This window comes from Aeromonas popoffii, from assembly GCF_000820025.1.
Taxonomy (GTDB): Bacteria; Pseudomonadota; Gammaproteobacteria; order Enterobacterales; family Aeromonadaceae; genus Aeromonas; species Aeromonas popoffii.
The window spans coordinates 1-43,233 of the sequence record NZ_CDBI01000053.1 but is presented as its reverse complement, the minus strand read 5'-3'; the positions used below and the strand labels follow the sequence as shown (position 1 = coordinate 43,233).

Here is a 43,233-nt window from a genome sequence, read left to right as displayed (position 1 = left end):
GGCAGTGGCAAGTCCAACAGCGCAGCCCTCTTGCCGGGCCAGAGCTTCTCGCTGACCGAACACCCGAACGGGGCGCTCAATACCGACTGGCAAATTGTTCATATCCGCCACACCGGTGAACAGCCACAGGCGCTGGAAGAGGAGGGCGGCAGTGGCCCGACCGTCTACCACAACGAATTTGGCGTGGTCAAAGCGAGCACCACCTGGCGCGCCCGTATTGGCAGCCCACAGGCACCCCACAAGCCGATGGTGGACGGCCCACAAATCGCGATAGTGGTTGGCCCGGAGGGGGAGGAGATTTACTGCGACGAGCATGGCCGGGTAAAACTGCAGTTCCCGTGGGACCGTTACGGCTCGAGCAACGACCAGAGCTCCTGCTGGGTACGGGTGAGTCAGGGTTGGGCAGGCGGCCAGTACGGCATGATGGCCATCCCCCGTATCGGCCACGAGGTCATCGTGAGCTTTCTGGAAGGGGACCCGGACCAGCCCATCGTCACCGGTCGCACCTTCCACGCCACCAACCGACCGCCTTACGAGCTGCCCGCCAACAAGACGCGCACAGTGCTGCGCACCGAAACTCATCAGGGTGAAGGCTTCAACGAGCTGCGTTTTGAAGACCAGGCCGGACAGGAAGAGATTTACATTCACGGTCAGAAAGACCTGAATGTGCTCATCGAGAACGATGCGGCTTGGCACATCAAGCACGACCAGCACACCGACATCGACAACGAGCGGGTCACCCGCATCAAGGCCAACGACCACCTGACGGTGGAGGGCGAGAAGCGCGACCACATCAAGGCGGACTATTCCCTCACCGTCGATGCCTCCATGCACCAGAAACTGGGAGATAGCTGGCTGACCCAGGCGGGACAGGAAGTACACGTCAAGGCCGGTGCCAAGGTGGTGTTGGAGGCGGGATCTGAAATTACCGTCAAGGTCGGCGGCTGCTTTATCAAGGTCGATGGCGGTGGCGTCACTATGGTCGGCCCGACTATCAAGATGAACTCGGGTGGCAGTGCCGGTTCGGGGTCAGGATGGGCCGGAAAATCCCCCCTGGGCCCCTTGGGGGTGAGTGTTCCCCCCATACCCAAAGTGCCGCTCAGTCCTGCCCAGCTTGCGACCATGAAGAGTGCCGCACCTTTCTGTGAGGAGTGTGAGAAGTGCAAGGAGGGCGGCTGTGAAATCTGAGGCTATGTCGCTTGCAGAGTGGGTGGCTGAGCAAACTAGCCCACTCTATGCCGTACTGGCAGGGGCCAGCGATGCGGCGCCCTTGCCGCACTACTACCAGCTTGATGGCCGTCATACACCGCGCGGACTCTATCTTGGTACCCCCTATCACGATTGGCTCCCCGTGATGCCCTATCTGGTCGCGCTGGACAAGGAGAGTCCTTTTATCGAATGGGCAGAGACGACCGATGCTCGCGATTGGGGATTTATTCTGGCGACAGCGCAACCTGTTGGCACCCTCTATGGCCATTTTCAGGGGCTGACCCAGATCTGGCATCTGGGGGACGCCGTGTTCTTTCGCTATTGGGATGGTGTGTATATGTCTGCCATCGCCTCGCAGCTTGGTGATGGCATGACGACGCTGTTGCCGCAACTGGATGCGATGTGGTGCCAGGGCAATGCATTTTCATGGGGACCATCGGAGCCTTGCGCTGCACGTCCGTTTCCCTGGTGGGAACTTCCTCCCGCTATCGCAGCCGCGTTGGCCGGGCAAGATACAGGTCCCCTTATCAACAACCTGATGCAACAGTTGGCAGATCAGAATGGCCAGCTTTACTGGTCTTTTCCCGAGGCCAATCTCAGGTGCAAAATCGCCCGTTTCATTTCCCGCTGCCCATCCCCAGATATCGATCTATTTCCAGCGCTGGAAGCGGCGCTGCTCAACGAGGTTCAAGCATGAGTAATGCCGGCCAGGCCGTCTTCACCCAGGTGATCGCCGATTATCGTAATGCCCTGACTGAGTACCGCAAGGATGCCGAGAGTTTCTTTCTGGGCGACATGCTGGGTATGGACATGGAGCAGACCATCAAGGTTGGTGACAAGACGATAAAAGCCTCATCAAGCAGCAAGAAGGCGCAATCCGTGGTGACGCAGTGCCCGTTGAGCGGCACCTTGCGGCTGGTCCATCTGTTTGAATCCGTGCGCTTCATTCCCATCGGTAACACCCCCTACAAGGTGGAAGCGGGCAAGATGGTTCGTGGGCGTTTTGTCAGTGAGGGGGTAGCGAATGAGGGAACCCTGGATGCCAAGGGGATTGCCGAAGTCGGTAAGCTGACTCCGGGCCAGTCCTATCAGGTGACCTTCTATCCCAAGGTGAAGAAGAGTGATCTTGATGCCTTGTTTGCCTCCTATGTACCGGTGCAACAGGATCTGGAGGCCTGGCTGACCAAGGAGTGGAACAGCGAGCACAAAGCTGCGTGGGGCCGTTATAACGCCACGGGGGCCGGGTTTGGCAGCCATGCGTTGGCAGCTGCCAGTGGGGTTGGCAAGGCGCTGGTCGGGGTGTGGGACGATCTTAAAACCATCTACAACCTGCTGGCCGATCCGGTGGGCAATGCCAAGAAGCTGGCCGAGCTCGGCGTCGATGCCGCAGCCATGGCTCAGGCGGGGGCATCCCAGATGGAAGCCGCCATGCTGGTGCTCCAGGATGAAGCGCTGCTCTATCTCTATGCCTACGCGCTGGTGAGCTGGGTCAAGATGCTGCCGCCGGATCAGCAGACCGAGTTTGGGTCTCAAGTGATCTCTTCTGTGCTGATTGATGTCATCATCGGTGTGATATTGACTGGTGGGGCCGGGCTTGCTGCCCGTTATGGCGCCAAGGCGGCTTCAGCGGCCAAGAGCAGCGATAGAGTGATGCGTCTGGTGACCTCGCTGGTCAATCTCTCCAAAAAGCACAATCTGGCGCAACATGCCCAAACGGCCAAGAAGGTGTTGATCGCCGGGTCTGCCAAGCTGAGCCCTGCCAAGAAGGCGGATCTCAAACTGGTAGATGGCAGCGCCAAAACACTGGTGGAAAAGGGGACAGCAGCCAAGCGCAAATTCCAGCCCCATTCCGAGCTTAAGCAGCTTAAAAAGACGCCGGATACCTCGAAAACGGCGACAACACCGGTCAATAAACCCCATCAACCTGAAGCCAAAACCTGCAAGAACAACTGCCCTGTGTCTATGGTCACCGGCGAGGAGTTGCTGGCGCTGGAGGATGCCCATCTGCCGGGCATGTTGCCGTTTACCTTTGGTCGCCTCTATCGCACGTCAGCTGTTGAGCGTTCCTGTGGCATGGGGGCGGGGTGGAGTCATGCGCTGGCCCATCGGCTCGAACGTCACGGAGATAGCCTGACCTGGTGGGATCAGGAGTCTCTTGCTATCGAGTTGCCGATGCCCTCGGCAACCAGACCCATGATCACCAACCAGTTGTCAGAGGCGGCCATTTATCTGGGGGATGAGCCTGACGAGGTGATAGTAGCCAAGGCGGGATCGCCCTTCCTGCATTTCACCTGGCATGGCAAGACAGGCCGTCTGACGGCCATGTCGGATCTTTATGGCAACCGGCTTACTATCCGCGCCGATGAGCAGGGGCGCCCCTGCTGGATAGAAAACGAGGGCGGTCTGGCTCTTCGCATTGTCTATCAAAAGGCATATCTGGCCGCTGTCGAATTACAGCATTTTGACGGTATTAACTGGCAGCCAGAAGCGACCTTGCAACGTTATTACTATGACGATGCAGGGCACCTGGTGGTAGCTGAAAACGGGGCCGGTGAGTGCGAACGTTACCGCTATCGCCCTGATGGGGTGATCCTGGAGCGCCGACTGGCGGGAGGCGCAGGTTTTTTCTGGGAGTGGGAGCGGGAAGGGAAGCTGGCGCGCGCGGTGCGCCACTGGAGTGATGTTGCCCGTTTTGATGTCAGTTACACCTGGGATGATGACAAGGGTGAAGTGACGGTCAGCAATGCGGATGGCAGTCAGGAGGTGTACCAGCATGACAGCAACGCCCGGCTGATCCGTCAGCAAGATCCCGACGGCGCGGTCAGCGAGTTTGTCTATAACGACAAGGGTCAGAAAATGCTGGCCCGCGATGCGCTGGGGGGCGAAACCCGTTACCACTATGACGAAGCGGGCTTGCTGGAGCGCGAGATTGCTCCCGATGGCAGTCAGACAGCCTATCACTATTGGGATGGTCGGGTTCGCAAGGTGGTGCAGGGGGATCGTGAGTGGCGTTTTGAACGCAACGAGCAAGGGGATGTGATTGCAAGACGGGATCCCCTTGGCCGGGAGACTCGCTACAGCTATAACGTGCAAGGCAAGCTCGGCACCGTGGTGCAACCCGATGGCAGCCGCATCGAACTGGGCTGGAACCGCCTTGGGCAGCTGATTGAGGAGAAGGGGGCCAACGGTGGCGTGACCCGCTGGCGCTATGACGAGCGGGGTCGCCAGATAGTACGGCGCGACCCGCGTGGCGCGATTACCCGTTATGAATGGAATGCGGCAGATCGCTTGCAAGCTGTGTATCTGCCTGGTGGTGGCATCCGCCGTTTCGAATATAACGCCTACGGCAAGGTGACGGCCGAGTGGGACGAGCTGGGCCGCGAGACCCGCTACGAATATCACCCTGGCCTGCATCTGGTGAGCCGCCGCATCAACCCGGACGGCAGTGAGCTTAAGTATCGCTACGACAATGCCAAGCTCTTCTTGAGCGAGATTGAGAACGAGCATGGCGAACAGCACCGCATTCACTACTTCCCCAATGGCCTGGTCGCGCGGGAAACCGGCTTTGATGGCCGCACCACCGCTTACCGCTACGACCTCAACGGCCACCTGAGCGAGAAGGTAGAGTTCGGCAAGCAGGAGACCGAGCTGGTCACCCGCTATGAGCGAGACCCCATGGGGCGGCTGCTGACAAAAACCTTGCCCGATGGCCGTGAAATCCAGTTCAGCTATGACCAGTACGGTCAGTTGATGCAGGTGGATGATGGCGCCTGGCCACTCACCTTTGAATACGATACCGCAGGCAATCTGCTGGCCGAGCATCAGGGCTGGGCTTCCAGCTATTTCAAGCATGACGCCATGGGGCGGCTGTCCCATTGGCAGCTGCCCGATGGCAACCAACTGGCTTACCACTACCTCAATGGCGAGCTAAGCGGGATTGATCTGAACGGCTCCGAGCTGACTCGCCACCAGATGGTTAGTGGATTGGAGATGCGCCGCAGCCAGGGGGCGCTGACCCAACAATACGAATATGACGAGCAAGGGCGCCTGACGGCGCTGCGATTGCAACGGGGCAAACAGGTTGCTCGTGAGCGGCGTTACGGTTATGACCGCACTGGCAATCTGCTGCAGATCAATGACAGTGTGCAAGGGGAGCAGCACTACCGCTACGACCCGCTGGACCGCTTGCTGGAGGTGCGTGGTGAACTGACCGAGCGGTTCCTGCATGATCCGGCGGGCAACCTGTTGAGCCAGACGCCGGGTGGTCAGTTTGAGGGAGCTCGTACCCAGGGTAACCGGCTGCTGTTGAGTGGCGATCGCCATTTTGAGTACGACGAATTTGGTCGATTGGCCATCGAGCGCCGTGGCAAAGGCCAGTCACTGGTTACCCGTTATCAATACGACTGCCAGCACCAGCTAGTCAGGGCTGAACTGCCGGATGGCACCACGGCTAATTATGACTACGACGCCTTTGGCCGCCGTACTCGCAAGAGGGTGAGTGGGACAAAGGGCGAACTTGTCACCGAATTCTTGTGGCAGGCGAACAACCTGATTGCCGAAAGCAGTTATCAGCTTGGTGATGATAAACGTCGCACCGACGAGCAATACCGCAGCTTTATCTATGAGCCGGGCAGTTTCAAGCCATTGGTGCAGCTGGAAGGGGAAGGGCAGGATGCCGAGGTATTCCACTATCAACTTGACCACCTCGGTACCCCGCTGGCGTTGACTCGTGACAATGGAGCGACTGCCTGGCAGGTGCGTTATCGCGCCTATGGCAATGTGTGGCGGGAAGAGATCGCCGACGTTGCCGCTCCCTTGCGTTTTCAGGGGCAATATTTTGATGCCGAGACTGGTCTGCACTACAACCGTCACCGCTACTACCAGCCTGAAACGGGTAGATTTATCACCCCCGACCCGATAGGCTTGGCTGGCGGGCTTAACAACTACCAGTATGCCCCCAACCCCACCGGCTGGGTGGATCCGTTGGGGTTGAAGAATGTAAAAGAAAATGGGCTGAATAATATTGATGGTAAAGCCAGCCCAAGCTTGCAAGGTGGGCCGGAAGCACCACCGAGTGTTGGCCAAAGTAAACCCGATTTTTATGTTGGCCCAAGTGGCCCTGACTCGACATTGCCGAGTACTGGGTATAGGTATGATAGATATTTAAATGATGATGGCTCATTATATAAATACGGCCAAGATGCAATTAATACGGGAGAAGCTCGACTGTCATATTTCGGTTTTGATAAATTAGATACAGGAAATCAGGTTACAGAGGCATTCCAGATTCGAGCGCCAAAACATGTGACGATGAATGATCCAGATAAGTCATGGAGTGATGGACGATTACGTATCAAGTTTGATACTTTGCAATTATATGATGGCTCAGGTGTTCCAAGAGTGGAAGTGCCTAGAAGTCATGGGGGTAAAGGGCCTGATCTAGAACCATTCACTGAGGCTTATCCAAAGTATGGGAAGGGTGGTGCTAGACAATTAGTTCCTAACACGGATGAGTCTTTATATATAAAGGCTGATGCAATTGATATTTTACCAAAGGAATGATTATGACCGAAGGTGAATACTTTAGAGAACAATTAATAATTCTTATTGAAAATCATAAAGAGGATTTTTTTTATGACTATGAAAATCTGATTGAAATTCTCAAAGATAAGAATAGACGAATACCCATAAGGGGGATTTGGGAGAGTATGAAAGGGTATGACCAATCAAAGTACTCTGATGCTGAGAAAGAGCTACTTGATGAAGCTATGTATCGTTATGGTTAGACCAATATAAATATTGAGACTCTCACCATTTTTACTGAGAACAAGCGTTCGAAGCTGAGTAGTAAGAGAGAATTTTAACTCAATAGAGATAACTTGGGTTGGATGATTTTTTAACCAGTGTAAGGCGTCTGTACTATAGAGCAGTGGTTATGACTAGGGCCGTAGGCTCGATTAGCGCAGCGTAATTGGGCATTCACAGAGCAATCTGTACAGGTCTGGTTATCGCCAGACACTGGACTGAACCTTTATTAATTCAGTCAGCCCTCTTCCAAAATGTGGATGTGTAAAGGTCTGGATAACGTAATGTCCTGACCTTTTTGTTTGTTTACTTCCCCTCTACGGTAAGGTGACGGCCGAGTGGGACGAGCTGGGCCGCGAGACTCGCTACGAATATCACCCCGGCCTGCATCTGGTGAGCCGCCGCATCAACCCGGACGGCAGTGAGCTTAACTATCGCTACGACAATGCCAAGCTCTTCTTGAGCGAGATTGAGAACGAGCATGGCGAGCAGCACCGCATTCACTACTTCCCCAATGGCCTGGTCGCGCGGGAAACCGGCTTTGATGGCCGCACCACCGCTTACCGCTACGACCTCAACGGCCACCTGAGCGAGAAGGTAGAGTTCGGCAAGCAGGAGACCGAGCTGGTCACCCGCTATGAGCGAGACCCCATGGGGCGGCTGCTTACAAAAACCTTGCCCGATGGTCGTGAAATCCAGTTCAGCTATGACCAGTACGGTCAGTTGACCCAGGTGGATGATGGCGCCTGGCCGCTCACCTTTGAATACGATAGCGCAGGCAATCTGCTGGCCGAGCATCAGGGCTGGGCTTCCAGCTATTTCAAGCATGATGCCATGGGGCGGCTGTCCCATTGGCAGCTGCCCGATGGCAACCAGCTGGCTTACCACTACCTCAATGGCGAGCTAAGCGGGATTGATCTGAACGGCGCCGAGCTGACTCGCCATCAGAGGGTGGGCGGATTGGAGATGCGCCGCAGCCAGGGGGCGCTGACCCAGCAATACGAATATGACGAGCAGGGGCGCCTGACGGCGCTGCGACTGCAACGGGGCAAACAGGTCGCCCGTGAGCGGCGTTACGGCTATGACCGCACCGGCAATCTGCTGCAGATCAATGACAGCGTGCAAGGGGAGCAGCACTACCGCTACGACCCGCTGGATCGCTTGCTGGAGGTGCGTGGTGAACTGACCGAGCGGTTCCTGCATGATCCGGCGGGCAACCTGTTGAGCCAGACGCCGGGTGGTCAGTTTGATGGGGCGCGCACCCAGGGTAACCGGCTGCTGTTGAGTGGCGATCGCCATTTTGAGTACGACGAATTTGGTCGATTGGCCATCGAGCGCCGTGGCAAAGGCCAGTCACTGGTTACCCGTTATCAATACGACTGCCAGCACCAGCTAGTCAGGGCTGAACTGCCGGATGGCACCACGGCTAATTATGACTACGACGCCTTTGGCCGCCGTACTCGCAAGAGGGTGAGTGGGACAAAGGGCGAACTTGTCACCGAATTCTTGTGGCAGGCCAACAACCTGATTGCCGAAAGCAGTTATCAATTTGGTGGTGATAAGCATCGCACCGACGAGCAATACCGCAGCTTTATCTATGAGCCGGGCAGCTTCAAGCCATTGGTGCAGCTGGAAGGGGAAGGGACGGATGCCGAGGTATTCCATTATCAACTTGACCACCTCGGTACCCCGCTGGCGTTGACTCGCGATAATGGGGCGACCGCTTGGCAGGTGCGTTATCGCGCCTATGGCAATGTGTGGCGGGAAGATATAGCGGAAGTGGCGACGCCGCTGCGTTTTCAAGGGCAATATTTTGATGCCGAGACCGGCCTTCACTACAACCGTCACCGTTACTACCAGCCTGAAACGGGTAGATTTATCACCCCCGACCCGATAGGCTTGGCTGGCGGGCTGAACAACTACCAGTATGCCCCCAACCCGATTGGTTGGGTAGATCCGTTGGGGTTGACGAATATACTGGGGCAGTGTCCGGATTCCGAAAAAGTTGTAGATAAAAAAATGGAAGGCCCACGACCTCCAGTTGTGCACCTTGATCCTCAAGAAATTCGTTTTTCTCAAAATTCGGTTTCATTCAATAAGACAGAAAGAGGGAGTGGTAAGCCTTATACATATGATGAACTTGTCGCTAGTATGAGGAAAAACGGTTGGCAAGGTGATCCTATCGATGTAGTAAAAATGCCTGATGGTGGGCTGACATCAATGGATAATACTCGTGTAAGAGCAGCAAGAGAGGCCGGTGTAAAAGTCCAAGCGAGAGTTAATGATTTTGGTCGTCCTCTTACAGAAGCTGAGCGGGAGCGATTTACAAAGGCTAGCACTGCTCCTGATACATGGGGTGAGGCTATTTTGTTGAGAATAAACAGTCAGAAGCCTAAAGTATTTGCAAAGTCAAATCCGTACGGCTCAAATGTTGACCCAAAACTAAGTGGTAAAAAGTAATGAATATATTCTTAGGTGCTATTGGTGTAGATGAATTTGACTATCCTCAAGGATACCTTACTTTTTTGAAAAGCAAGATGTCTAAGGATTTCGAACCATGGACAATGCTAGCTCATTATGAAAAACGGGTTGACTCTTGGCGAAAGATATTAAGTGAGCAATACCCAATATATTCCTTGCTTCCGTTTGCTAAATATATTGCAAATGATGATGTTGCCTGTTTTGACCTGAAAAATGGTGATGTTGTAATTATTAATTCATTTTCTACAATAGATTGCTCATGTCATGGAACATATCCTGATTTCGATACATGGTTAACGGCGGCCATAGCTGAACATGAATCTTGGGATGAGGATGAGTATGAGTAAATGATAAATGTGGTATTGGAATTTAATGGGGGCTTTTATGGTTAACGAAAAGGAGTTTGATAAAATCAGTCGCGTAGTTTCTCATGCTCTTCGTCATGAGCCATGGATTTACGAATTGGAGTTAGATGACGATGGGTGGGTGCAGGTTGGTGATCTAATCAATGTATTACGCCGAGAGAATTCAAAATGGTGTGATATTACCAGCGATACACTGATTAATATTATCAAGGCATCAGATAAAAAACGACATGAAATATGCGATGGTAAAATTCGGGCGCTATATGGCCATTCAGTACCTCAAAAACTGCTTAAACAGCCATCAACACCACCAGCCATACTGTATCACGGTACGTCACCAGAGCTTGCCAGTATAATATTAAGAAATGGGTTGTTGCCGATGGGGCGGCAATATGTGCATCTTTCCATTGATATTGGTACAGCAAGCAAAGTTGGTCAACGTAAATCCCCCAAGCCGGCTCTGTTGCAAATAAATTCAGAAGATGCGATGAAAAGCAACGTAGTTTTCTATCGTGGTAATGATATTGTTTGGTTAGCTGATTTTATTCCATCTAAATTCATTGGTTGCAATGTGAATTTTTGATTTTTATGTGGTTGAGATAGTGCGTGAAAATGGCTTGATTTATTTTATTAAATTTTTCTGAATCCAGAAATTTAATTGATTTAAAATCATCCATGTTTTACAAGATGGATATGTGAAAGGTCAGAAACATGCTATACCAAGACCTTGTTTCATTTACTTTTTCACCACAACAACGCCTACGTCAAGGTGACGGCCGAGTGGGACGAGCTGGGCCGCGAGAACCGCTACGAATATCACCCCGGCCTGCATCTGGTGAGCCGCCGCATCAACCCCGATGGCAGTGAGCTTAACTATCGCTACGACAATGCCAAGCTCTTCTTGAGTGAGATTGAGAACGAGCATGGCGAACAGCACCGCATTCACTATTTCCCCAATGGCTTGGTCGCGCGGGAAACCGGCTTTGATGGCCGCACCACCGCTTATCGCTACGACCTTAACGGCCACCTGAGCGAGAAGGTCGAGTTCGGCAAGCAGGAGACCGAGCTGGTCACCCGCTATGAGCGAGACCCCATGGGGCGGCTGCTGACAAAAACCTTGCCCGATGGCCGTGAAATCCAGTTCAGCTATGACCAGTACGGTCAGTTGATGCAGGTGGATGATGGCGCCTGGCCACTCACCTTTGAATACGATACCGCAGGCAATCTGCTGGCCGAGCATCAGGGCTGGGCTTCCAGCTATTTCAAGCATGATGCCATGGGGCGGCTGTCCCACTGGCAGCTGCCTGATGGCAACAAGCTGGCTTACCACTATATCGATTGGCTGCCAACGCCCATCATAGATCGGCCCAGTATCGCATGGGGGTGATGCGTGAGCAGGGATTGAGGGTACCGCGCAATAGACTGCATGCTTATGCATGGTGCCTGCTCGCTGCGACGGATGGTAATAATGATGCGACCAAGGCTCGTGATGAGCTGGAAAAAGGCATGGCAGAGAATGAAAAGAGTGCCGGTCAGAAGCTGTCCCGGCACAGGTTTTCTCAGCAGCAGAAGCAGGATTCAATAGGATGTACCATCATTTTTATTTATATCATTAAATGATTTTCTCCATGATTGATGTACTTGAGTTCATCAAAGTGGCTTTTTTATGATTCACTTTTTTATTCTTTAGCAGGGAGAGGGGTCATCTCAGTTATGGCTATTTCCTATCAATATCAGGATGTTTTTCTTTGTGCGCCAGTTATTGACGCTTGCAGTGTACCCACCTTGCTGCGCCAACACTTGTCGCATGCTGGTGCGAGTGAATAAATTTAGTCTCTTGCTCATTCATGGAACTTTATGTCATTTTTTCTTTTGCATATGGTGCATATATATTTTTTGTTTTTTACCACGGCTTTGATTTGCGATTAAGTGATTGTTTTTGTTAATTTTTTTTGTTTTAAGTTGTTGGGGTTTTCAATGTCTTGTTGACGCGAGTAAATATATAAATATACCATTTGTCGCAAATGGCTCTTCAACCAACATGACCTCTCACAAAGAGTGGAGGCATGAGTGGGTTGTGTGATTAACAAGGTTCATACTGTGTTTTTGATTATTAGAGTATCTGCTCTTTATTTATCAAAAACATATCAAGCGGCCAATGGATTTTCCTTTCGCTACCCAGCGATATCGTCAACTGTCATTTTTTACAGTTGTTGGTTAAGCCATCGGCTATAAGATTTTGGGTCTGAGTAGGTCCATAACTTGGTATTTAAAGCATGGGAAAGAGTATCGATGGCGCCACTGTTGCGCCCAAAGAGCGCGTCAATATTAAATATGTGCCAGCAACCACTGGGCAACAGGGGGAGGTTGAACTTCCGCTGACCATGATGGTGGTAGGCAATATGAAAGGACGTGCCGAAGAAACGCCTATCGAGGAGCGTCAGACCGTCTCCATCGACAAGAATAATTTTTCTTCCGTCATGAAAGAATCCGCACTGGAACTGAATTTTTACGTTCCCAATCGCCTGGAGGAGAACAGCCAAGAGGAGATGCCGGTTTCGATCAAGATCCAGTCTCTGGAAGACTTCACCCCTGACCGCGTGGCCCAGCAAGTACCCGAGCTGCGCAAGCTGCTGGAACTGCGCGAGGCGCTGGTTGCCCTGAAGGGACCATTGGGAAATATTCCCTCCTTCCGCAATCGTTTGCAGGATCTGCTGTCCAGTGATGAGGCTCGTGAGCAACTGCTCAAGGAGCTGGATTTGATTAAACCTGCCGAGTGATCGGCTGGTTGGATTGATTGACGAGAAAGGAATAAAACATGTCTTTGGTCGAAGAACAGGTTCAAGCGGGGGCGAGTGCCGCTCCCTCGTCCTTGCTGGACGAAATCATGGCGCAGGCCCGCATCACTCCGGTTGATGAAGGCTACAGTGTTGCCAAGCAAGGCGTTGCCGCCTTGATCGCTAACATCCTTGATAACGGAACCACCAGCGATCCGGTCAACAGGGCGCTGGTAGACAGCATGATTGTCGAGCTCGACAAGAAGCTCAGCAAGCAGATGGACGTTATCCTGCATGCCAAAGAGCTGCAGGAGATGGAGTCTTCCTGGCGTTCACTCAAGTTGCTGGTGGATCGCACCGATTTTCGTGAAAACATCAAGATCCAGGTGTTGCATGCGACCAAGGAGGAGCTGCTGGAGGATTTCGAGTTTTCTCCTGAAATCACCCAGTCTGGTCTCTACAAGCATGTTTATTCCAGCGGTTATGGCCAGTTTGGCGGTCAGCCCGTCGGTGCCGTGATAGGTGATTATGCTTTCACCCACAGCTCACCCGATATCAAGCTGATGCAGTATGTCAGTGCCGTCGGTGCCATGGCCCATGCCCCCTTTATTTCCTCGGTTGCCCCCGCCTTTTTCGGCGTCGACAACTTCACCGATCTGTCCTCTATCAAGGATCTCAAATCGGTCTTCGAAGGCCCGTCCTACAGCAAGTGGCGCGTACTGCGAGAGTCGGAGGATGCCCGCTATCTGGGCCTGACAGCGCCGCGTTTCCTGGCCCGTCTGCCGTACGATCCGACCGAGAACCCCATCAAGGGCTTCAACTATCAAGAAGATATCAGCTCGGATCACGACCACTACCTGTGGGGCAATACCGCCTACCTGATGGGCACCTCCCTGACCGACAGCTTCGCCAAATACCGCTGGTGCCCGAACATCATAGGCCCGCAGAGCGGTGGCGCCGTCCACGATCTGCCGGTACATGTGTATGAGGCCATGGGTCAGCTGCAAGCCAAGATCCCGACCGAGGTCCTCATCACCGACCGTCGCGAATACGAACTGTCCGAAGAGGGGTTCATCACCCTGACCATGCGCAAAGACAGTGACAATGCGGCCTTCTTCTCTGCCAACTCGGTGCAAAAACCCAAGGTGTTCCCGAACACCAAGGAAGGCCGGGAAGCGGAGACCAACTACAAGCTGGGCACCCAGCTGCCCTACATGTTCATCATCAATCGCCTGGCACACTACATCAAGGTGTTGCAGCGCGAGCAGATCGGCTCCTGGAAGGAGCGTCAGGATCTGGAGCGTGAACTGAATGGCTGGATCAAGCAGTTCGTTGCCGATCAAGAGAACCCGCCGGCAGACGTGCGTAGCCGTCGCCCTCTGCGTGCCGCTCAGATCAAGGTGCTGGACGTGGAAGGGGAGCCGGGTTGGTACCAGGTTGCCATGGCCGTGCGTCCGCACTTCAAGTACATGGGGGCCAGCTTCGAGCTGTCTCTGGTAGGTCGACTGGACAAGGAATAATGCCCGATGCCGTATCTCTCTTCCTGGGATAGAGGAAATGCGGCCAGTCTGTTTGATCGTATCCGGGGGGAGGGGCTTGGCTCTTCCCCCCATTCGGAAGTTGAGGAATTGGTTGATTCTGTCAAGCGGCAGCTCGAGCAGATCCTCAATACCCGTCCCGGTAATTGCCGCAGTGCGCCTGAGCTGGGTGTCATCGATTTCAATGATGCCACCCAGGGCAGTGCGGACATCAAGGGGCGGATCCGTGAGGCGATCCGGCAATGCATCCGTCGTTATGAACCTCGGATCATTCATGTGGATGTCTGTTCACCCGACCATCAGGCTAGCCCGCTTGAGATGTCATTTCAGGTGACCGCCCACGTGAGGCTGGAGCATATCGAGCAGGTTACCTCGTTCAACGTCCATATGGACAGTCACCGTCACTACCGCATGGTCTGATCAATGTCGCTGGAACATTACTTCAGGGATGAGTTGGCATTTTTGCGCCTGCAAGGGCGCGAATTTGCCGATGCCTATCCCGAACTCACCCGTTTTCTGTCGGAGCAGAATACCGACCCGGATGTGGAACGCCTGCTGGAAGGTTTTGCGTTTCTCACGGGCAACCTGCGCGCCAAGATCGAGGATGAGTTCCCCGAGCTGACCCATGGTCTGCTCAATATGCTCTGGCCCAACTATCTGCGTCCCGTACCCAGTATGACCATCATGCAGTTTTCGGTCATTCCGGGGGCCATCGCCCAACCGGCGCTGGTCAGGCAGGGTTGCCAGCTCGACAGCCTGCCCATCGATGAGGTGACCTGTCATTTTCAGACCTGTCACGATACCTGGGTCTATCCGGCAGATATCCATCATATTTCGGCGCAAAGTGGCAACGATCTCTCCACCATCTCGCTGGATATCGCCCTGCATGCTCCCTTGCCATTGAGCGAACTGCAGCTGGACAAGCTGCGCTTTTTCCTCGGTGGCGACAGTTATACCGCCTATGAGCTTTACTTCTGGCTCTCCAACCAGCTCTCCCACATAGAGCTGGAGATCGATGGCAAGCGCTTTCGCCAGGAGGCCAAAGCGTTGAAGTCGGTCGGCTTCGAGCGCGACGATGCACTCTTGCCTTACCCGAACAACGTCTATTCCGGCTACCGGATCCTGCAGGAATACTTCTGCTTTCCGGAGAGCTTCCTCTTCTTCGAACTCTCGGGTGGCGAGTGGCCCCAACAGCCGCTGCCGGTGAGCGAGTTCAAGATCCACTTCTGCTTCGATCGGCCCCTGCCGGCGGAGCTCAAGATCCGCCCTGACTCTTTCATGCTCAACTGCGTGCCGGCCATCAACCTGTTTCAGCACGACAGTGAGCCGGTCAATCTCAACGGACGTCAGGCGGAGTATCCCCTCAAGGCGAGCTATCGCCATGCCGACAGTTTCGAGATCTTCTCGGTGGATCAGGTTGAAGGGTGGGTCGAGGGCAATCTGGGCCGCTCCCGCGGTACGCCGCGTATCTATCAGCCGTTCGAAAGTTTTCAGCACCAGATTGAACGTGCCAAGCACAGGCTGGCGCTCTATTACCGGGTGCGGGTCAGGGAGTCGGTCAGCGGCGATGGTTTCGAGCACAGCCTTTCGTTCGTGCGGGGTGATGAAACCACCACCATCGATCTGGATGAATCCATTTCTGTCACGCTCACCTGCACCAATCGCTCCCGCGCCGCTCGTCTCAAGGTCGGCAGCATCTGCGTGCCGACCGGCAGCTCGCCCTCGTTTGCCACCTTTCGCAACCTGATCAGGCCGACCCGGCCGCTGCGCCCGGCACTCGATGGCAGCCTGCACTGGACCCTCATTTCCAACCTGTCGCTTAACTATGTCTCCCTGCTGCGCCGGGATGCCCTGGTGCAGGTGCTGCGTACCTATGACTTTCCTGCGTTGTATGACAAGCAGGCGGAGCAGGCGTCACGCAAGCGGCTGGCGGGGATCGAGGAGATTGAAACCACCCCGGTCGACCGTCTGGTGCGGGGCATGCCGGTGCGTGGACTCAAGTCGGTGCTCTCCATTCGCCAGTCCGCTTTTGGCAGCGAAGGGGAGCTCTACCTGTTCAGCACAGTACTGGCGCACTTCTTCTCGCTGTACGCCAGCGTCAACGCCTTCCACCTGCTTGAGGTGGTCAATCTCGACAACAAGGAGCGCTATCAATGGCCAGTCCAGATCGGTCAGCACTCCCTGATGTGACGTCCACCAGGGACGCGCCTCGCTTCAACTTCTTCCAGCTGGTTGAGCTGCTCAACCGGCTGGACGGTGCCGATCAGGAGCGCGGCCTTGACCATCTGCCGAGTGACGAGAACATCCGCTTCAAGGCGACCGCCTCTCTGGGCTTTCCCACCAGCGACGTGTTGCAGATAGGTAGAGATGGCAAGGGGCGCCACGAGCTGGAGGTAGCCTTCCTCGGCCTGCATGGCAGCCAGTCTCCCATGCCGGGCTATTACCTCGACTCACTGGCGTGGGAGTACGCCCAGGGGGAGCAGAAGCTGGGTCTGTTTCTGGACTTCTTTCATCACCGCCTGCTGACCCTGCTGCACCGGATCTGGCGCAAGTATCGCTATCACGTGCGCTTTCAGGACAACGGCGAAGATGGATTTTCCCGCCTGATGTTTGCCCTGGTGGGGTTGGGTAACGAGGCGGTCTGCCAGAGCCTGCCAGTCAACCGCGCCAAGATGCTCTCTTACGCGGGCATGCTGGCCAGCCCCAGTCGCTCCCCCGAGGTGGTAGCCGGTCTGGTGGCACACTGTTTCGATCTGGCGGATGTGGAGGTGAGTGCCTGGCAGTGGCGCAAGGTGCCCATCCAGCAAGATCAGCAAAACCGGCTGGGCGGTGCTTGCGCCACCCTGGGGAGCGACTTTGTCATCGGCGACAAGGTGAACGACTGCGCCGGCAAGTTTTTATTGAAGATCAACAACCTGAGTTTTGGCCAGTTTCTCGGGTTTCTCCCGAACGGGGAGCACTTTCACGCCCTGGTGACCTTTGTCTCCTTCATCCTGCGCGACCAATTGGCCTGGGATCTGCGACTCGGTTTCGGCCAGGAGCAGGCCCGGGGGTTGCGATTAGGGGAGGAACAGAGTGCGCGCCTGGGCTGGAGTACCTTTCTCGGCCAACCGCCGAGTGACCCGTTCGTGACTATCTGTGTACAGGAATAAGCGCAGGAAATTCAGTGTCGGAATCAGTGCAGGAGTGAATGTGGACGACTTTAACCAGCAACTTTCCCTGGTGGTGCTCAACAGCGAGCAGCTCGACGGCAGCCAGCAGGTGCAGTATCGCTTCGACGAAATGGGGGGCACCCTGGGCGCCTCCGAGCAGGACGACTGGCAACTGAAAGACAGGTTGGGGGCCGTCATGTCGGCTCACGCCAGAGTCGAGCTTAACGACGGTCGCTTCTGCCTGTGTGATCTGAGCGGTCAGACCTATATCAACGGTGCGACCTCGCCCATAGGACGGGCCCGCAAGGTGCATCTCGAACAGGGTGACGAGCTGATCGTCGGCCCGTTCCGGATGCGGGCTTATCTGGGGGCCATCTCCCCCGAGCAGAGCCTGCAACAGGTGCTGGGCAACCGCCCCTCCGAGCAGCTCGATGAGTGGTTGACCAGCGATGAGCACGGCGCTCGGACCATGGCCGATCCGCTCACCCTCGCCGTCGATCCCTTGCTGGCGTTGCAGCAGGAGCGCGCGGCACCGTCCCCGTTGGCGGACGCCCGCCTGCAGGCACCACTACGTTCACAACCGGATATGGACGCCGTATCCCTTGCCCCTTTTTCTGCTGTCGAGAACACCATGAACCAAGAATTTCTGGATATGCCCACCATAGAGAATCACCCCGACTACCACCCTTCGCTGGATGGGGTGGATCACGTGGCACTGACCCCTTTGATGCGCGGCCTGGGTCAATCCCTGCAGCTGCAAGATACCCAGCAGGCTCACGACATGCTCGAAGAGATGGGCAAAACGGTGCGTGCCATGGTGGAGGGGCTGCTGCAGTTGCAAACCGATCAGGCGGCGCTGGCGGATCGGCACCTGCGCCCCATCGAGGACAACCCGCTGCGCCTCGGGCTCGACTATGACGAGACCCTGGCGGTGATGTTCGCCGAGCAGAAGAGCCCGGTTCATCTGACAGCGCCGGCGGCGGTGGCCGAGAGCCTGCGCAATGTGCGCATTCATCACGTCGCAAACCAGCAGGCCATAGGCGCGGCCCTTGACAGCATATTACAGGCGTTTTCACCAGAGGCGCTGCTCGGGCGGTTCGAACACTACCGCCGTACCGGTGCTCCTGGTGTGGCCGATGAAGGCTGGGCCTGGAACATGTATCAGCACTACTACCGTGAGTTGACCTCTGCCCGTCAGCAGGGGTTCGACAAGCTGTTCCATCAGGTCTATGCCCAGGCATATGACCAGGCCGTGCGTCAGCAACAGGGACTGATTGGATGATACGTGCGCTGATGCTGGGGGCCTGTCTGCTGGCCCTGGCCGGGTGTACCACCATGGGCAAGATGGCCGACGTGGCCATGGATCCGGATATCCAGGTGGGCAGCAATGGTGACCAGCCCTCTACCCTGGGGCTGAGCCTGCTGGCGGAGCCCGACGTCAACCCCAACGAGAGCGGGGAGGCGGCGCCCATCGAGTTTCAGGTTGTGGTGCTGGCGGAAGATTCCAAGCTGCTCGCCACCGACTATGACCAGGTGACGGCGGATGTAGAGAAGGCCCTTGGCAAAAACTACCTGGATCATCAGGACTACACCCTGCTGCCCGGCCAGTTCAAATACCTGCCCCCCGTCAAGCTTGACGAAAAGACCCGTTACATCGGCGTGATTGCACGCTACGCCGATCCGGACAGCGCCGAGTGGCGCAAGGTCATCAAGGTCAAGAGCAAGGGAACGGCCTATCACATCCTGGTGCACCTGCGCCTGGATGAAGTGGAACTACAAAAAGAAGAAGAATAACCATGTCGAGTCGAAATCGGGTTATCTGGCGTGAAGGGCTCTTTATCAAGCCCCAGCACTTCCAGCAACAACAAAGACATTCAGAATATGCGCTGCACGCTCGCCTGAGCGCGCTGTCTGACTATTTCTACGGGCTGCAGTCACTCGCCATCAACGAGGATTATCTCGGTTTTGGCCGCATCGCCCTGGTGGGCGCCACGGGCATACTGCCGGACGGTACCGTCTTCAACATCCCGAACGACGATATGCTGCCGACGCCGCTGGAGATCACCGACGCCTCGGTGGCCAACCAGAAGGTCTATCTGGCGCTGCCGCTTTCGGTGAGCGGGGTCAACGAGGTCAATCAGGGCGGCCAGGTGGCCACCCGCTTGCAGGCCCATCGCCACGATGTGCGCGACCTGCACAGCGAGGGGGGGGATGTGGTTTCTCTGGAAGTGGGGCGCGTCAGCATGCGGCTGATGCTGGAGCGGGAAGATCGCAGCGCCTATGCCTCGCTCGCCATCGCCCGCATTCTGGACAAGCGGCCCGACGGCGGTTTGGTGCTGGATCCCAACTTCATGCCCTGCAGCATCAGCGTCTCCGCCATCCCGACCCTCAAACGCTTCCTCGGCGAGTCGGCGGGCCTCGTGGCCGAGCGGGCCCGCAGCCTCTCCCAGCGTATCGCTGCCCCCGGCCAGCAGGGGGTCGCCGATGTGGCCGAGTTCATGATGTTGCAGCTGCTCAACCGCGCTCAGCCCCAGCTCTCTCATCTGTCACGCCTTGGCACCTTGCATCCCGAGCGGTTGCACGAGGCGCTGGTACAGATCTGTGGCGAGTTGATGACCTTTACCGATGAATCCCGTCTGCCGCCCGAGTTTGCGGCCTACCGTCACGACGATCAGCAGGTGAGCTTCGAACCTGTGATGCTGGCCCTGCGCCAGGCCCTCAGTACCGTGCTGTCGCCGCGCGCCGTCTCTATCCAGCTGCGCAAGCACCAGTACGGCGTCATGGTGGCCATGGTCAACGAGAGCGAGCTGATGCAAAGCGCCGACTTCGTGCTGGCGGTGCGTGCCCGCATGCCGCAGGAGCAGTTGCGCAAGCAGCTGTTGCAGCAGACCAAGGTGGCGTCGAGCGACAAGATCCGCGAGCTCATCAGTCTGCAGTTGCCCGGTATCCCGCTGCTGCCGCTGCCGGTGGCACCGCGCCAGTTGCCCTATCACGCCGGTTACAGCTACTTCCAGCTCGACAGGCAGAGTCCTGCCTGGCAGATGCTGGCGGTCAGTAACACGCTCGCCTTCCACATTGCCGGTGATTTCCCCGAGCTCGACATGCAGCTCTGGGCTATTCGCAGCCAGTGATCGCATCAAGGAATAAGCAGAGATGACCACGGACATTATCAAGAACGAGCAACTCAGCGATCTGCTGTTCGATCATGCCGAGCAGCTGGACATGGATTCGGACTACTGGTTCCGCCTGCGGGGCCAGAGCATCAACCCCATGATAGATGCGGTGACCCCCTTGCTGGGGCTGGTGCAGCGGGTACGCCTGCTGTCGCGTTACGACAGGGTGCCCGATCTCTATCAGCGGGTGGTGACCGAGATCCAGACCATCGAACAGGAGCTGATGGCCCAGGGTTACGAGAACGGCGTCGTCCTCTCGTTTCGCTACATCCTCTGCACCTTCATTGACGAGGCCGTGATGGGCCGCGACTGGGGCAGCCAGAGCGAATGGTCTGAGCACTCATTACTGACGCGCTTTCACAACGAGACCTGGGGCGGCGAGAAGGTATTCGTGCTGCTCACCCGTCTGCAGGAAGATCCGATGCGTTACCGCGACATCCTGGAGTTCATCTACCTGTGTCTGTGCCTCGGTTTCGAGGGGCGCTACAAGGTGATGAGCCAGGGCCGCGACGAGTTCGAGCGTATCGTCAAACAGCTGCACAAGCTGCTTGCCCCCGAGGCCAGCGGTGAGGCCCCCAGCGTGTTCCACCTCGACCTCGGCCAGCAGGCGTCCCGCTACCAGCTGCGCAAGCAGATTTCCCTGCGCAGCCTGTTTATGGGCGGGGCCCTGATCCTGGCCATCATCTTTGGTCTTTATCACCACCAACTCAATAACCAGACCCAGGACGTACTGCGTCAACTGGGCGAATTATTAAAATAATTATTCTGAGGAGAGCATGCTTTGATTCGTATAGAGCTACCGGTACTGGTGGAAAGACTCAACCCCATCTGCCGTCACATGTTGGAGGAGGCCGCTGCCCTCTGCGTCAACCATCAGGGGGCCGAGATCCGCATCGAGCACCTGCTGCTGAAGATGCTGGATACCCCGCTCAGCGATGTGCGCCAGATCCTCAAACGGGCCGAGGTGGAGGTCGAAGAACTCAGAACCCTGCTGCAGCCCTCGGCCGCCGATCACGGCTATGGTCAGGGTTATCCCTCCTTCTCGCCGCTCTTGGTGGAGTGGCTGCAAGACAGCTGGCTGCTGGCCTCCGCCGAGTTGCAACACGCCCAGCTTCGCAGCGGCGTCATGCTGCTGGTGCTGTTGATGACCCCGCAGCGCTACCTGCCGGGGTCGGTGACCCGGCTCTTGGCCAACGTCAATCGCGAGCTGCTGCGCCAGCAGTTCGATGAGTGGGTGAAAGAGTCTGCCGAAACGCAAGTGACCGTCTCCGCCAGCGGCGCTGCTACCCAGGCTGCCCTGCCAGCCGATGCCAGCCTGCTGGCTCGCTTCACCGTCAACGTCACCGAACAGGCCCGCCAGGGTAGTCTGGATCCCGTGCTCTGCCGGGATCACGAGATCGATCTGATGATCGACATCCTCTCCCGTCGTCGCAAAAACAACCCCATCGTTGTGGGGGAGGCGGGCGTCGGTAAAAGTGCCCTTATCGAGGGGCTGGCCCTGCGCATCGTCGCGGGTCAGGTGCCGGAAAAATTGCGCGATGTGGAGCTGATGACGCTGGATCTTGGCGCCATGCAGGCGGGCGCCTCGGTCAAGGGGGAGTTCGAGAAGCGCTTCAAGGGGGTGATGCAGGAGGTCAAGGATGCGGTGCGTCCTGTCATCCTCTTTATCGATGAGGCCCACACCCTGATCGGGGCGGGCAATCAGGCCGGCGGGCTGGATGTCTCCAACCTTATCAAGCCAGCGCTGGCCCGGGGTGAGCTGCGCACCATCGCCGCCACCACCTGGGGCGAGTACAAGAAATACGTGGAAAAAGATGCCGCCCTGTCGCGCCGCTTCCAGCTGGTGAAAGTGGGTGAGCCCAATGCCGAGGAGGCTACCGTGATCCTGCGCGGCCTGCGCAGCATCTACGAGAAGGCCCATGGGGTGCTGATCGATGAGGAGGCGCTGCAAGCCGCCGCCCAGCTCTCTGCCCGTTACATCTCCGGTCGTCAGCTGCCGGACAAGGCGATCGACGTGCTCGATACCGCCTGTGCCCGGGTGGCTATCAACCTGACCACGCCGCCGCGCGCCGTCAGCCACCTGCAAAACGCGTTGCGCCAGCGTGAGCTGGAGATCCGCCAGCTGGAGCGCCAGAGCCTGATAGGTCTGGGTGACAACGATGAGCGGCTCGCCGAACTGCAAACCGCCCAGCAGACCTGCCGTGACACCCTGCGTGAGCAGGAGGCCCAGTGGCAACAGCAGCAGGGGCTGGTGCATCAGATTGTCGAGCTGCGTGCCGCGCTGCTGGCCGATCAGCAGGATGAGCTGTTGACCAGAGAGGCGCTGGATCTCGCCGATGTCCCGCTGGATCCACAAGCCGCCGCTGACCAGTTGGCGGCCCTCGAGCGCGAGCTGACCGCCTTGCAGCAGGGCGAGGTGTTGGTCTCCGCCCATGTCGACAAGACCCAGGTGGCGGCCGTGATCGCCGAATGGACAGGGGTGCCGCTCAACCGCATCTCGCAAGGGGAGCTTGACGTGGTGACCCGGTTGCCCGAGTACCTCGGGGATCTCATTAAAGGGCAGGATGTGGCGGTGGCGCATCTGCACAAGCACTTGTTGACCGCCCGCGCCGATTTGCGCCGTCCGGGTCGTCCGCTGGGCGCTTTCCTGCTGGTGGGGCCAAGCGGGGTCGGCAAGACCGAAACTGTGTTGCAGATTGCCGAGCTGATGTTTGGTGGTCGCCAGTACCTGACCACCATCAACATGTCCGAGTATCAGGAGAAGCACACAGTCTCCCGTCTTATCGGTTCGCCTCCCGGCTATGTCGGTTTTGGCGAGGGGGGCGTGCTGACCGAGGCCATTCGTCAGAAACCCTATTCGGTGGTGCTGCTGGACGAGGTGGAGAAGGCCCATCCGGATGTGCTCAATCTCTTCTATCAGGCGTTCGACAAGGGCGAGCTGGCCGACGGGGAAGGGCGCATCATCGACTGCAAGAACGTGGTCTTCTTCCTCACCTCCAACCTCGGCTTCCAGACCATAGTCGATTACGCCGAGCAGCCCGACGCGCTGCTGGATGCGCTCTATCCGGAGCTGGCTGCCTTCTTCAAACCTGCCCTGCTGGCACGGATGGAGGTGATCCCCTACCTGCCGCTGGGCCACGATACTCTGGTGCAGATTGTGGGTGGCAAGCTCAACCGGCTGGTCAAGCTGCTCAAGGAACGTTTCGGTGCCGAGGTGGTGCTGGAGGAGGAGGTTGCCGAGGAGATACTGCGCCGTGCCAATCGCAGCGAGAACGGCGCCCGCATGCTGGAGTCTGTCATCGACGGTGCCCTGCTGCCGCCAGTCTCCCTGCAACTGTTGCAGCGTCTCTCGGCCGGTGAGCCTATCAAGCGGGTGCGTTTCTCTGTGAGCGAGCGCCAGTTCGTCGCCGAGGTGGAGGGCTGAGCATGGAACAAGCCCTCGCATTTGCCCTCGCCTTGACACAGCAGCGCGATGAGCAGCACCTGTGTCACTGGTGGACCTCGACCCTCAATGCCAGCTTTCAGCCCAGGGGTATCCTGCTTGGCATGCTGGATGTGAGCGGTCGCCAGCTCGAATGCACCGGCTGGGTCAAGGGGCAAGCGGTGGCGTTGGCGCTGGCGGTGGATGATTTTTCCCACCCGCTTGCCTATGTGTTGCACAAGGCCCAGTCCCGAACCTGGGACTCCTTGCACGGCGGAGCCCGCATCGAGCACGCCGCGTTTCGCTCCCTGCTGGCCAACCTGGGTCAGCAGTGTGGCCTGCACGCCTTTCCCCTCAGTGATGGCAACGGCAAGCCGTTTGCCGTGCTGGCTATGATGGACGGCGGTGATGTGCTGCAGGAGTGGGCAGGTCGCCCTGAACTGGCCCAGCTGTCACAGGTGTTTTGCAACCAGCTCACCCTCATTCGCGAGCTGGGACGCAGTCGCCGGGATCAGGGAGTACTGCGTGACTCTCTGCGCCAGATGAAGGGAGAGGGGGAGCGTCAGCGTCAGCATGAGAAGCTGCTCGGCGATCAGCTTATCGGCCAGTCGGCGGTGATCCGCGGATTGCGCGAGCAGATCGCCCAAGCGGGCCAGCACAAGCTGAGCGTGCTCATTCAGGGGGAGACGGGCAGCGGCAAGGAGGTGGTTGCCCGGTTGGTGCACCAGTGCTCCGATCGCGCAGCCAAGCCGTTTGTGGCCATCAACTGCGCCGCCATCCCCGAAAACCTCATCGAGAGCGAGCTGTTCGGTTATCAGAAGGGGGCCTTCTCCGGTGCCCTTGCCAACAAGACCGGGCTGGTGGCCCAGGCCAACGGTGGCACCCTGTTTCTGGACGAGGTGGGCGACATGCCCGCCGCCATGCAGGCCAAGTTGCTGCGAGTGCTCGAAACCCGCAGTTACCGGCCACTGGGGTCTGAGCAGGAGTGTTACTCCGATTTTCGCCTCATCGCCGCGACCCATCAGCCGCTCACTCGCCATGTGGAGGAGGGGCAGTTCCGGGGCGATCTCTACCACCGCCTCTGCCAGTGTCTGCTGCTCATCGCCCCCCTGCGGGAGCACATGGATGACATCCCCCTGTTGTGCCAGCACTTCATGGCCCAGTTTTCCACCCAGGATGGCAAGACTCTGGCGGGGTTGCAGCGCAAGTTTTTGACGCAGCTGCAAAGTTACGATTTCCCCGGCAACGTGCGCGAGCTGCGCAATCTGTTAGAGGTCGCCTGTGCCCACACCCGTCACGGGGACGAGGTGGGGCTCAGCGCCTTGCCGCCGGAGCTGCGGGATCGGGTTTGTGCCGAGCTGCCCGATGCGCTGGATGATTACAACCATATCCGCGATTTGCGCCGGGCCATGCAGCAGTACGAGGCCTCCGTCATCGAGGCGCGCCTGCGCTACTTCCAGGGCAACCGCATGCTGGTGGCCGAGAGCCTCAATATTCCCAAGCGCACTCTGGATCACAAGTGCCAGAAACTGGAGGTGAACTGATGAACATCCCCGGCTTGTTGCCGCTGTTGCTGGCCACCAGCAGCGCCGTGGCCCCGCTGGACATGGCGTCTTGGCAGGCGTGCCGCCGCGAGCCATCGCCGCTGATCCGGCTCGCCTGTTATGACGCCCTTGGCAATGGTGTGACACAGACGAGCGAGGGGGGCGCCCCCAAGTCTGCCGCCTGGCAGGCCATCTGGGCACAGGAGCAGGCTCGCACGCCGGACAGCCCTCCTTTCCTGCTACAGCAGGATGAGGGGCGTGGCAGCGCAACGCTCACCCGTCCCGCGTTGCGCGGGGCGACCCTGGCCATAGGGTGTGTCGATAGCATCACCCATATCCGGCTGCGGCTCGATTCCCCCTGGGTGGGGGAGACGGTGCAGGTTGAGCTGGACGGCCAGCCAAGCAGCAGTGACCAGAGCTGGTTTATCCGGGATCAGGGTATGTTGCTCGAATATGGCCGCGGCCTGCCCGCCATTGAGGAGCTCAAGCGCTGGATTGGCCATCGAGAGCTGCAGGTACGGGCCGACAACGGCGCCTTGCTGCGGGTCGATCTCAGTGGTCTGAAAGAGGCACTGCTCCCCGTGCGTCAGCAGTGTCGCTGGTAGGGGGCGCCATGAGCTATCAACACCCCTGGTGTGCCCGTTTGCTCACCAGTTTGCCGGATGAGCAAATCAGAGGCGCCGTGCTGGCCGACGAGCCGCGCTGGGATTATGTGGAGACCGAGCTGGTCAAGCTGGGATCCCTGGCCCACAGCCAGGTTGATCTCAATGCGGTGGCCGAAGCCTGTCTGGGTTTGCTGGAGAGCCGCACCAAGGACATGCGGGTGCTGGCCCAGCTGCTGCGCTGCCTGCAACATCCGGCCAAGGCGACCCCTCTGGGAGCCGCGCTCAGTTTGCTGGAAGCCTGGGTCAAGGCTTATTGGCTGCTGGCCTGGCCCGGTAATGTCAGCCAGAAACAGCGCTTGATGGTGCAGATCGTCAAGCGCTTCGAGGGGGCTCTGCCGCGGGTGAGTGAAAGTGCCTCGGCGGCCGAGCTGGTCCAGCTGCTGGCCCAGACCGAGCAGCTGGAGGCCTGTTGGCTGGCCCAGTGCCCGGACAAGGGCGAGCTGCTCGAACCCTTGTTGATGGGGTTGAAGCGGGCCCAGCGCCAGCAGGTGGCGCAAGCTCAGGCCGATGCCAAGCCCGAGAGCGGCGCGCCCGTGGCCACGGCGGCCAGCATGGCGGGATCCATGCTGCTCAGCGGCAGCGCCAAGGGCTCGGGCATCGAGATCGACAGCTCCAATGACAGGGCCTGGCGACAGACCCAGCTCAAGGTGGCCGAGCTGCTCATCGAGCGCCAGCCGGAGGCGGCGGTGGGCTATCGCCTGCGCCGTCACGCCATCTGGGCCGGGATCACCACCCCGCCCATGAGCGCCGGGGGCCATAAAACCCAGTTGGCCCCCATGTCGACGGACATGGTGGATGAGTACCGCACCGCAATGGGGGCGCCGGATCTGGCGCTCTGGCAGCGGATCGAACAGAGCCTGACCCTGGCGCCCTACTGGTTCGAGGGACATAGCCTCTCGGCCGAGGTGGCCCAGAAGCTGGGATTTGGCGCCGTGGCCCAGGCCATCGCGCAGGAGCTGGACGGCTTCTTGCAGCGGCTGCCGACCTTGCGGGATCTCACCTTCAGCGATGGCAGCCCGTTTCTGCCTCCCGAGTGCAGCCGCTGGTTGCAGCCCGCCAAGCTGGGCGGAGGGGGAGGCGACGGGGAGTCCAGCCTGGCTGAAGAGGTGGCCTTGCGTCATGGGGAGCTGGGGGTGGCTGCGGCCCTCACCCTGCTGGATGAAAGGATGGCGCAGTTGAAAGAGCCAAGAGCCCGCTTCCATGCCCAGTTGGTGCAGGCGGAGCTGTTGGCGCAAGAAGGCATGGAGGCGCTCGCGCGCCAGCACTATCAACACTTGTGGCAAGAGGCGAGTCGCCTGGGGTTGTCTCACTGGGAGCCCGGGCTGGTCAGTCGCCTGGAAAGCCATGCGGCCCCATTGTCGAAATAAGTGCCGAAATGAGTCATTGAGTCGGAGTTGGATCACATTTTATGTTCAAAACCATCTTTACCTTTCTGCGGCAACAGCTGCCGAAATTGAAACCCTCCTGGCCCCTGCTCTGTGTGGTGCTCTGGGTCGTCGCCCTCATCCTGGTGTGGTGGCTGGGGCCCAGTATCGAGATCCGTGGCGCCAAGCCGTTCGAGCCGCTGTGGGGGCGGGTGGTATTCACCTTGCTCTGGCTCTGGCTGATGCTGGGGGTCCTCTCCTGGCGCGTCTGGCGCAAGATGCAGCAACTCAAGGCCGAGCGCCAGCACGAGGTGGTGCTGGAGCAGGATCCGGTCAAAGGGCTCATCGACAAGCAGGCGCAGTTCCTGGATCGCTGGCTGCAGGCGTTGAATACCCATCTGGGCAAGGGCGCACTCTACGCCATGCCCTGGTATCTGGTGCTGGGGCTGCCCGGCAGCGGCAAGAGCAGCCTGATCCACAGAGCCAACCCGGCCAACAAGCTCAACCCCAGACTCGACACCGAACTGAGGGACGTGGCGCAGGAACAGCTCGTCGACTGCTGGCTGGGGGAGCAGGCTGTGATGCTGGATCCTGCCGGCGAGCTCTTTTCTCAATCCGAACCCGAGCTGGATCCGCAAGCCCGCAAGCACGAGCGGCTCTGGCTGCACCTGCTGAACTGGCTCAATGAACACCGTCGCCGCCAGCCTCTCAACGGCCTGGTGCTGACCGTGGATCTGGCCTGGCTCTCTCACGCCAGCGTGGCCGAGCGCAAGGCTTATGCCCAGCTGATGCGCTCCCGCCTGCAGGAGGTGTCGGCCACCATGAACACCCGGCTGCCGCTCTATGTCACCTTCACCAAGCTCGACTTGCTGCGCGGTTTTGACGTGGTTTATGAGCAGCTCGACAAGGAGGCCCGCGAGGCTGTGCTGGGGGTGACCTTCAACCCGAGCGACAGCCAGGGCAAATCCTGGCAGCAGGAGCTGGCCCTGTTCTGGGACCAGTGGGTGGACAACCTCAACCAGAATCTGCCCGAGCTGATGCTGGCCCGGCTTGATGCCGCCCAGCGCAACGCCCTGTTCTCGTTTGTGCGTCAACTGGCGGGGCTGAAAGATTACGTGACCAGCCTGCTCGACGAGACCCTGGCCATCGAGGAGAGCAAGCCGTTGCTGGTGCGCGGCGTCTATATCAGCTCCGTCTATCAGCAGGGGGTGCCGTTCGATGCGTTTGCCCAGGCGGCGTCCCGTCGCTACAACCTGCCCGAGCCCATTCACTCGGCCCTGCGCGGGGAGTCCAATACCTATTTTGTGCGCAAGCTCTTCTCCACCATCATCTTCCCCGAGGCCCATCTGGCCGGGGAGAACCGGTTGCACACCCTCTATCGCCGTCGCCGCATGGCCATTGGTCTGGGTTGCCTGTCGCTCTTTTCGGCGGCACTTATCGGTGGTTGGCACTACTTCTACCGGGTCAACGAAGAGGCGGGCCGCAACGTATTGACCAAGGCCCAGGCCTTCATGGAGACCAACGAGGTGGCTGATGAACATGCCTTCGGGGTGAGCCAGCTGCCGCGCCTGAACCTGATCCGCGAGGCGACCCTCTCCTTTGGTAACTACCGTGAACGCACCCCGCTGGTGGCCGACCTTGGCCTCTACCAGGGGGACGAGATTGGCCCTTATGTGGAAGGGTCCTATCTGCAACTGCTGAGCCTGCGTTTCCTGCCGGCCCAGATGCAGGGGCTGTTGGCGGATCTCAAGCAGGCACCGGCTGGCAGCGAGGAGAAGCTCTCCATCCTGCGGGTGATGCGGATGCTGGACGATGCGTCGGGTCGCAACAAGGAGCTGGTGGCGCAGTACATGGCCAGCCGCTGGCAGCAGGCTTTCCCGGGGCAGGGTGCGGTGCAGGAGCAGCTGATGGGGCACCTGGATTACGCCCTCGACCACACCGACTGGTACGGTGCCCGGGCAGCCCGGGATCCGGCCGCCATCACCGCCTTCGTGCCGTTCAAGGAGCCTGTCTATGGTGCCCAGCGTGAACTGGGCAAATTGCCTATGTATCAGCGGGTTTATCAGAATCTGGTGGTGAAGGCGGGTGATGTATTGCCGCCGGATCTCAATGTGCGTGACGAGGTGGGTCCCACCTTCGATGCCGTGTTTGCCCTGCGCAGCGACAACGCCGGTCAGGTGCCACGGTTGCTGACCTGGCCCGGTTTCAACGACTTCTTCCTCAAGCAGGACAAGGCGCTGATCGATCTCACCGCCATGGATGCCTGGGTGCTGGGCCAGCGCAAGCTGAGCCAGTTGAGCGAGGCCGATCGCAAGGAGATCGCCCGTCAGGTCAACGATCGCTATGTCACTGACTACGTCAACCAGTGGCAGAAGTTGCTGACCAACCTGGATGTGCAGACCCTGGAGAGCCCCGAGCAGGCGCTCGACGTGCTCTCTGCCATCACCGGCAACGATCAGCCGTTCCAGCGGGTGCTGGCCTCGTTGGATGACAACACCCGTATTCGCAAGGTCTCCGACGTGGAAGGGGATCCGGCCCAGGCCATCACGGCCCGCATCGGGCGTCCCTTCATGGCCACCAACGCCGTCCTCGGCGGGCGTGGCGAGCAGGGACCGCTCATTCAGGAGGTCAATCAGAAGCTGGTGGAGTTGCAGCACTATCTGGAGCTCATCGTCAACGCTACCGAGCCGGGTCAATCGGCTCTCAAGGCGGTGCAACTGCGTCTGACCAACAAGTACGCCGATCCCGTGTTCGCCCTGCAGCAGTATGCCCGCAGCCTGCCGGCCCCGCTGGATCGCTGGGTGGGTCAGCTCTCCGAGCAGAGCTCGCGGCTGGTGATTGATCTCGCTATGTCGTCCCTCAATCAGGAGTGGCAGGACAAGGTGCTGGCGCCCTTCAACAGCCAGCTGGCCGGTCGCTATCCGTTCGAACCGGGCTCAGCCAAGGATGTGCCGCTCTCCGAGATGGAGCGCTTCTTTGCGCCGGGCGGCACGCTGGACAGCTTCTATCAGGTCAATCTCAAACCCATGGTGGAGAGCGGTCTGATGGAGGGAGAGTTCAGCTCGCCCATGCAGGCCGAGCTGGTCAAGCAGCTGGATAGAGCCGCCCGCATCCGCCAGATCTTCTTCAGCCAGCAGGGCAACCTGGAGGTGCAGTTCGCCCTTGAGCCCATCGAGCTCACCGCCAACAAGCGGCGCAGCGTGCTGAACCTGGATGGCCAGTTGCTGGAGTACGCCCATGGCCGTCGTACCAAGATCCCGCTGGTGTGGCCCAACACCATGCGTGACGGGGCCGAGAGCAAGATAACCCTGGTGCCGGCTGCCCGCGAACGGTCACCGCGCAGCGAAGGCTTCGTCGGCCCCTGGGCCATGTTCCGCCTGATGGACAAGGGGGAGCTGACCCAGGTCAATGAGGCGACCTTCGATGTGCGCTTCCCGGTGGATCAGGGGGCCATGACCTATCGCGTCTATACCGACAGCGCGCAGAACCCCTTCACCGGTGGCCTGTTCAGCCAGTTCAGATTGCCTGGATCCCTCTATTGATCATGTCGGGGGGACACAGAGCCCCCCGCATTTTGGAACCGAATATGTCACAGAATCAACAAGGTCAGCAGGCGCTGAAAGTGGGGCGTGACCCCAGGATGTTGCCGGAATACGAAGCGCTGCGCAGCGAAATCAACAAGCTTAGCCATGCCTCACGCCCCGAGGTGGACTGGCGCAAGATCCATCAGCTCGCCAGCCTTATCTTCGAAAAGCACGGGGTGGATCTGCAGACCGCCATCTACTTCACCCTGGCGCGCTCGCGCTTGCAGGGGCTGAGCGGCTTCACCGAAGGGTGTGAGTTTCTGGCCAACCTGATCGTGACCCAGTGGGAGAGCTTCTGGCCGCCGGTGCATCAGGAGCGGGCCCGCATCGAGATGCTCGACTGGTTCATCGCCCGCATCAGCGACGTGGTCCGCCAGTACCAGATCAGCCATGAAGACAAGCGGCTGATCTACCGCTGCGAGCGGGCGCTGCAACTTATCAGCGAGAAGCTGCACAACGCGGGCTTAAGCCGCATTCCCCGGGTCGAGAACCTGGTGCACTTTATCGAGGGCTACACCCATCTGTTCGATGAGACCGAGATCGTCATCGTTTCCGATGAGCCCGGCCTCAAGGAGGAACTGCAGATCCCGCCCATGGTCTTCTTCAAATCTGACATGGAGAGCGATCACGGCGCCTCTGCCGGGGCGGCGACCTCGCACCTGCCTCAGGGCAGCATTCTGGTGGGACGAGAAAAGGGACAGATGAAGCCGACCGTGCTCAAGATTGAGCAGCATCGCCGGCAGCGGCCCGCCTGGTTCTGGTTTGGTTGTGGCCTGCTTAGCTGCGCCCTGCCTGTGATGGGCTGGCTCGGCTGGCAACATCAGCAGCAGGAGAAAACAGTGGCAGCCCAGCGTCTGCAACAACCGGCCGCCGAGCTGCCGCGAGCACTCAGTTATGACGACATTCGCCAGGCGCGCATTGTGCTGGGGGAGCAGACCCTGCAGGGCATGGAGAGCGAACTGGTGGCCCGTTATCAGAGCCAGCTTGTCCGGTTGGAGCAGGCCTCGCCGCTCTACTGGTATCGCTATGGGGAGGGGCTTCGCAGCTCGCTGCAGATGATCTATCCCGACTCGCTGGCGGTCAAGGCACTGGACAAGCAGTGGCAAACGCTGCTTGCCGGTCAGCAGGGGGATGCCATCAGCATGCCGACCTATCTGGATGCCCGCGCCGGGGTGGATGCCCTGCTCGATCAGTTGCTGGAGCTGGAGCGCCAGCGCAAGACGGTGACCATCTCTTACCTCAAGTCCCAGCTCTACGAGGTGCAGAAGAACCTGATGCAGAACATCCCGTTCAGCCTGCGTCTTGGCGAGTTGGAGGCGAGGAAGGCCTCCCGGGAGCCCATCACGGCCGCCGAATTGAAAAGCCTGGAAAATGACCTGAAAACGCTCAATATCCGGCTCTATCAGTTGCAGCAGGGCGCTGATGGTAGTTGATAGTGCTGTCTTGAGCAATGAATTGCGCAGTAGTTAGCGAATATGACTGGTAGGGCAAGATTTGCCGTGTTGTTTGCCCTGTCTTGCGCAATTCATTGCAGTAACGCCGCTCAACTGTGCGAGTCGTTAACATAAAATACTGATTTTAAACGTGATTTATGGCGGTTCAGCCATGGCATGAAGGCTGCTAGGTCGATACCCCTGGTGTCTCTGCGCCCCGGCTCATGATGGTGAGCCTGCGCCATGGCGGGCGCCCCAACGGCGGCCCCTTGCCCACACGGAGAATTTATATGTGCCCTTCTATTGCATTGCTCGGTGACATTGGTACCGACCACGATGGGTTCCACCCATCCCCCGTGATTGCCGCTAGCCCGGACGTCTTTCTCGATGGCAAACCGGTGGCCCGGCAGGGTGATCCGCTGGCCCCTCACGTCAAACCCAACAATCCTCCCCATCCGCGCAGCATCTCGGGGGGCGTCGGCTCTGTGCTGGTCAACGGCAAACCCATCGCCGTGACCGGCACCGGCATAGGTTGCGGTGGCGTTGTGATTGGCTCGGGTAGCGGACAGGCAGGATAAGGAACAGCGTTATGGCAGACAGCACAGGATTACAATTTACCGTCAAGGTAGGGGCCTTGCCCGAGACCACCTTCGTGGTGGCCGAGTTTGCGCTGGATGAGGCACTGAACGGGCCGTTCCAGTTGCGATTGGAATTGGCGAGCCCGGAGCCTGACGTCGACGTTGGCGCCGTGCTTGATCAGCCCTGTGAGCTGATGGTGTGGTACAACGGCGAGCTGCAGCGCCGGGTATGCGGGGTAGTGAGCGACTTTGCGCAAGGGGACAGCGGCTTTCGCCGTACCCGCTATCAGCTGCAAGTCAAACCTGCCCTGTGGCGACTCTCGCTTCGCCAAAACTCCCGCATCTTCCAGGCGCAAAAGCCTGACGAAATCCTCTCCATCTTGCTGCAAGAGCACGGCATCACCGACTACGCCTTTGCCCTGAAAAACGAACATGCCCAGCGGGAATATTGCGTGCAGTACCGCGAAACCGACCTCGATTTCGTTAACCGCCTGGCCGCCGAAGAGGGGCTGTTCTACTTTCACGAATTCGAGCAAGGCAAGCACCGTATCGTCTTTGCCGACGATGCAGCTGCATTGACTGCTGGCCCCGAGCTGTTCTTCAACCTCGGCAACCGCTCGCTGGAACAGGGGGCCTATGTGCGCCAGTTCCACTACCGCGAGTCGGTGCGACCCTCGGATGTAGAACTCAAGGACTACAGCTTTAAAACCCCGGCTTACGGCCTATCTCACAAAAAGCAGGGCGCAGAGCTCGAGCACCAGCGCGACACTTACCAGCACTTTGACTATCCGGGCCGCTACAAAGAGGACCCGAGCGGCAAGGCCTTTGCCCAGCACCGTCTCGATGCGCTGCGCAATGACGCGGTCAGCGGCAGTGGCAAGTCCAACAGCGCAGCCCTGCTGCCGGGCCAGACATTTTCACTCACCGAGCATCCGAATGGCAGCCTCAATACCGACTGGCAAATCGTTCATATCCGCCACACCGGCGAACAGCCCCAGGCGCTGGAGGAAGAAGGTGGCAGCGGCCCGACCGTCTACCACAACGAATTTGGCGTAGTGAAGGCGAGCACCACCTGGCGCGCCCGCATCGGCAGCCCCGAGGCACCCCACAAGCCAATGGTCGACGGCCCGCAAATCGCCATCGTGGTGGGCCCGGAGGGGGAGGAGATTTACTGCGACGAGCATGGCCGGGTGAAGCTGCAATTCCCGTGGGACCGCTACGGCAGCTCCAACGACCAGAGCTCCTGCTGGGTACGGGTGAGCCAAGGTTGGGCAGGCGGCCAGTACGGCATGATGGCGATTCCGCGCATCGGCCACGAGGTCATCGTGAGCTTTCTGGAAGGGGACCCCGACCAGCCCATCGTGACCGGTCGTACCTATCACGCCACCAACCGACCGCCTTACGAGCTGCCAGCCAACAAGACGCGTACCGTGCTGCGCACCGAGACCCATCAGGGTGAAGGCTTCAACGAGCTGCGTTTCGAAGACCTGGCGGGGCAGGAAGAGATTTATATCCACGGTCAGAAAGACCTGAATGTGCTCATCGAGAACGATGCGGCCTGGCACATCAAGCACGACCAGCACACCGACATCGACAACGAGCGGGTGACCCGCATCAAAGCCAACGACCACCTGACGGTGGAGGGTGAGAAACGGGATCATATCAAGGCTGACTATTCGCTGACGGTGGATGCCTCCATGCACCAGAAGATTGCACAAGCACTGTTGGTGGAAGCGGGGCAAGAGGTGCACATCAAGGTGGGCGACAAGCTGGTGCTGGAAGCCGGGGCTGAAATCACCCTCAAGGGCGGCAGCAGCTTTGTGAAAGTCGACCCGAGTGGCATCAAGCTGGTCGGCCCCGCCATCAAGCTCAATGCGGGCGGCGGCTCAGGTTCAGGCTCCGGCTGGGGTGGCAAGGCTCCCGTTGTACCCAAGGGGGTAGAAGTGGTCAAGGCTCCCGAGCTGGTTGAGCTGGTCAAAGCCATTGCTACCGAGAAGGCGATGGAGGCGTTGCTCAAGGCGCTGGAGCCCGATAGCGATTATCAGCCCTCCGCTTGATGTTCGACGAATAACACAGGATTGAATAGCAAAGATGAAAATCGTCTATCCCATGCAGCTGGAAGGTGAGAACGGCCCCAGCGAGATTCCATCTCTCGATGCCTTTATCGAGAAGATCAACAGTCTCAAGAGCGGCACTTTCCTGATTGGTCGCAACCGCATCTGGCACGGTGGCATCCACCTCAGTGAGAAAGGGGGCTGGCAGCCGAGCGGCGCTGTACGCGCCATTGCGGACGGGGAAATCGTGGCCTACCGACTGGCGACCAAACCAGCCAAGGCGACCCGTAGCGCCGAAGAGGGCAAGCCAGAGGGAAAGATTGACTTGTATACCTCTCCGTCGTTTTGTCTGGTACGTCATCACTATGAGGCGGGTGAGCAGAGCAAGAATCAGCTGACCTTCTACAGCCTCTACATGCACATCGCGTGTGAGAACACTTACAACAGTCCAGAGGCGGCGCGAGTGACCGTCAAGGGCTCTGGTGTCTCCACCTATGAACCGGTGGCCCACCTCAAGCTGACACGCCGACTGTCGGGCAGTCACCCTGTGTATGCCAAAACAGGGGCTGAGGTGAAGCTGCTCCAGCAAACCCCGAGCAACCTGCTCAACCACAGAGATGAGGCCCACGATTACTTTCTGGTGCACTACGTCGATGAACCGAACAGCCCGTTCTATATCGCACAAAGCCAGTTGCAGCATGAATATCCGCAAAAGCCGACGTGGATGACCCCACCAGAAGGCAAACCGGCCCGTCATGGCATTCCGAGTAATACCTGGTTACGGCAAACGGCTGACACTACGGCGGGGAGCCTGGGGCTACCTGCTGGCAGTGAGGTGGCGGTATCTGGTGAGTCACAGATGGTGGCCCTCGGTGGCGGTTCGACCGAGTTTCGTAAAGTGCGGGTGTTCAAGGCGGGCAGCGGCACCGTCAAAGACAGCGCCAATCAGGTGATGGCCAGTGCCAGCAAAGGGGCCATTGGCTGGCTGGCGACAAGCAAGATCGGTGCAGGGCTGGCTGCCGAGCCGAGTATCCCCGTCGAATTCAAAGAGGATGCGCCCGTCGTTGACCGCAGTGTTAATCCGATAGCGGTTCAGGCCGGAGAGGTCATCGGTCACTGGGGCGAACATCAAATAGCCAAAGCCGGTGCAAGCGGCTTAGTGAAAGACGCCGACAGTAAAGCTGTGCACTTTGAGGTGTTTGTTGCAGACAGCGATAAGCAGGCGCTTGAAGATTGTATCAATAACAAGGCGCGGGTAAGCGGTGGCCAAGGCTACCTGCTATTGAACCAAGAGGTCACCACCTATCGTCTTACCAGCGATAGCCAGCATGGTTTTCACGATGTTGCCAAATTTGGGCCACAGGTCTTACCGTTGGCCGTGAAAGAGTCCGATAAAGTCAGTCACGGTGCCAACAACTTTGTGAAGGTGCGTGAACGGACTGCCGCTGACGGGGAGCTGGCGGGCGAGTTTGTATTGCTGGCCGATGGTGTCGAAGTGGTCAGCCAGCATGACTGGCACAAGCTGGGCGTCAAGCTGGTCGATGGCAGCAGTGATGAAGATGGCTTTTTAGACAAGGCTGATACTGCTACGGATAGCGAAGAGTCCCCACAGAAAGAGGCGAGCGAATTTTTCAGCACCCTCTATGACAAGCTGGTGACAGATAGAGACAACGATGGCACCCTGAGCGGCAACGATATCAAGGCCGCGCTGGCCGATGAGGAATTGGCGGGCAAGTTGCGCATGTTGTTTATCAAGCATAAAAGCGAATGGGTAAAGCCAGGCGATTGGCCGCGTCTCAAGCAGGAGTTGGCTGACCAGCCGAAGCTCTATGAATATGCGATGCAGGTACACAACAATATGGCGTGGATGGAAGATGCCAGCGCGATCTTGGGTGATACCAAGCCTTGGTTTATTCATCCTGCGGGGATGATGGGGTTATTATCCCCTGTTGTTTTGACCTCCATTAAATGCCATAAATGTCAAAAAGACATATCACTATCTTTTGAGTTTATGCGAACATTTACTCCATCATCTGTTTCAGATTCTCGCCTTCATGATTTTATTGCCAGATGGAATGAGAGTGCAATTAGCTATGGCATTAATTCTTGTGAGCAAGTAATAAATTTACTGGGACAAGGAAAACATGAAACGAAACGATTCACTGCGTTCAGGGAGTCTTTAGTTTATAGAAGTTACACTGCAGAATCTTTATACTCTATGGCTCCAACTGCCATCAATAATGGTTTCGCACGAAAAGGTTTGAGTTTATCCAGAGATGAGAAGATGGATTATATAAGACGCCATCTATTGAATAATGATGCTGGTTATGGAGAGCATGCTTTTGGGAGCAATGAGTTTCCAGGGAAAGATTATCGCGGACGTGGCTTGTTGCATTTAACTCATGCGGAAAACTATAGATTGTGTGCTCTGGCGACAGGTTTAAATATATACTCTAACCCAGAGTTAGTTGAAAGTGATATGTCATCCATAGTATTGTCTGGGTTTTGGTTTTGGAGTTCAAACAATTTAGGTTCTATCGCAGATAGTAACGTAAATCATCTAGATAAAGTAAAGAAGATTACTAAGATTATAAACCCTGGCCTAAAAGGTCTTGAGGAACGGGTTGAATTTACAGCGGAAGCAAGAGAGCTTCATGTTAGATTGTTTGGGGAGTGTAATTGATGCCAGCTTTATTCTTTCTTTTTTTATTGTCGTTTACTTGTGCTGCACAGTCAGAGATATCAATTCAAGGCAATGAGGGGAAACTATTTTTCGTAGACAAGGTTGATGAGGCTGTCGGCGATACTGTTATCGCGACATTCTTTGATGAAAATAACGGGGCAAAATATTTTGTTGATTACCTTCCTTATTTATCTTCTAAGGGAAAAGTGCAGGATGCCTTCTACTTAAACACAGGTAAATTAAAGAGCCGATATTTTGTCATTCAACAATCCCAAATAGACTCAGACACAGGAATGAACTGGTCTAATTATTTTAATGTTATCGTGTTTTCTTATGTTAATGGGAAGTTGACTAAGGATGATAAATTAACATCTTATTTTGGTTCTGGTGGAGATATTGTAAATCCTAATGGAGCTAACAGTATAGCTTACTCCTTTCCATATAATAAAAAGGAAACAATTATACAAACAGCATCCAAGCCGGAATTTGATGCATGGATGAAAGGTCAAGATGTAAAGTTAAAAATCAAAGGAAAAAGTTATTTTTTTCCTGAGCCACTACCAATTAATAGAGCTAAGTCTTATCTTGTCGAAGGTGATGTTGTTCTGAGGAAAAAACATGAATCAGGTTGGGATTATGTCGTCTATAAATCAACTAAAGGGCGAGAATATTCTGGCTGGATGCCTTGTTCCCTAACTGGAAGCTGTTAAATAATAAAAGAGGTAGGCTTGATTTTTCACATATGATCAGGCCTGCGTCATTTTCCCCAAGTGGATGTAAGTTTTTTTGCCACTGTTATCAGACGTGTATCGTTTTCAAGGGAAAGCTTACATTTGATGAAGAGGGAAACGATGTTGAAAATAGTATTTTATTCTCAAGAACAATCCATTGGCTAGGTAATAGTGAATCTGGCGTAACAATTGGTCGTGGATATGACCTTGGGAATCGTTCCAAAACAGAGCTATACCGTGACTTGTCTGGCTCAGGGGTTCCTGACAATATTGCCTCATTAATATCTAATGGTGCAGGAATGAAAGGGGTTGCAGCATCTAATTTTGTTTCCGCCAACAAATCCTCGACTTTGATTACTCGAAAATCACAATATAAGTTATTCGAAAAAATATATCCTGATTACGTTCTTAGGGCAAAATCCAACTATGAGCGCTGGACTATAGCTCAGCATGTTAATGATGCTAATATTTCAGGCGTATCTATATCTGATAAAACTAATTGGGAAAATTTAGGTAATAAGGTTAAAGATGTTATTGTAGATTTAGTATATCAGGGGTTTACGAAAGGCCCCAAGCCGATGATCTATGGCATGTTAAATGACAGACAAAAATACGCTGATTACATCAGAAATAACCCAACCTTGAGCCAATATGAGCCAGGGCGTAAAAGAGCTAAATGCCTGACTGGAGAATAACTGTGAAAAGATTATCTTTTGCTTTATTTCTTATATCATTTAATGCATTTTCAAACACAAATAGTAACTGTGATACTTCTGTGCCAGTTACCTATCTTGCTGCTTGTTATGAAAGTAAATTCAAACAAACTGATACTGAGTTAAACGAAAAATTTAATAATTTAAAATCTACATTGTCATCTAGTGGTTATGATAAATCATCTAAAGAAAAATACTGGAGTCAACTGGTTCAATCCCAAAGGTATTGGATTAAGCTCAGAGATACTCAATGTGACGCAAGAGGCTCTTTCTTTGAAGATAGTTCTGTTGTTCAACTTGTAGAGATTAAAAAGTGTCTTGTGGACGTAACAAAAAACAGAGTGTTTTTTTTGAACGGCGAGATTCAATTCATTAATGTTTTACCTTGATAAAAATAAGGGTGGTTAATTTTCAAGGCTATTTTTTGGCTTTTATATGATATTGAAATATAGGGATAGGTTAAAGATGATTTGATCTACCCTGTATAGATTTACATTTAGTGGCCGTCGTCCTTAGCCATTCCTCATATGAGCGAGGTGTGGCAAGGGTTCTGTGGTATGAATATAAAATCTGGGACACCCACCTTTCTGAGCAAGGCGTTGTCAGGTCCATGATCACCTCAGTCGTTTTTAAAGGTCAGTGATGACGCAGGGGAGGCGGCTCCCCTGCGAAGAATAAGAAAATCTGGGACATCCACCATTTTTGTTCATATCCGCCACACCGGTGAACAGCCGCAGGCGCTGGAAGAAGAGGGCGGCAGTGGCCCTAATGCAAGTCAGTTAAGAGAGTTTGAGTCCCAACCCGCGAGGTATAAGGGCTAAAGAGTGAGGGAGGCATGATGCCACCCTCTTTTTATTGGATGTCAGTCAGGGCAAAGGTTTCAGCCAAATTGACGCTGTAACCATAGCACCGCTCCTGCTATTCAAAATTTCGAATATTAAGTCATGAAAGTGCTTAACTGACTGGCATTACGGCAGCGGCCCGACCGTTTACCACAACGAATTTGGCGTAGTGAAAGCGAGCACCACCTGGCGCGCCCGCATCGGCAGCCCCGAGGCACCCCACAAGCCAATGGTCGACGGCCCGCAAATCGCCATAGTGGTGGGCCCCGAGGGGGAAGAGATTTACTGCGACGAGCACGGCCGGGTAAAACTGCAATTCCCGTGGGACCGCTATGGCAGTTCCAACGACCAGAGCTCCTGCTGGGTGCGGGTGAGTCAGGGCTGGGCCGGTGGCCAGTACGGCATGATGGCCATCCCGCGTATTGGCCATGAGGTCATCGTGAGCTTTCTGGAAGGGGACCCCGACCAGCCCATCGTGACGGGCCGCACCTTCCATGCCACCAACCGACCGCCTTACGAGCTGCCCGCCAACAAGACCCGCACCGTGCTGCGCACCGAGACCCACCAGGGAGAAGGTTTTAACGAGCTGCGTTTTGAAGACCAGGCGGGGCAGGAAGAGATTTACATTCACGGTCAGAAAGACCTGAACGTGCTGATAGAGAACGACGCTGCTTGGCACATCAAGCATGACCAGCACACCGACATCGACAACGAGCGGGTGACTCGCATCAAGGCCAACGACCACCTGACGGTGGAGGGTGAGAAGCGCGACCACATCAAGGCTGACTATTCGCTGACAGTCGATGCATCGCTTCACCAGAAGATTGCACAGGCACTGTTGGTGGAAGCGGGGCAAGAGGTGCACATCAAGGTGGGCGACAAGCTGGTGCTGGAAGCCGGGGCTGAAATCACCCTCAAGGGCGGCAGCAGCTTTGTGAAAGTCGACCCGAGTGGCATCAAGCTGGTCGGCCCCGCCATCAAGCTCAATGCGGGCGGCGGCGCAGGATCAGGCTCCGGCTGGGCGGGGCAGGTGCCCGTTATCCCCAAAGGTGTGGAAGTGGTCAAGGCTCCCGAACTGGTTGAGCTCATCAAGGCCATCCCCACCGAGAAAGCGATGGAGGCGCTCTTGAAAGAAGAGAAGCCTGGCGCGTTCTACCTCTTTTCTGAATAAGGAAACAGCATGAAGTTTGCATTTCCCATCCTCACCGCCAAAGGGGAAGAGTTCAAGGACGTCAAGGCGCTGACGGCGCTGATCAATGGCGAGCAATCGGGTCACTATCTTCTTGGCAACCACAACAAGTGGCATGGCGGCATTCATATTAGCGACAAGAGTGCCCCTTGGTGCAAGGATAAGTACCCCGTCAGAGCCATTGCCGATGGCAAGGTGGTGGCATTCCGGATGATGAAGGATTATCTGACCTCTGAATTTCAGGGGGAGACCTTACGTTATTCCAACTGCTTCTGCTTGGTACAGCACGAATATTGTGAGATCAATGCAGAAACTAAAGCGAAAAACGAGTTCACCTTTTATTCGCTCTATATGCACCTGCTGCCTTGGGATAAGTACCAAAGCGCCGAGAAACTGGTGCTAAAAAAGGGTTGGAATGCGCGCAACTCCGTACCCCATGCCAATCCCGATGCCGAGCAGCAGCGAATTGATGCCGCCTTGCCTCGTTTCACGTTGCCCAAGGATACCGAACTGGAGATGGACAGCAGTACGCCATCCCAAAAGGGGAGTGTCGGGGGCAAGGAGTATGATTTCATCAAGGTGACCATCAAGAGCAAGCTCTCCAATGCCCAGATGAAGGAGGCCGAGAAGGCGGGCGTATTGGTCAGTGAGGGAAGCTCGGTCTGGATCGCCAATAGCCCGGATGCAGTGACCTATATCAAGCCCAATGTGCCAACTTGGCTTTTCGATCAGATAGATGCCGATTTATTGAAGAATATGGCTGGATGTGCAGATCCGGTCTTGGATGATAAAAGTGGTCGCTTGATGGTTGGCAGTGACAACGTCTCACTGCCAGCCGGCACTAAGTTGCAGTATGATGCCCACCAACTCGAATTCCATTGGATTGGTGACAAAGCACGCAAGATGGCCAGATGCAAATATGTGATGCCGAGTGAGGATGGCGTTCCGGGTAGTTGTGGTATCGCCTGGGTGTGCGTCGAAGATGAATTTATCAAGGCAAAAATGCTCCCCCCCTCTCATCTCGGTGAGTTATATGTTTTGCCATCCCCCGTGGCTATCGCGGCGGGTGAGACCATAGGTTACCTCGGTCTGGTGGAAACGCCGGGCTCCCTGATTGGGGGCAAGAAGAGCAAGCATCAAGTCCATCTTGAGGTGTTCACCCAGGATCCTCGTCTGGATGATGTGCTGGCTAACAAGGCGGGAACGAAAGGTGGCGCTACCTATGCCAAAGTACCTGCCGATTTAATCCTGCATGAGAAGAAAAGTGAGGAAGGTAAATCCAAGTGGGTGGCAACCAAGGACAAAAGCCAGGAAGTGCTGGTTGAATCACCCAAGCTGGAAAAGGATGCTACAAAGCAGGAGTGGGTCTGCGTTTCCTCAGATAAATATGTCAAGAAAGAGCAAGTCGAGTTATTGAGTCAGCATGATTGGCTGAAGATCGGTTTTAAAAAGGTCGATGGTTCAGGCTCCGACGGCTATCTGGATCCCGATGCACCTCCAACCTTTTTTACCGATCTGGTCAAGAGCTTTGATACCGATGGCAATGGCGAACTTAGCAGTGAAGAGATACAGGCAGCCCTGCAAAACAGCAGCAATGCAGACCAACTTCACAAGCTTATCGTCAAGCACCCCAGCGAATGGTATGAAAAATCGTCAGCCAGTAGTTATCAATGGCTGGATAAATTGATGACAAAAATTGGTTTGCCTGACTTTGATTTATTAGTTGACCATGAGAAACAGCGCATCGATAAGCTGGAGTGGATGCAGAGTGCTACCAAGTTGAAACTTGATAAGGAGGTTTTTCATATTTATCCACTGTCAATTTTACAAAAGAATGTTCACTCTTTATCGATAACTTATGAACAGTTACATTCTATATTCCCTAAGGCTAGTAAAAAAGACCTGGATATTGTTCTAAATAGCTGTTCCGAA

29 protein-coding genes and 3 pseudogenes are annotated in these 43,233 nt (G+C 56.5%); all 32 read left to right on the top strand.

Annotated features, from left to right (window positions below; genetic code table 11):
• Nucleotides 1-1,188, top strand: a 1,188-nt coding sequence (gene tssI / locus BN1129_RS10405) for a type VI secretion system tip protein TssI/VgrG (RefSeq protein ID WP_042036297.1), incomplete at its 5' end; no start/stop codon positions are given.
• 4 nt (nucleotides 1,189-1,192) lie between these two features.
• A complete protein-coding gene (locus BN1129_RS10400; RefSeq protein ID WP_157013337.1) occupies nucleotides 1,193-1,906 on the top strand; it encodes a DUF4123 domain-containing protein in 714 nt (237 codons plus the stop codon).
• Nucleotides 1,903-6,771, top strand: coding sequence for an RHS repeat-associated core domain-containing protein (locus tag BN1129_RS10395; RefSeq protein ID WP_244463042.1), 4,869 nt, complete (start codon nucleotides 1,903-1,905; stop codon nucleotides 6,769-6,771). Before BN1129_RS10400 ends, BN1129_RS10395 begins: the two co-directional genes overlap by 4 nt.
• 2 nt (nucleotides 6,772-6,773) lie before the next feature.
• Nucleotides 6,774-6,995: a hypothetical protein gene (locus BN1129_RS10390; protein ID WP_042036294.1), complete on the top strand. Its 222-nt coding sequence runs from the start codon at nucleotides 6,774-6,776 to the stop codon at nucleotides 6,993-6,995.
• Between the two features lie 412 nt (nucleotides 6,996-7,407).
• Nucleotides 7,408-9,474, top strand: coding sequence for an RHS repeat-associated core domain-containing protein (locus BN1129_RS10385; protein ID WP_244463041.1), 2,067 nt, complete (start codon nucleotides 7,408-7,410; stop codon nucleotides 9,472-9,474).
• Nucleotides 9,474-9,842 carry a hypothetical protein gene (locus BN1129_RS23300; RefSeq protein ID WP_157013335.1) on the top strand — a complete coding sequence of 123 codons (369 nt, stop codon included), beginning with the start codon at nucleotides 9,474-9,476 and terminating at the stop codon, nucleotides 9,840-9,842. The genes BN1129_RS10385 and BN1129_RS23300 overlap by 1 nt, the downstream gene beginning before the upstream one ends.
• A gap of 7 nt (nucleotides 9,843-9,849) precedes the next feature.
• A complete protein-coding gene (locus BN1129_RS22470; RefSeq protein ID WP_209418502.1) occupies nucleotides 9,850-10,443 on the top strand; it encodes an RNA 2'-phosphotransferase in 594 nt (197 codons plus the stop codon).
• A 186-nt stretch (nucleotides 10,444-10,629) separates the two neighbouring features.
• On the top strand, nucleotides 10,630-11,247 hold the full coding sequence (locus BN1129_RS24580; RefSeq protein WP_479686007.1) for an RHS repeat domain-containing protein: 618 nt from the start codon (nucleotides 10,630-10,632) through the stop codon (nucleotides 11,245-11,247).
• A pseudogene (locus BN1129_RS10375) lies at nucleotides 11,193-11,480 on the top strand (hypothetical protein); the annotation flags it as partial. The gene BN1129_RS24580 and the pseudogene BN1129_RS10375, both read left to right, overlap by 55 nt.
• A gap of 656 nt (nucleotides 11,481-12,136) precedes the next feature.
• Nucleotides 12,137-12,640, top strand: coding sequence for a type VI secretion system contractile sheath small subunit (tssB, locus tag BN1129_RS10370; RefSeq protein ID WP_042036289.1), 504 nt, complete (start codon nucleotides 12,137-12,139; stop codon nucleotides 12,638-12,640).
• A 38-nt stretch (nucleotides 12,641-12,678) separates the two neighbouring features.
• On the top strand, nucleotides 12,679-14,157 hold the full coding sequence (tssC, locus tag BN1129_RS10365; protein WP_042036288.1) for a type VI secretion system contractile sheath large subunit: 1,479 nt from the start codon (nucleotides 12,679-12,681) through the stop codon (nucleotides 14,155-14,157).
• A gap of 6 nt (nucleotides 14,158-14,163) precedes the next feature.
• A complete protein-coding gene (gene tssE / locus BN1129_RS10360) occupies nucleotides 14,164-14,595 on the top strand; it encodes a type VI secretion system baseplate subunit TssE (RefSeq protein ID WP_042036286.1) in 432 nt (143 codons plus the stop codon).
• A gap of 3 nt (nucleotides 14,596-14,598) precedes the next feature.
• The gene (gene tssF, locus BN1129_RS10355; protein ID WP_042036284.1) at nucleotides 14,599-16,365 is read left to right on the top strand and encodes a type VI secretion system baseplate subunit TssF; all 1,767 of its coding nucleotides are present in this window, start codon (nucleotides 14,599-14,601) and stop codon (nucleotides 16,363-16,365) included.
• On the top strand, nucleotides 16,329-17,327 hold the full coding sequence (gene tssG, locus BN1129_RS10350; protein WP_042036282.1) for a type VI secretion system baseplate subunit TssG: 999 nt from the start codon (nucleotides 16,329-16,331) through the stop codon (nucleotides 17,325-17,327). Before tssF ends, tssG begins: the two co-directional genes overlap by 37 nt.
• A 40-nt stretch (nucleotides 17,328-17,367) precedes the next feature.
• Complete coding sequence (gene tagH, locus BN1129_RS10345; protein ID WP_042036281.1) at nucleotides 17,368-18,609, top strand: type VI secretion system-associated FHA domain protein TagH; 1,242 nt, start codon at nucleotides 17,368-17,370, stop codon at nucleotides 18,607-18,609.
• Nucleotides 18,606-19,121, top strand: coding sequence for a type VI secretion system lipoprotein TssJ (gene tssJ, locus BN1129_RS10340; RefSeq protein WP_042036279.1), 516 nt, complete (start codon nucleotides 18,606-18,608; stop codon nucleotides 19,119-19,121). The genes tagH and tssJ overlap by 4 nt, the downstream gene beginning before the upstream one ends.
• 2 nt (nucleotides 19,122-19,123) lie before the next feature.
• Nucleotides 19,124-20,458, top strand: a complete 1,335-nt coding sequence (tssK, locus tag BN1129_RS10335; RefSeq protein WP_042036278.1) for a type VI secretion system baseplate subunit TssK — start codon at nucleotides 19,124-19,126, stop codon at nucleotides 20,456-20,458.
• 22 nt (nucleotides 20,459-20,480) lie between these two features.
• Nucleotides 20,481-21,260 (top strand): type IVB secretion system protein IcmH/DotU, encoded by a 780-nt coding sequence (icmH, locus tag BN1129_RS10330; protein WP_042036277.1) that lies wholly within the window; start codon nucleotides 20,481-20,483, stop codon nucleotides 21,258-21,260.
• A 21-nt stretch (nucleotides 21,261-21,281) separates the two neighbouring features.
• Nucleotides 21,282-23,924 (top strand): type VI secretion system ATPase TssH, encoded by a 2,643-nt coding sequence (gene tssH / locus BN1129_RS10325; protein ID WP_042036275.1) that lies wholly within the window; start codon nucleotides 21,282-21,284, stop codon nucleotides 23,922-23,924.
• 2 nt (nucleotides 23,925-23,926) lie between these two features.
• Nucleotides 23,927-25,465 carry a sigma-54 interaction domain-containing protein gene (locus tag BN1129_RS10320; RefSeq protein WP_042036273.1) on the top strand — a complete coding sequence of 513 codons (1,539 nt, stop codon included), beginning with the start codon at nucleotides 23,927-23,929 and terminating at the stop codon, nucleotides 25,463-25,465.
• Nucleotides 25,465-26,070 (top strand): type VI secretion system-associated protein VasI, encoded by a 606-nt coding sequence (gene vasI / locus BN1129_RS10315; protein WP_042036272.1) that lies wholly within the window; start codon nucleotides 25,465-25,467, stop codon nucleotides 26,068-26,070. The genes BN1129_RS10320 and vasI overlap by 1 nt, the downstream gene beginning before the upstream one ends.
• Before the next feature lie 8 nt (nucleotides 26,071-26,078).
• A complete protein-coding gene (gene tssA, locus BN1129_RS10310) occupies nucleotides 26,079-27,497 on the top strand; it encodes a type VI secretion system protein TssA (RefSeq protein WP_042036299.1) in 1,419 nt (472 codons plus the stop codon).
• A 41-nt stretch (nucleotides 27,498-27,538) separates the two neighbouring features.
• The gene (tssM, locus tag BN1129_RS10305) at nucleotides 27,539-31,036 is read left to right on the top strand and encodes a type VI secretion system membrane subunit TssM (protein WP_042036270.1); all 3,498 of its coding nucleotides are present in this window, start codon (nucleotides 27,539-27,541) and stop codon (nucleotides 31,034-31,036) included.
• 44 nt (nucleotides 31,037-31,080) lie between these two features.
• Nucleotides 31,081-32,511 (top strand): VasL domain-containing protein, encoded by a 1,431-nt coding sequence (locus BN1129_RS10300; protein ID WP_042036269.1) that lies wholly within the window; start codon nucleotides 31,081-31,083, stop codon nucleotides 32,509-32,511.
• Between the two features lie 290 nt (nucleotides 32,512-32,801).
• Nucleotides 32,802-33,089, top strand: coding sequence for a type VI secretion system PAAR protein (locus BN1129_RS10295; protein ID WP_042036267.1), 288 nt, complete (start codon nucleotides 32,802-32,804; stop codon nucleotides 33,087-33,089).
• 11 nt (nucleotides 33,090-33,100) lie between these two features.
• Nucleotides 33,101-35,146, top strand: coding sequence for a type VI secretion system Vgr family protein (locus BN1129_RS10290; RefSeq protein ID WP_042036265.1), 2,046 nt, complete (start codon nucleotides 33,101-33,103; stop codon nucleotides 35,144-35,146).
• A 34-nt stretch (nucleotides 35,147-35,180) separates the two neighbouring features.
• Nucleotides 35,181-37,826, top strand: a complete 2,646-nt coding sequence (locus BN1129_RS10285) for a glycoside hydrolase family 19 protein (RefSeq protein WP_244463040.1) — start codon at nucleotides 35,181-35,183, stop codon at nucleotides 37,824-37,826.
• The gene (locus tag BN1129_RS23295) at nucleotides 37,826-38,536 is read left to right on the top strand and encodes a hypothetical protein (protein ID WP_157013334.1); all 711 of its coding nucleotides are present in this window, start codon (nucleotides 37,826-37,828) and stop codon (nucleotides 38,534-38,536) included. The genes BN1129_RS10285 and BN1129_RS23295 overlap by 1 nt, the downstream gene beginning before the upstream one ends.
• Nucleotides 38,512-39,252 carry a pesticin C-terminus-like muramidase gene (locus tag BN1129_RS22465; RefSeq protein ID WP_244463039.1) on the top strand — a complete coding sequence of 247 codons (741 nt, stop codon included), beginning with the start codon at nucleotides 38,512-38,514 and terminating at the stop codon, nucleotides 39,250-39,252. Before BN1129_RS23295 ends, BN1129_RS22465 begins: the two co-directional genes overlap by 25 nt.
• Before the next feature lie 2 nt (nucleotides 39,253-39,254).
• Nucleotides 39,255-39,659 (top strand): lysozyme inhibitor LprI family protein, encoded by a 405-nt coding sequence (locus tag BN1129_RS22460; protein ID WP_157013333.1) that lies wholly within the window; start codon nucleotides 39,255-39,257, stop codon nucleotides 39,657-39,659.
• A gap of 583 nt (nucleotides 39,660-40,242) precedes the next feature.
• Nucleotides 40,243-41,283: pseudogene (locus tag BN1129_RS10280) on the top strand (type VI secretion system Vgr family protein); the annotation flags it as partial.
• Nucleotides 41,284-41,292: 9 nt separating this feature from the next.
• Nucleotides 41,293-43,233: pseudogene (locus tag BN1129_RS10275) on the top strand (hypothetical protein); the annotation flags it as partial.

Excerpts from the sequence above, each read along its gene's own strand:
- BN1129_RS10400 (WP_157013337.1), top strand. The coding sequence starts at position 1,193 with ATGTCGCTTGCAGAGTGGGTGGCTGAGCAAACTAGCCCACTCTATGCC.
- BN1129_RS10395 (WP_244463042.1), top strand. The coding sequence starts at position 1,903 with ATGAGTAATGCCGGCCAGGCCGTCTTCACCCAGGTGATCGCCGATTAT.
- BN1129_RS10390 (WP_042036294.1), top strand. The coding sequence starts at position 6,774 with ATGACCGAAGGTGAATACTTTAGAGAACAATTAATAATTCTTATTGAA.
- BN1129_RS23300 (WP_157013335.1), top strand. The coding sequence starts at position 9,474 with ATGAATATATTCTTAGGTGCTATTGGTGTAGATGAATTTGACTATCCT.
- BN1129_RS22470 (WP_209418502.1), top strand. The coding sequence starts at position 9,850 with ATGTGGTATTGGAATTTAATGGGGGCTTTTATGGTTAACGAAAAGGAG.
- tssB (WP_042036289.1), top strand. The coding sequence starts at position 12,137 with ATGGGAAAGAGTATCGATGGCGCCACTGTTGCGCCCAAAGAGCGCGTC.
- tssC (WP_042036288.1), top strand. The coding sequence starts at position 12,679 with ATGTCTTTGGTCGAAGAACAGGTTCAAGCGGGGGCGAGTGCCGCTCCC.
- tssE (WP_042036286.1), top strand. The coding sequence starts at position 14,164 with ATGCCGTATCTCTCTTCCTGGGATAGAGGAAATGCGGCCAGTCTGTTT.
- tssF (WP_042036284.1), top strand. The coding sequence starts at position 14,599 with ATGTCGCTGGAACATTACTTCAGGGATGAGTTGGCATTTTTGCGCCTG.
- tssG (WP_042036282.1), top strand. The coding sequence starts at position 16,329 with ATGGCCAGTCCAGATCGGTCAGCACTCCCTGATGTGACGTCCACCAGG.
- tssJ (WP_042036279.1), top strand. The coding sequence starts at position 18,606 with ATGATACGTGCGCTGATGCTGGGGGCCTGTCTGCTGGCCCTGGCCGGG.
- tssK (WP_042036278.1), top strand. The coding sequence starts at position 19,124 with ATGTCGAGTCGAAATCGGGTTATCTGGCGTGAAGGGCTCTTTATCAAG.
- icmH (WP_042036277.1), top strand. The coding sequence starts at position 20,481 with ATGACCACGGACATTATCAAGAACGAGCAACTCAGCGATCTGCTGTTC.
- BN1129_RS10320 (WP_042036273.1), top strand. The coding sequence starts at position 23,927 with ATGGAACAAGCCCTCGCATTTGCCCTCGCCTTGACACAGCAGCGCGAT.
- vasI (WP_042036272.1), top strand. The coding sequence starts at position 25,465 with ATGAACATCCCCGGCTTGTTGCCGCTGTTGCTGGCCACCAGCAGCGCC.
- tssA (WP_042036299.1), top strand. The coding sequence starts at position 26,079 with ATGAGCTATCAACACCCCTGGTGTGCCCGTTTGCTCACCAGTTTGCCG.
- tssM (WP_042036270.1), top strand. The coding sequence starts at position 27,539 with ATGTTCAAAACCATCTTTACCTTTCTGCGGCAACAGCTGCCGAAATTG.
- BN1129_RS10300 (WP_042036269.1), top strand. The coding sequence starts at position 31,081 with ATGTCACAGAATCAACAAGGTCAGCAGGCGCTGAAAGTGGGGCGTGAC.
- BN1129_RS10295 (WP_042036267.1), top strand. The coding sequence starts at position 32,802 with ATGTGCCCTTCTATTGCATTGCTCGGTGACATTGGTACCGACCACGAT.
- BN1129_RS10290 (WP_042036265.1), top strand. The coding sequence starts at position 33,101 with ATGGCAGACAGCACAGGATTACAATTTACCGTCAAGGTAGGGGCCTTG.
- BN1129_RS10285 (WP_244463040.1), top strand. The coding sequence starts at position 35,181 with ATGAAAATCGTCTATCCCATGCAGCTGGAAGGTGAGAACGGCCCCAGC.
- BN1129_RS23295 (WP_157013334.1), top strand. The coding sequence starts at position 37,826 with ATGCCAGCTTTATTCTTTCTTTTTTTATTGTCGTTTACTTGTGCTGCA.